This window comes from Flavobacteriales bacterium, assembly GCA_016716605.1.
In the GTDB taxonomy this organism is placed as follows: domain Bacteria; phylum Bacteroidota; class Bacteroidia; order Flavobacteriales_F; family PHOS-HE28; genus PHOS-HE28.
The window spans coordinates 223,240-280,910 of record JADJWA010000002.1 but is presented as its reverse complement, the minus strand read 5'-3'; the positions used below and the strand labels follow the sequence as shown (position 1 = coordinate 280,910).

General features: G+C 61.8%; 47 protein-coding genes and 2 pseudogenes (1 of these 49 running past the window's edge). 19 read left to right on the top strand and 30 right to left on the bottom strand.

The window, feature by feature from the left end:
- Nucleotides 1-94: 94 nt before the first annotated feature.
- Nucleotides 95-1,510, top strand: a complete 1,416-nt coding sequence (locus tag IPM12_16195; GenBank protein ID MBK9149346.1) for an FAD-binding protein — start codon at nt 95-97, stop codon at nt 1,508-1,510.
- Here IPM12_16195 and IPM12_16190 read toward each other — a convergent pair.
- From IPM12_16190 to IPM12_16115, 16 genes are all read right to left on the bottom strand, one after another.
- Nucleotides 1,507-2,412, bottom strand: a complete 906-nt coding sequence (locus tag IPM12_16190) for a MerR family transcriptional regulator (protein ID MBK9149345.1) — start codon at nt 2,410-2,412, stop codon at nt 1,507-1,509. The genes IPM12_16195 and IPM12_16190 overlap by 4 nt on opposite strands.
- An 834-nt stretch (nt 2,413-3,246) precedes the next feature.
- Nucleotides 3,247-4,839 carry a DUF4397 domain-containing protein gene (locus IPM12_16185; protein MBK9149344.1) on the bottom strand — a complete coding sequence of 531 codons (1,593 nt, stop codon included), beginning with the start codon at nt 4,837-4,839 and terminating at the stop codon, nt 3,247-3,249.
- Nucleotides 4,840-5,077: 238 nt separating this feature from the next.
- A complete protein-coding gene (locus IPM12_16180; GenBank protein MBK9149343.1) occupies nt 5,078-7,843 on the bottom strand; it encodes a CotH kinase family protein in 2,766 nt (921 codons plus the stop codon).
- Nucleotides 7,844-8,003: 160 nt separating this feature from the next.
- A complete protein-coding gene (locus tag IPM12_16175) occupies nt 8,004-9,401 on the bottom strand; it encodes a glycosyltransferase family 39 protein (protein MBK9149342.1) in 1,398 nt (465 codons plus the stop codon).
- A gap of 155 nt (nt 9,402-9,556) precedes the next feature.
- Complete coding sequence (locus tag IPM12_16170) at nt 9,557-10,162, bottom strand: YdeI/OmpD-associated family protein (protein ID MBK9149341.1); 606 nt, start codon at nt 10,160-10,162, stop codon at nt 9,557-9,559.
- Between the two features lie 72 nt (nt 10,163-10,234).
- Nucleotides 10,235-11,440, bottom strand: a complete 1,206-nt coding sequence (pcaF, locus tag IPM12_16165) for a 3-oxoadipyl-CoA thiolase (GenBank protein ID MBK9149340.1) — start codon at nt 11,438-11,440, stop codon at nt 10,235-10,237.
- Complete coding sequence (locus IPM12_16160) at nt 11,441-11,881, bottom strand: hotdog fold thioesterase (GenBank protein MBK9149339.1); 441 nt, start codon at nt 11,879-11,881, stop codon at nt 11,441-11,443.
- Between the two features lie 66 nt (nt 11,882-11,947).
- Nucleotides 11,948-12,721 (bottom strand): 3'-5' exonuclease, encoded by a 774-nt coding sequence (locus tag IPM12_16155; protein MBK9149338.1) that lies wholly within the window; start codon nt 12,719-12,721, stop codon nt 11,948-11,950.
- Between the two features lie 68 nt (nt 12,722-12,789).
- A complete protein-coding gene (locus tag IPM12_16150) occupies nt 12,790-15,042 on the bottom strand; it encodes a PD40 domain-containing protein (protein ID MBK9149337.1) in 2,253 nt (750 codons plus the stop codon).
- A gap of 65 nt (nt 15,043-15,107) precedes the next feature.
- Nucleotides 15,108-16,463 (bottom strand): 2-oxo acid dehydrogenase subunit E2, encoded by a 1,356-nt coding sequence (locus tag IPM12_16145; protein MBK9149336.1) that lies wholly within the window; start codon nt 16,461-16,463, stop codon nt 15,108-15,110.
- A 58-nt stretch (nt 16,464-16,521) separates the two neighbouring features.
- Entirely contained in the window at nt 16,522-18,462 is a 1,941-nt protein-coding gene (locus tag IPM12_16140) for a glycosyltransferase (GenBank protein ID MBK9149335.1), read from the bottom strand.
- Entirely contained in the window at nt 18,459-19,094 is a 636-nt protein-coding gene (gene recR / locus IPM12_16135; GenBank protein MBK9149334.1) for a recombination protein RecR, read from the bottom strand. Before recR ends, IPM12_16140 begins: the two co-directional genes overlap by 4 nt.
- 82 nt (nt 19,095-19,176) lie before the next feature.
- Nucleotides 19,177-20,247, bottom strand: coding sequence for a T9SS type A sorting domain-containing protein (locus IPM12_16130; GenBank protein MBK9149333.1), 1,071 nt, complete (start codon nt 20,245-20,247; stop codon nt 19,177-19,179).
- A gap of 504 nt (nt 20,248-20,751) precedes the next feature.
- On the bottom strand, nt 20,752-21,159 hold the full coding sequence (locus tag IPM12_16125) for a T9SS type A sorting domain-containing protein (protein MBK9149332.1): 408 nt from the start codon (nt 21,157-21,159) through the stop codon (nt 20,752-20,754).
- Between the two features lie 359 nt (nt 21,160-21,518).
- Nucleotides 21,519-21,971, bottom strand: coding sequence for a GNAT family N-acetyltransferase (locus tag IPM12_16120; protein ID MBK9149331.1), 453 nt, complete (start codon nt 21,969-21,971; stop codon nt 21,519-21,521).
- A complete protein-coding gene (locus tag IPM12_16115; GenBank protein MBK9149330.1) occupies nt 21,968-25,084 on the bottom strand; it encodes a UvrD-helicase domain-containing protein in 3,117 nt (1,038 codons plus the stop codon). Before IPM12_16115 ends, IPM12_16120 begins: the two co-directional genes overlap by 4 nt.
- A 44-nt stretch (nt 25,085-25,128) precedes the next feature.
- Here IPM12_16115 and IPM12_16110 point away from each other — a divergent pair, with 44 nt between their 5' ends.
- A complete protein-coding gene (locus IPM12_16110) occupies nt 25,129-25,497 on the top strand; it encodes a DUF4260 domain-containing protein (GenBank protein MBK9149329.1) in 369 nt (122 codons plus the stop codon).
- Here the strand turns inward: IPM12_16110 and IPM12_16105 are convergent.
- Nucleotides 25,489-26,025 (bottom strand): hypothetical protein, encoded by a 537-nt coding sequence (locus IPM12_16105; GenBank protein ID MBK9149328.1) that lies wholly within the window; start codon nt 26,023-26,025, stop codon nt 25,489-25,491. The genes IPM12_16110 and IPM12_16105 overlap by 9 nt on opposite strands.
- A gap of 98 nt (nt 26,026-26,123) precedes the next feature.
- On the opposite strand from IPM12_16105, the gene IPM12_16100 reads away from it, so the two are divergent.
- Nucleotides 26,124-26,324, top strand: coding sequence for a cbb3-type cytochrome oxidase assembly protein (locus IPM12_16100; GenBank protein ID MBK9149327.1), 201 nt, complete (start codon nt 26,124-26,126; stop codon nt 26,322-26,324).
- A 25-nt stretch (nt 26,325-26,349) separates the two neighbouring features.
- On the opposite strand, the gene IPM12_16095 is transcribed toward IPM12_16100, so the two are convergent.
- The 10 genes from IPM12_16095 to IPM12_16050 form a co-directional block, all read right to left on the bottom strand.
- Complete coding sequence (locus IPM12_16095; protein ID MBK9149326.1) at nt 26,350-27,369, bottom strand: FAD:protein FMN transferase; 1,020 nt, start codon at nt 27,367-27,369, stop codon at nt 26,350-26,352.
- 39 nt (nt 27,370-27,408) lie between these two features.
- A complete protein-coding gene (locus tag IPM12_16090; GenBank protein ID MBK9149325.1) occupies nt 27,409-28,398 on the bottom strand; it encodes a hypothetical protein in 990 nt (329 codons plus the stop codon).
- A gap of 16 nt (nt 28,399-28,414) precedes the next feature.
- Nucleotides 28,415-29,722 carry an NADH:ubiquinone reductase (Na(+)-transporting) subunit F gene (locus tag IPM12_16085; GenBank protein ID MBK9149324.1) on the bottom strand — a complete coding sequence of 436 codons (1,308 nt, stop codon included), beginning with the start codon at nt 29,720-29,722 and terminating at the stop codon, nt 28,415-28,417.
- A gap of 6 nt (nt 29,723-29,728) precedes the next feature.
- Complete coding sequence (gene nqrE, locus IPM12_16080) at nt 29,729-30,343, bottom strand: NADH:ubiquinone reductase (Na(+)-transporting) subunit E (protein ID MBK9149323.1); 615 nt, start codon at nt 30,341-30,343, stop codon at nt 29,729-29,731.
- 12 nt (nt 30,344-30,355) lie between these two features.
- A complete protein-coding gene (locus tag IPM12_16075; protein MBK9149322.1) occupies nt 30,356-31,033 on the bottom strand; it encodes an NADH:ubiquinone reductase (Na(+)-transporting) subunit D in 678 nt (225 codons plus the stop codon).
- Nucleotides 31,030-31,833, bottom strand: a complete 804-nt coding sequence (nqrC, locus tag IPM12_16070; GenBank protein ID MBK9149321.1) for an NADH:ubiquinone reductase (Na(+)-transporting) subunit C — start codon at nt 31,831-31,833, stop codon at nt 31,030-31,032. Before nqrC ends, IPM12_16075 begins: the two co-directional genes overlap by 4 nt.
- Before the next feature lie 9 nt (nt 31,834-31,842).
- Nucleotides 31,843-33,030, bottom strand: a complete 1,188-nt coding sequence (locus IPM12_16065; GenBank protein MBK9149320.1) for an NADH:ubiquinone reductase (Na(+)-transporting) subunit B — start codon at nt 33,028-33,030, stop codon at nt 31,843-31,845.
- 9 nt (nt 33,031-33,039) lie between these two features.
- Nucleotides 33,040-34,392 carry a Na(+)-translocating NADH-quinone reductase subunit A gene (locus tag IPM12_16060; GenBank protein MBK9149319.1) on the bottom strand — a complete coding sequence of 451 codons (1,353 nt, stop codon included), beginning with the start codon at nt 34,390-34,392 and terminating at the stop codon, nt 33,040-33,042.
- Between the two features lie 122 nt (nt 34,393-34,514).
- Nucleotides 34,515-35,993, bottom strand: a complete 1,479-nt coding sequence (locus IPM12_16055; GenBank protein MBK9149318.1) for a hypothetical protein — start codon at nt 35,991-35,993, stop codon at nt 34,515-34,517.
- Between the two features lie 2 nt (nt 35,994-35,995).
- The gene (locus IPM12_16050; protein MBK9149317.1) at nt 35,996-36,334 is read right to left on the bottom strand and encodes a hypothetical protein; all 339 of its coding nucleotides are present in this window, start codon (nt 36,332-36,334) and stop codon (nt 35,996-35,998) included.
- Nucleotides 36,335-36,557: 223 nt separating this feature from the next.
- Between IPM12_16050 and IPM12_16045 the strand changes: the two genes are divergently transcribed.
- From IPM12_16045 to IPM12_16010, 8 genes are all read left to right on the top strand, one after another.
- A complete protein-coding gene (locus tag IPM12_16045) occupies nt 36,558-37,865 on the top strand; it encodes a DUF5103 domain-containing protein (protein MBK9149316.1) in 1,308 nt (435 codons plus the stop codon).
- 376 nt (nt 37,866-38,241) lie between these two features.
- Nucleotides 38,242-38,556 carry a hypothetical protein gene (locus IPM12_16040; protein MBK9149315.1) on the top strand — a complete coding sequence of 105 codons (315 nt, stop codon included), beginning with the start codon at nt 38,242-38,244 and terminating at the stop codon, nt 38,554-38,556.
- Nucleotides 38,557-38,583: 27 nt separating this feature from the next.
- Nucleotides 38,584-39,225: a T9SS type A sorting domain-containing protein gene (locus IPM12_16035; GenBank protein ID MBK9149314.1), complete on the top strand. Its 642-nt coding sequence runs from the start codon at nt 38,584-38,586 to the stop codon at nt 39,223-39,225.
- A gap of 376 nt (nt 39,226-39,601) precedes the next feature.
- Nucleotides 39,602-41,293 (top strand): hypothetical protein, encoded by a 1,692-nt coding sequence (locus tag IPM12_16030; protein MBK9149313.1) that lies wholly within the window; start codon nt 39,602-39,604, stop codon nt 41,291-41,293.
- Nucleotides 41,294-41,574: 281 nt separating this feature from the next.
- The gene (locus tag IPM12_16025) at nt 41,575-42,255 is read left to right on the top strand and encodes a class I SAM-dependent methyltransferase (protein MBK9149312.1); all 681 of its coding nucleotides are present in this window, start codon (nt 41,575-41,577) and stop codon (nt 42,253-42,255) included.
- A gap of 89 nt (nt 42,256-42,344) precedes the next feature.
- Nucleotides 42,345-43,094 carry a hypothetical protein gene (locus tag IPM12_16020; protein MBK9149311.1) on the top strand — a complete coding sequence of 250 codons (750 nt, stop codon included), beginning with the start codon at nt 42,345-42,347 and terminating at the stop codon, nt 43,092-43,094.
- 158 nt (nt 43,095-43,252) lie between these two features.
- On the top strand, nt 43,253-44,650 hold the full coding sequence (locus tag IPM12_16015; GenBank protein ID MBK9149310.1) for a gliding motility-associated C-terminal domain-containing protein: 1,398 nt from the start codon (nt 43,253-43,255) through the stop codon (nt 44,648-44,650).
- An 89-nt stretch (nt 44,651-44,739) separates the two neighbouring features.
- On the top strand, nt 44,740-45,363 hold the full coding sequence (locus IPM12_16010) for a hypothetical protein (GenBank protein ID MBK9149309.1): 624 nt from the start codon (nt 44,740-44,742) through the stop codon (nt 45,361-45,363).
- Here IPM12_16010 and IPM12_16005 read toward each other — a convergent pair.
- Complete coding sequence (locus IPM12_16005; GenBank protein ID MBK9149308.1) at nt 45,360-46,001, bottom strand: hypothetical protein; 642 nt, start codon at nt 45,999-46,001, stop codon at nt 45,360-45,362. The genes IPM12_16010 and IPM12_16005 overlap by 4 nt on opposite strands.
- Before the next feature lie 192 nt (nt 46,002-46,193).
- Here IPM12_16005 and IPM12_16000 point away from each other — a divergent pair, with 192 nt between their 5' ends.
- The 4 genes from IPM12_16000 to IPM12_15985 all read left to right on the top strand — a co-directional run bounded on the left by IPM12_16000 (nt 46,194) and on the right by IPM12_15985 (nt 47,647).
- Complete coding sequence (locus IPM12_16000; protein ID MBK9149307.1) at nt 46,194-46,409, top strand: hypothetical protein; 216 nt, start codon at nt 46,194-46,196, stop codon at nt 46,407-46,409.
- A gap of 25 nt (nt 46,410-46,434) precedes the next feature.
- On the top strand, nt 46,435-46,872 hold the full coding sequence (locus IPM12_15995) for a type II toxin-antitoxin system PemK/MazF family toxin (protein ID MBK9149306.1): 438 nt from the start codon (nt 46,435-46,437) through the stop codon (nt 46,870-46,872).
- A 227-nt stretch (nt 46,873-47,099) separates the two neighbouring features.
- The gene (locus tag IPM12_15990) at nt 47,100-47,312 is read left to right on the top strand and encodes a hypothetical protein (GenBank protein MBK9149305.1); all 213 of its coding nucleotides are present in this window, start codon (nt 47,100-47,102) and stop codon (nt 47,310-47,312) included.
- Nucleotides 47,309-47,647: a hypothetical protein gene (locus tag IPM12_15985; protein ID MBK9149304.1), complete on the top strand. Its 339-nt coding sequence runs from the start codon at nt 47,309-47,311 to the stop codon at nt 47,645-47,647. The genes IPM12_15990 and IPM12_15985 overlap by 4 nt, the downstream gene beginning before the upstream one ends.
- Before the next feature lie 133 nt (nt 47,648-47,780).
- Here the strand turns inward: IPM12_15985 and IPM12_15980 are convergent, their stop codons facing one another.
- Nucleotides 47,781-48,482 (bottom strand): hypothetical protein, encoded by a 702-nt coding sequence (locus IPM12_15980; GenBank protein MBK9149303.1) that lies wholly within the window; start codon nt 48,480-48,482, stop codon nt 47,781-47,783.
- 268 nt (nt 48,483-48,750) lie between these two features.
- Between IPM12_15980 and IPM12_15975 the strand changes: the two are divergent.
- Nucleotides 48,751-51,274, top strand: a pseudogene (locus IPM12_15975) (DEAD/DEAH box helicase family protein).
- 152 nt (nt 51,275-51,426) lie between these two features.
- On the opposite strand, the pseudogene IPM12_15970 reads toward IPM12_15975, so the two are convergent.
- Nucleotides 51,427-52,458 (bottom strand): annotated as a pseudogene (locus tag IPM12_15970) (methylmalonyl-CoA mutase).
- Between the two features lie 288 nt (nt 52,459-52,746).
- Here IPM12_15970 and IPM12_15965 point away from each other — a divergent pair.
- The 3 genes from IPM12_15965 to IPM12_15955 all read left to right on the top strand — a co-directional run.
- Complete coding sequence (locus IPM12_15965; GenBank protein ID MBK9149302.1) at nt 52,747-53,112, top strand: hypothetical protein; 366 nt, start codon at nt 52,747-52,749, stop codon at nt 53,110-53,112.
- Nucleotides 53,113-53,225: 113 nt separating this feature from the next.
- A complete protein-coding gene (locus IPM12_15960; GenBank protein MBK9149301.1) occupies nt 53,226-57,548 on the top strand; it encodes a CusA/CzcA family heavy metal efflux RND transporter in 4,323 nt (1,440 codons plus the stop codon).
- Nucleotides 57,549-57,560: 12 nt separating this feature from the next.
- Nucleotides 57,561-57,671, top strand: partial view of an efflux RND transporter periplasmic adaptor subunit gene (locus IPM12_15955; protein ID MBK9149300.1) — the 5' portion only. It continues 1,269 nt past the right edge of the window; only the first 111 of its 1,380 coding nucleotides appear in the window; the start codon lies at nt 57,561-57,563; its stop codon lies beyond the right edge, outside the window.

Below are 57,671 nucleotides of genomic sequence, written 5' to 3'. Positions count from 1 at the left end.
GCCGCCAGCCCCAAGGAGGGGCCGGAGCTTCTCATGCACCGCCACGCGCCCGGCGTTCGTCGTTACGGTCCGATCCGATGCGCAACTTCGCCGCATGGCAAGCACCAGTCCCCGTATCGAAGTGAGCGACCCCATTTACCGGGACCTCTTGAACGCACTCGGTGCTGATGGCATTTCGCGCTCCGAGGAGATGCGCTCTGCTTATGGCCACGACGAGACCGAAGACCTCAGCTTTCCGCCCGCTGTGGTAGCGCGGCCCACGAGCACCGAGCAGGTGAGCGCGGTGGTTCGGATCTGCGCGGAGAATCACATTCCGATCACCCCCATCGGCGGCAGGACCGGACTCAGCGGGGGCGCCCTCAGCGTTCGCGGCGGTGTGGGCCTCGCCCTGGACAGGATGAATGCCATCGAGGAAATCGATGAGCGCAACCTGCAAGTGACGGTGCAGCCGGGCGTGATCACCCAGGTGCTGCAGGAGGCCGTGTCCGCCAAAGGCCTTTACTACCCGCCCGACCCCAGCAGCCGCGGCAGCTGCACCATCGGCGGCAACATCGCGGAGAACGCCGGCGGACCGCGGGCCGTGAAGTACGGCGTCACGCGCGACTTCGTGCTCAATCTCGAGGTGGTGCTGCCCAATGGCGAAGTGATCCGGACTGGTTCCAACACTTTGAAGAACGCCACCGGCTACGACCTCACCCGCCTGTTGGTGGGCAGCGAAGGCACGCTCGGTGTGATCACCAAGGCCGTGCTGCGGCTGGTGCCCATGCCGAAGGAGACGCGCCTCATGCTGGTTCCCTTCGCCAGCGCGGAGAAGGCGTGTGAAGCCGTGAGCGCCACCTTCCGAGCCGGGGTGACGCCCAGCGCCATGGAGTTCATCGAGCGCGACGCGGTCGCATGGACGATGAAACACACCGATGGCCTGCCTTCACAGCTCTCAACGGCTCCGGGCGCTTATCTGCTCATCGAGGTGGATGGCGACCATGCCGATGCGATCATGCGCGACTGCGAGACCATCGTAGGGGTGATGGAGATGCACGAGGCGGGCGAGGTGCTCTTCGCCGAGACCACAGCTGAGAAGGATGCCCTGTGGCGCATGCGGCGCAGTGTGCCCGTGAGCGTGAAGGCGCACAGTGTCTATAAGGAAGAGGATACCGTGGTGCCACGCTATGAGCTGCCTCGCTTGCTCAAGGGCGTGAAGGAGGTCGGTGCGCGTTATGGCTTCAGCAGCGTGTGCTATGGCCATGCCGGTGATGGGAACCTGCACGTGAACATCATCAAAGGCGAGCTTACCGATGCTTTCTGGGAGAACGAACTTCCTAAAGCCATCCGTGAGATCTTCGAGCTCACCGTATCGCTCGGCGGCACGCTCAGCGGAGAGCACGGCATCGGCCTGGTGCAGCGGCCCTACATGTGCATTGCCTTCAACACGGCCCAGCTGGAGCTCATGCGCGCGATCAAGCGAGCCTTTGATCCGCACGGGATCATGAATCCCGGCAAGGTGCTCCCTTAGCGCGGACCGGCGATAGCCGTGATCGTGCTGGCCAAGTCGCGGTGCAATGTGAATCCGGGCGGTGCGTCTTCGGGCATGATCCCGTGCAGGGGCATGCCTGCTGCAACGAAGCTCATGCGCTCATCGGGCATCGATGCCCGCAATGCGCGGAGGTAATCGAGCGCCTCATCCGGTCCAGGTCGCACCACCAGCAGCGTGATGAAACGGATGGGCCCGGCGTACAAGCCGGCCACCTGCACCAGGTCGCCGCGCGGCACGCTCTGGCCGAGATAGACCGTGCGCTCACCCTTCGCGCGCAGCAGGTAATGCAAGTAGAGCAGGCCCAGTTCATGGATCTCCTCTTCCGGCAGGTAGAGCACATTGAGCGGCCCCCCACCAGCAACCCTTGGCAGACGGGCGGCTCCAACGATCAGCCGTTGACGCACCAGGTTGCTCACGAAGTGCTCCTGCGCTGGGCAGATCGCGCTGCTCTGCCACAGCACGCCGATGCGCTCCAGTAGCTTCACCAGGACGTTCTCCATGAGCGAGCGGAAGCCGTTCTCGTGTTCATGCGCATCACAGCTCCGCTCGAAGAGCTCCTCATCGAAGGTGAGCATCGCCATCACCAAGGTGTTCAGCAGGCCATCGGTCGAAGACTCGGCCAATGCGGCTTCACGCACCGCGCGATCGCGGTCAGCTTGGGGCATGGCCGCGATCCGGGAGATCTTGTGACCACGCTGGTTCAGGTAGGCTACATTGAGGATCGTCTTCAGCTCATCGATGTCGTATGTGCGGATATTGGTGTCGGTCCGGTCAGGCTTCAGCAGGCCATAGCGCCGCTCCCACACACGGATGGTGTGGGCCTTCACCCCGGTGAATTGCTCCAGGTCGCGGATGTGGAAGCGCATCATGTACGGACTCATGGCACGAAGGTGATCGTTACGCTTGGATTACCGTCAATGGTCAACGGATTCAATTCCAAAGTGTTCGCGAAAAAATGGAAAGGGCCCCCACCAAACCTCTGGGGGCCCTTCCTCATGGCGGACGGATCGCTTAGCGCGCGATCACGACCGGTATGTTCACCGCGCCTTCGTTGCTGCGGAGAGTGAGCGTGTAGCTGCCATTGGAGACTGCGCTGAGAGCCAGGTTCAGCTGCGAACGGCCGCTGCTCAGTGCGATGCTGCTCAACAGCTGGGCCGCACGTCCGGTGGCGTCGATCAGTTCCACTTCAAGGTTGGTATCGCGCAGGGCGTCCACATCGATCGTGATGAGGTCGGTTGCTGGATTCGGCCAGGCGATCGCGGAGGCGATCGGGCCTTGCTCCCTCACGCTCGTGGCGATGGGCAGCTCGACCAGTGCGCCGCCATTCGCGAGCGCCACCCAAAGACCGAATGCGGGGCCGTTGCTGTTGTTCGCGGGATTCAGGAAGCCGCTGGCGAGCACGGTGAGGGCCGCACCCTGCAGACCGAGCGTTTCCAAAGGCGCGGAGTAGGATGCAACGGTCGTGCTGCCGTCAGCGGTCTGCACCTGCAGCGTGAAGTCCAGGGTTGGCAGCTCGAGGTAGCCATCGAATTCGCCGTAGCTGATGTCATTCACCACCGTGGTGCTCACCACCGCGCTCTCGAACACGTCAACCGTGGGGGCATCGGTGCAACCATGGAATACGAGCACATCGGTGCCTGGACCTTGGGCGGTCTCGCGCGCACCGGCGAAGACGAGGATGTCGAATGGCGTGGCGGGGTTGTAGCCGCTCGCGCTCACGATGCCGTTGGCCACCAGGATGAAGGTCTCGCCGGCGGGCAGGTTGTAGTTGAAATCAGCGATGGCATCGGCCACGCTGGTGCTGTTGCTCGGCGCGATGCTGAGGGTGAGGTCCACTCCGGCCTGCACATCCACGAAGGGGTTGCGGTGCGGAAGGCGAAGTCGTCAACGAGAAGGGCTCCGTTCAGGTAAACGTCCACTTCGCTGGCTGCGGCATCGGCGCTGTTGTGGATGGCTTGGATGCGCGCCGTGGGGATGGTGGCCGCGGGCAATTCAACCAAGGCACCGCCGCTGGGCAGGGCCACCCAAAGGCCGAATGCGGGGCCGTTGCTGTTGTTCGCGGGATTCAGGAAGCCGCTGGCCAGCACGGTGAGGGCAGCGCCTTGCAGGCCGAGGGTCTGCAGCGGGGCGGCATAGGCGGCTACTATGGTGCTGTTGTCAGCGGTGCGCACTTGCAGGGTGAAGTCCAGCGTGGGCAATTCGAGGTAGCCGGCGAAATCGCCATAGCTGAAGTCATCGATGATGGTGGTGCTCACCACGGCGCTCTCGAACACATCAACCGTGGGGGCATCAGTGGCGCCGTGCAGGGCCAGCACATCGGTGCCAGGTCCTTGGGCGGTCTCGCGCGCACCGGCGAAGACGAGGATGTCGAATGGCGTGGCCGGGTTGTAGCCGCTCGCGCTCACGATGCCGTTGGCCACCAGGATGAAGGTCTCGCCGGCGGGCAGGTTGTAGTTGAAATCAGCGATGGCATCGGCCACGCTGGTGCTGTTGCTCGGTGCGATGCTGAGGGTGAGGTCCACTCCGGCCTGCACATCCACGAAGGGGGTTGCGGTGCGGAAGGCGAAGTCGTCAACGAGAAGGGCTCCGTTCAGGTAAACGTCCACTTCGCTGGCTGCGGCATCGGCGCTGTTGTGGATGGCTTGGATGCGCGCCGTGGGGATGGTGGCCGCGGGCAATTCAACCAAGGCGCCGCCGCTGGGCAGGGCCACCCAAAGACCGAATGCGGGGCCGTTGCTGTTGCTCGCGGGATTCAGGAAGCCGCTGGCCAGCACGGTGAGGGCAGCGCCTTGCAGGCCGAGGGTCTGCAGCGGGGCGGCATAGGCGGCTACTATGGTGCTGTTGTCAGCGGTGCGCACTTGCAGGGTGAAGTCCAGCGTGGGCAATTCGAGGTAGCCGGCGAAATCGCCATAGCTGAAGTCATCGATGATGGTGGTGCTCACCACGGCGCTCTCGAACACATCAACCGTGGGGGCATCAGTGGCGCCATGCAGGGCCAGCACATCGGTGCCGGGACCTTGGGCGGTCTCGCGCGCACCGGCGAATACTTCGATCGTGAAGGGCGTTGCTGGATTGTAGCCGCCAAGGCCCAGTGTGCCGCTGGCGACGGCGATGTAAGTCTCGCCATCAGCCAGATTGAAGGTCTGCGTGAACAACGCATCACCGACGCTTGTGCTATTGCCCGGTGCTATGGCAACGTCCAAATCCACGTCGGCGGGCAGGTCGATGAATGGTGTGGCGGTGCGGAAGCCGAAATCGGGCACGGCAAGCGTGCCGTTCACATACACATCCACGACCGCAGCATTCATGTCTGCGCAATTGTGGATCACTTGAAAGCGCGCGGTTTGCGCGTCCGCGCAAAGGCCAATGCCTAAGCCTGCAGCGGCCAAGGCGTTTCGAAGAGTTGGTGTGAGGAGCATGGGGTGTTGCGGGTTTAGTTTGACAACACCCAAGCAACACGGCACCTATCGGATTGTTCATCCGAGGGGCAAAAAAGATGAACAATTTAACATTCAAGGCCATCATGTGGCCTACGCCCACGTTCCGCTAACGCACGATGGTCACGTGTCCGAACAGCTCGTAGCGGTCCTTCTTGATGGCGTCCACGGCGTAGGCCTGCCAGGCATAGACGCCTCCTGGTACCTCCTTGCCACCGGCTTGGCCGTCCCATTCGGCCCATGGATCATTGCTGCTCCAAATGATGCCGCCCCAGCGATCGAAGATGTTCAACTCGTAGGTCTCCAGGTCCACCACATTGATGATAGGCTTGAAAGTGTCGTTGTAGCCATCGCCATTCGGGGTGAAGGCGTTGGCGACATAGAACACATAATCCTGCGGTTTGAGGTAGGCGATCACCGTATCGGTGGAGAGGTAGCGCGCCACTTGCGCCTTGGTGAGCGAGTCTCCGGGCACGTAGGTGTTCAAGGTGTCGTTCTTGAAGTCCCAGTATAGGAAGTCGTAATACAGCGCCGGATTGATGTTGAACGGCACATCGACATCCTCGCCGACCGAAGCGACGGCCGGGAAGCTGGTGTACGTGGTTCCATCGAATGTGATGCTGCCTGAATTGGCGGGCACCACATCGAGCATCACGTCGTAGCGGATTGGGGGGATGAAGTGCGCGACGATGCTGTCGGCATCCGTGAAATTCACGCGCACCAAGGAATCCGTGTTGCTGGGCGTGAGGGCATCGGCCCCGAAGATCTCCCAGTGGCTGAAGACCCAATCGGTTGCTGGAATGGGTGCAAGCGTGGTATTGATTCCACCGTAGTAGGTTCCGGTGAAGGGGTAGTTGGCCAGCACGATGCTGTTCACCTGGATTTCGCCGCTAAGGGGCGGATCCACGTTGAAGGTGACCTGGAATGGGCCTGCCAGCGTATAGCAGTCGATCAGCCCCTGCTGGATGGTCACGCAGCGGGTCTCAATGAAAGTGCGCAGATTCTGCACATTGGCTTGCCAACCGGCCAGCGTTCCGTTCCAACGCGCGACCTGGCCGGGCATCTCGGGTGCGATGTTGGCGATCAGGCTGTCGAGGAAGGGCAGCATGAAGTTGCAGTTGAACAAGGTGTTGCCCAAGTCGATGTAGCGGTTGATGTAATAGTCGTGCACCTCCTCGTTCTCAGCAAGGAGCTTTTCGAGGATGTCCGTATGGCCCTGGCCGCCGGGGTTGGGCAGGTTCTCCACATTGCAAGGGTCGGCGTTGGCCGTTTGGTCCGGGATTCCGGTGAAGTTGGTGTAGTGCCCGAAGGTGGCGTCCATGTCCCAGAGTATATAGCCCCATTTCTTATGCTCACCGGCAGGGTTGAAGCCTCGCCACCAGCCGGTGTTCCAATTGAGCCAATCGGCGCATACCGTATAGCTGTTCAGGCAGAAGTAATCGATCAGGCTCTTCCAATTGAGCTGGCTGTCCACGAAATCGAAGTTGGCTTGCACGCCCATGTCATTGCCCATGATGTAGGCCACGAGCGCATCCCAATCAGTCTGGGCTTGGGGCCCGCCGTACTCGCTCCAAGTACCGCCCCAGGTCTTGATGAATTGGATGTCGTATTCGCCCTGGTCGTAGTAGTAATTGGTGTAGTCGTGGTCATCCACCTTCTCGCGCACATCGTACACGCCCCAGTACTGGCCGTTGATGTAAACGATCGCGGGCTCATAGCTGCGCTCATCGACCTTCAGTTCGCCCACCTGGCTCAACGCCTGCACGTACTGGTCGCGAATGTGCGCGGGCTGCCCGGGGCCGTAATCGTAATTGTCGCCGGCCGAGGCCTTCACGATCAGTCGCTGGAAATGGTCGCGGTCCTTGGTGCGGAACACGGGGTAGTGTATGCCATCGTTCTGGCCGAACTGGTCGCGCGCCACGAAGTCGAAGCCGCGGTGCTGGTAGGCCCAGCTATCCTGGCCATGCTCGTCGAAGGTGCAGGCGGTCTTATCGCGCAGAACGCCGTTCGCCCCGAAGTACTCGAGTACTCCAATGGGCTCGATGCCGCCGTTGCCATTGAGCAAGGTGGTCACTTGATCGCCGCTGCAGCTCAGGACGGGCAGGGTATGCGTCTGGTTGATGAAGTAGGTGTTGGTCTCCACGAAGCTCGGCGGAACGCCCGGTGTGGCGCTGAATGCGCGGGCGCGGAGCACTGTCGTGGCGTTGATGGCAATCGGGCCCGCATACGCCGTGCTCGCGGCCGTAGGAGTGCTCCCATCGGTGGTGTACCTGATGGTGATGCCCGCACCCGCCGCGCTCAAGGTCACATTGATCGGAGTCGCATGGTAGCCTGAGGGCTGGCTCATGGTGGGAGTTGCCGCGTAGTACGATGGGCTCGCTCCGGCATTCGCCGCGTTCGGGGTGGGGGTCAGGAAGAGGCTCCAGGTCGCTGCGCCATCGGTGGTGCGCCCCCAGCTGTGATCGGCCTGTGTGGTATTGGCGATCTGGTAATTATCAACGATCGTCCCGGATGCGTTGCTCAGCACAGCGCGCTCACCTGCTGCCTGCGTGATCTTGAAGTTGGTGTGCAGAGGCGCTGCGGTTGTTCCCCGGCCGCTGCACCAGACCACCAGCCTGCCGCCGGCGGCGATGGAGGTGCCCGGTGGGATCTGATACTTGGTGTTGTTGTTCTGGCTGTCGCTCAGGTACCATCCGCTCAGATCAGCTGCCGCACCACCGCCATTGAAAAGCTCGATCCAATCCTCGCGCTCGCCGAAATTGTCCGTTGGCCCGCTCCAATTGGCGGCGCTCACTTCATTGATCACCACCTGTGCCGATGCGGTGGATAGTGAGAGCGCAGAGGGCAGGAGCAGGGCCAGGGTTCTGGTTCGCATCAGAGCTTGTGCTTGGGTGCGGAAAGGTAGAGGGTACGGTAACATGCACCTTACCCATAGGCAAGGGTAGGATTACATGGCTAGTTGACGAATGCTCAGGCGGTTCCGTTGCCTGGCCCCGATTGAGCAGCCTCACCCGGGTGCAGGGGATTTCTGAGGGTCACTCCACAACCGAACCACCGCCGTTATGGAATCGGAATACGCGAACCCGATGATCGGCCTCAATCTCATCCATGAGCGGGTAACGCTGCAGAAGCTGATCACGTAGCGCATCGCCTTGACCGGTGCCGCTGGCATCCACCAGAAGGTATGACCCGAGGGCGGCGGCTTGCCCGGAATCAGGCAATAGGACATCAGCATCGAGCAGGTGCGATAGATTTCCTTTCAGGTTGCTGATGCCCTCGGCTGCCTTCAGGTTCAGCCAATACCAAGCGGGCAGCACCTCTACATGGCATTCATCACCGCACCATGCATCAACTTGGACGGCTACGCGCGATGGCTGGTACACGCCCGCTCTCCAAGGCGCAAAAGTCACGGCCATGCCGAGCGTTGCAGCGGCGCCGCAAAGGGTGGTCCACCTGCCGGGCAAGCGCAGCGCTTCGATGCTCATGGCCACCAGCATCGCGAAGCCCGGTGCCGCGAAAGCCAGGTAGCGATCAAGGAACATGGGCTTCCATTGGCTCAAGAGGTACAGGCCGAAGAGCGGGACCATCCCCCAGATGAACGCCGCACGCAGAGCTGGCTGCGGGCCTCGGCTGCGAATAATGCCGATGGCGATCACCACCAGGAAAGCCACGGCCAGAACCGGGGCATTGCTCCACTTCCAGATCAGGTTGTACAGCTCCTCTGGAACCGGTTGCGTGAGCCAGGTGCCCGCTGCCAAGCTCGTAGCCGCGCGTTTCAAGAACACCATCGCCATCGGGCCGAAAAGAACGGCGGCGATCAGCACGCTCACCGCGAAGGATCCGCGCCAAGCGCGCAGCCCGGGAACCATCAGCACCAACAGCGCCTGCACGCCCACCATCAGCCAGCCGAAGTAGTGGGTGTAAACCATCGCGGCATTCACCAGCGCCAATTGAAGGAGCGGGACCCAGCCCACGCGCGCATCACCCGATCGCCGGATCATCAGCCATGCGCTCCAGCATGCCAGCAGCGTGAAGAGCGCGTAGCCGCGCAATTCGTGCGCGTACCCATAATGGTAGTTGCTCAGGCTGAAGAGCAGCGCTGAGACCAATGCAATTCGATCACCGCCGAGCTTCCGTGACGAGAGCCAGAGTGGCCAGACCGCCAGCGCGCTGAAGACGGCGGACGGCATCCGCAGCCACGCCGCCTCGAAGGGCACCAGCCAGCTCCACCAGCGCGTGATCAGGAAATGCAGCGGCGGGTTGTTCTCGGTGAGCAGCATGTCTTTGAATTCCGCGTCGGGCCGCTGTGACCAGTAGAGAGTGAAGGGCTCGTCGTGCGCAAGCTCCTGCGCGCCTAACCAGAGCAGCTTCACCGCCAGATTGAAGGCGATGAGCGCGAACAGGACCCATCGGTGATTCACGATCGCTGCCACCGCGCAAGGTTAACCCGTGTCAGGACCCGCCAGACGCTCGGCCTCGCCATAGGCGCTGCAATGCGGGCATCCGCGCCTGTATTCCTCGAGCCAGGAACTCGCAATAGAGACCGGAACCGGACCTCAGCTGCGCGGTTCCTAGGCGCGGCAAGGGCCTAAACCCGGTATTTGTCCTCCTTTCCGACACCTTCTCGGATCATCTCCAGCGCATGGGCGATCCGACGCTTGCGCGTCTCATCCTGCTTGGCATCAGTGATCCACTCCACGTATTCCTTCCTGTGCGTGTAGTTGAATTTCTCCCAATGCGCCCATGCCTGATCATCCTTCTTCAGGCACGATTCAAGGTCGGCCGGGATCTCAAGCGCTTTGCGGGCGGGCTTGGCATCCGTGATCTTGGCGCCGCTCTGGTTCACCTTCACGGCTTGCTTCACCAGGTCCATGAAAGCCGTCTCGTTGATGCTGTCGCCTTCGCGCAGCTTATAGGAGCGCATGCCTTTCTCCTCTTCTTTGCCCAGTTTATCGAAGAGCTTCTTCGGATCCTTGATCAGGGCGCCTTTGTGGAACCACACCGCTACATGTTCCTTGAAGGCCTGCAGCCCGATCATGATCCCGCCGTGGTCGAAGTGGGGGCTGTTCCATTTCCAGCTTTCCTCCACTTCCTCATCAACGGAATGGATCAACTGCCTTAACCGCACCAACAGCTTGCGCTGCCACTCTGGGCGCTCGGCGATGTACAGGTTGATCTGTTCCTGGGGGAGCATGGAGCAGTTGTTTGGGGCGGCCAAGCTAGCATGGGTCCTGAACCGGACACCCGCCAGAGTCCCAGATCGATTTCAGCAACGTTCAAGTACCACGGCGTACCCCTGGCCAACGCCGATGCACATGGTGCATAGTGCGTACTGCTTGCCAAGTGCCTGAAGCTCAAGGGATGCCGTCTGAATTAAGCGGGCACCGCTCATGCCAAGGGGATGGCCCAAAGCGATGGCACCTCCATTCGGGTTGATGCGCGGGTCATCGTCGGCCAGCCCCAAGCTGCGGGTGCAACTGAGAACTTGGGCCGCGAAGGCCTCGTTGAGTTCAATCACATCGATTCGGTCGAGGGTGAGGTTCGCGCGTTGCAGCGCCTGCTGGGAGGCTTGCACAGGGCCGATGCCCATGATGCGCGGTTCAACGCCTACCACAGCGCTGCTCACGATGCGCGCCATCGGCATGAGGGAATGCCGCTTCAACCCTTCCTCACTGGCTACGAGAACGGCAGCGGCACCGTCGTTCAACCCGCTGGCGTTGCCTGCTGTCACGGAGCCATTCCTGCGGAAGGCAGGCTTCAGTGCAGCGAGGCCATCGAGGGTGGTCTTGGGTTTCACGAATTCATCCAGGTTGAAGAGCACCGGCTCTCCCTTGCGCTGCGGAATGGGAACCGGGGCGATCTCGGCCGCAAGGCGCCCGCTCAACAGCGCGGCATGGGCTTTCTGCTGGCTCCGTAGGGCGAAAAGGTCCTGATCCTCGCGCGATACCGCATTCCGGTCGAGCAGGTTCTCGGCGGTCTCGCCCATGGCATCGGTGCCGTATTGCTCCTTCATGCGCGGATTCACGAAGCGCCAGCCGAAGCTGGTGTCGAAGAGCTGCGCGTCCCTGCCGTACGGGGTGCTCGCCTTGCTCATCACCCAGGGCGCGCGCGTCATGTGCTCCACGCCACCAGCGATGAAAAGATGCCCGTTCTCAGCGGCGATGGCGCGCGCAGCCCCCACTACGGCGCTCATGCCCGATGCGCAGAGGCGGTTCACCGTTTCGCCGGGCACGGTAACGGGCAAGCCAGCGAGCAGCGCCGACATGCGCGCCACGTTACGATTGTCCTCTCCGGCTTGATTGGCGCAGCCCAGGATCACGTCGTCGATGGCGGCGGGGTCGAGCGCGGGGTGCCGCTTGAGCAGTTCGCGCAGGACGTGCGCGGCAAGGTCGTCGGCCCGCACGGCGGATAGCGTTCCGGCGAATGAGCCGATGGGCGTGCGGATGGCGTCAACGATGTAGGCGTGCTTCATTCAACTGGTCGATTGCGCTTCTGGGAACCATGCCTTGCCGGTACGGTACACGGTGCCCTTGAACAGCGCGACCTGGTCGCCGCGCTGGTTGGATACCGTGATGTAATAGATGCCGATGCCGCGCGTGAGGCTTTTCTCCTCACTGCTGGCCGTGAGCAGATCGCCCTCCTTCACTGGTTTGGTATGGCTGATGCCGGTCTCCACGCTCACGCTCTGGATTCCGTGGCTATTGCTCGCGAAAGCGAGGCAGCTATCGGCGAGCGCGTAGGTGATGCCCCCGTGCGCGATCTCGAAGCCGTTGAGCATCTCGGGCCTGACCGTCATGCGGAGCACGCAGCGCCCTGGTTCAACCACCAAGCGCTCCATGCCCAGCCAGATGCTGAAGGGGTCATTCAGGTACATGCGGTCGACCACCCTCTGGGCCAATTCCTGCGGCGACATGGGGCGAAGTAAAGGCCTGTGGATGACGGTTGAGGCGCTCCTTGGGCACCCGGCACCGATTATCGTTCAGCCTTGAGCATCGGCCAGGGCGTGGCGCATCACGGCCAAGGTGCTGCCCGGCAGCTCGGCCTTGGTCATCAGCCATTGCAAGTATCCGGGATCGTTCCGCCCGATGTTCTCCAGCGACCAGCCGTTGTACTTTCCGAATGTGAGGCAGATGGCCCCGCGCTCATCGAACTTGAGCTTGCCCGCCGCATCGGGGCTTCGCTTGCGGTCGCCGCTGAGCTCGCCGAGGAAATCGACAGTGCCCTGCAGCCGATCGGGATAGCGATCGAGTTGGGCGAGCAGCACATCGGCGGTGGCCTGCACGTCGGCCAGTGCGTCGTGCGCACCTTCGTGCTCGCGCCCGCAGTAGAAGCGGAGCGCGGCGCTCAGGTCGCGCGGCTCCATCTGGTGGTAGATGCGCTGCACATCCACGATGCGCAGGCTGGCGTGGTCCCATTCGATGCCCACGCGGAAGAGCTCTTCGGCCAGGAAGGGCACATCGAACCGGAGCAGGTTGAAACCGCCGAGGTCGCAGCCGTCGAGTTCCGCAAGGAACTCGCGCGCAACGGCATCGAGCTTGGGGGCCATGGCCACATCAAGGTCCGTGATCCCATGCACGGCCGTAGCCTCGGCGGGAATGGGAATCCCCGGATTCACGAGCGCTTGGTAGCTGGTGCGCGAGCCATCGGGCATCAGGCGCACGATCCCGATCTGCACGATGCGATCCTTTCCGATCCTCACGCCGGTGGTTTCCAGATCGAAGAAGGCGAGTGGGCGTTCGAGTTGCAGGGGCATGCCACGAAGGTGCGTGAAAGAAGAGGCCCCGGGGTCACCGGGGCCTCGCGAGTTCTTCACAGCTCGGGCTATCGAGCCTTCAGCTTCACGAACTGGAACTTGCCGTATTTCTCGGTGTTCTGATAGTCCCCTTGGTAACGGGGGCCTTGCACCAAATGGTTCACCGCCTCGAGCATCAGCTTGTTGGGGTCGGCGCCGCGGGCCTGAACGGCCTCAACCAGGCGCTTGCGTGCATCCTCCATGCGCTGCTTGCTCAGGTTCTCGTTGGTGCCGAAGGTCTTGGTGGGAACCTTTGAGGCGCTGCCATCGATCACGATCCGGGCTTCGCCCTTCTCGGCGATCAGCTTCACCACCACGTCGATGAACTGCTTCCATCGCGCATCGCCCTGATCGATGTCCTTCACGTTGTACGCGTAATACTTCGCGAATTCATCCGCGTAGCTGGCATCCGGAGCCACATGCTTGCCGGTCTGTTCCTTCTCTTTCTCCGCATCGGTCTTCGGGCGCTCCTTGCCCGTGACCGGGTCCTTGACCATCTCCACGGCATCCGCGATGCCCTCTTTCGGCGCTTTGGGGTCACTCGGGTCCTTCGGCTTCACTGGTACCCCGGGCTCCTTTTTGCCGGGCGGCGATCCCTTGGGCAGGTCCACGATGCTGGCCGGGCCACCCAGGGATACCGGAGCGAGGTAGATTTCCTTGTTGATCTCCTGATAGGAGCTCTCGCACTCCACGAAGATGTCCTCCGTGTGCACGGTCTTGTCGTTCACCCGGTAGTCGAGGTTGTACTCGCGGCAGGGCGGCAGGATGGCCACATAAACGCCATCGCGTTGGCGAGGCTTGTAGGTCTTCACCTCCCCGGTGGTCTTGTCGGTCACATAAAGGATGGTGCTCGGTGGCAGGTCCTCGCCCGGTGCCGGGATGATATAGCCCTTGAGCACGGCTAGTCCTTCGCTTTCCGCGTCGCTGGGGAAATCAACGAAGTAGATGTCCTTCTCCCCGAAGCCCCCGATCTGATCGCTGCTGAAGTAGCCGCGGCGTCCATCGGCGGTGGTGATGAAGAAGACGTCATCGTCAACCGTGTTCAGCGGGTAGCCCAGGTTCACCGGCGGGGTCCAGGTGCCATCGTCCTGCAGCTCTGTTTGGAAGATGTCGAAGCCGCCCATGCTATTGTGGCCGATGCTGCTGAAGTACATGGTTCGGCCGTTTGGATGGATGAATACGCCATCCTCGTCGAAGGGGCTGTTCACCACGTTGCCCAGGTTCTGGGCCTTGCTCCATTGGCCATTGGGCAGGCGCACCACGCGATAGATGTCACGCCCGCCGCGGCCGCCCGGCCGGTTGCTGATGAAGTAGAAAGTGTTCCCATCGGCGGAGAGGGCGCCGTGCGTCTCCCAGGAACGGGTGTTGATATCGCTGCCCATGAGCACCGGGTCGGTCCAGACCTCGCCCACCAGCTTGCTCTCATAGATGTTGCCATCGCCGCCGTCGTCACGGTAGATGTACAGCGTCTGGCCATCAGCGGCCACGTTCACGGAAGCCAGGTGGCCCGCGCCGCTGGGGTTGATGTTGAGCAATTCGGGCTTCTGCCAATTGCCCTCGCGGTCCTTGTAGCTCACGTAGATGTTCTCGTACGGCATGCCCGCGATGGGGTCGAGCACGCTCTTGTTCGAGCTGTCCGGGCGAACACGGCGGCTGGTATAGAACAGGGCATTGCCATCGACGGAGAGCACCGGGCTGAAATCCGGGTGATCGTTATTGACCACAGGCCCCACATTGCTCACCTGGTAACCGAGCGGGCTCTTGCGCAGCTCACGGGCGTTGGCCGTTTGCTCCTTGCCGCGGGCCGCCAAGGGCCGCACCTCATGCCGCGCATCAACCTCGTCAAGGAATTTCTGGTAGAGCACGTCGGCCTGGTCGAATTGCTCATTGAGGTGGTAGGCGCGCCCGAGGTAATAGTCCACCTCAACGGGAGCATTGGTCTCGCGCGGATCGAAGGGGTCGTAGCCAGCGGTGTTGAACCCTCCGTAGCTGCCGCTCTTGCGTAGCTTGGAGGCCTTCTCCAGATAGGGCAGCGCCTTTGCCTTCTGGTTATAGGAGCTGAAATAGCTCAGACCCAGCCGGTAGTTCAGGTTCGCGTTCTCTGGCTGCTCGTTCACCAGTTCTTTCCATACCTCAGCGGCCTGGTTGAAGAGCTTCTCCTCCATCAGCTTCGAGGCTTCCTCGAACTTCCAATTGAACGAGGTGTTCTCGCCCTGTGCCATGACCAAGGCGCATAGGGCCATGGAGGCGGCGTAGAAGATGCTGCGGTAGCGAAAATTCATTGGCGGTGAGCGTTCGGTTCGGTAGAGCTGGGGCTAAAGTAGAATTTTCCTATTGGCCGCAATGTTCACCAAGGCTGGTCCATGGACCAGCCTTCGAGGATGTCGGCCACGCGGCGCACGAAACGGCCGCCGAGTGCGCCATCCACCACCCGATGGTCGTAGCTATGGCTGAGGAACATCTGATGGCGGATGCCGATCATGTCGCCGGCGGGGGTCTCGATCACGGCGGGTTTCTTCCGGATGGCGCCCGTGGCCATGATCGCCACTTGGGGCTGGTTGATCACCGGGGTGCCGAGCACATTGCCGAAGGTGCCCACATTCGTCACCGTGTACGTGCCGCCGGTCACTTCATCGGGCAGCAATTTCCCTGCGCGGGCCCTGTTGGCCAGGTCGTTCACCTTCTTGGCCAGGCCCACCAGGTTCAATTGGTCGGCGTTGCGGATCACAGGCACGATCAGGTTGCCCGTGGGCAGCGCAGCAGCCATGCCGATGTTGATGTCGCGCTTGCGGATGATGTTGTAGCCATCGACCTGCACGTTCACCATGGGCATCTCCTTGATCGCTTGCACGATGGCCATGATGAAGACCGGCGTGAAGGTGAGCTTCTCGCCTTCGCGCTGCTCGAAGGCCTTCTTCACCTTGTCGCGCCAGAGCACCAGGTTGGTCACATCGGCCTCCACGAAGCTGGTCACATGCGGGCTGGTGCGCTTGCTCATCACCATGTGATCGGCGATCAAGCGGCGCATGCGGTCCATTTCGATGATCTCATCGCCAGCGGCAGGCACCAGGGCCGGAGCCGAGGCAGGCGCAGGTGATCCGGTTTGCGCTGGGGCGGCTGCGGGCGTCGGCGCGGAAGGGGCCGAGACCGGAACAGGCGCCGAGCCGCGGTTCGGCAGGTAGCCCAGGATGTCCTTCTTGGTCACGCGACCGCCTTCACCGGTGCCGGCAATGGCCTCCAGTTCAGCCATGCTGATGCCTTCGCTCTGCGCGATGGTGCGCACCAAAGGGCTGTAGAACTTGCCGCTGGGGCCTGTGCGCGCCACCGGACCAGCAACCACGGCGGGTGCCGATGCTGCGTGACCGTTGCTTGCGGAAACGGAAGCCGGGGTGGCCGCAGCTTTTGTTGGCGCAGGCGCTGCTGCGGAGGCTGCTGCGGGTGCAGGGGACGTTCCGCCTCCGGCTGCCGATCCGATGCGCGCGATCGGCTGGCCCACCTTCACCACATCGCCTTCCTTCACCAATTGCTCACTGAGCACGCCCGCTTCCGGTGCCGGCACTTCGCTGTCCACCTTATCGGTAGCGATCTCCACGATGGGCTCATCAGCGGCAACGGCATCGCCGGGTTTCTTCAGCCATTTGGTGATGGTGGCCTCGGCCACGCTCTCGCCCATCTTGGGCAGCAGGATCTCGATTGCTGACATGGCACTGATGCCCGATCGGGCGCGGCCAAATGTAACCACCTGCTTTTCGCGCGACGGACTAGGCGGCGCCCAGTTTCCGGAAGCCGCGCAGCAGCAAGCCAAGGTCGTTCAGCGCGCTGTAATCCTTGGCGTACGCGATGTTGGCGCGCTTGGCCATGGTGGCGGTGGCATGGTCCGCAGCGCCCAAGGGATCGAGCACGCCAGCGCGCAGCGCCGGCAGCCGCGGGGTGCGCTCCGTGCCGGGGTAATAGCCCACCCAGCTCTTGCGCCCCAGCAGCACGTGCCAGGCGTTGCGCAAGAGCCCGGCCTTGTTCCTCACGAACCAGCAGGCGAACGGAATGCCGGCCAGGAGCACCACGGTTGCGCACACGTCGAAGAGCCGCTTGGCGCGCCGTGCGCCGTCGCCGCTCACGGCGTGCGGCTCCATGATGTCCAGGTCCTGCAGGCTCTCCACGCTGTTGGGCCCGATGATGTGCTCGCTGCCGGGCTGGGCGATCTTGAACATCGCGCGCGTGGATCGCAGGTCCTCAATGAGCCCGATGATCCGACCCCACGGGAGGTTCTTCGCGCAGAACACCACCTCGTCGATCCCGTGCTTCCGGATCTTCCGGCGAATGAGGGCGTCGGCATCGGCCTGGGCGGAGACCTCCGGGTCGAGCTGCTTCTGTCGCCCAAGCCCGAAGTGCGTCTGCCAGAGCAAGGCCAGCGCTCTCTTCCGCTCATCCGGCGCACCGATGGCGAGCACGCGCTTGCGGTCGAGCGTGCGGAGGCTGAAGGGCTTGGTGCCGATCGCGTGCAGCAGCAGGCGCGATGCGAGGCAGGCCACCAGCACCGTGATCGTCCAGAGCCCGATGATCGACCATTCGATCTCCTGCATGAACTCCTCCAGGAAGTTGCTCGCGCCGAAGGGCCGGAACCAGAGAAGCAGTGCGATGAAGACCGCGGCCGTGGCCTTCAGCACGTTCACCAAGCGCACCGGCAGGTCGTAGCCGCCCACCAGGCCGATCATGGCCAGGGAAGCCGCGAATGGGACCCACAACTCCTGGACCTTGGCCATGAAGGCGGGCGCTTTCCCCATCGCCATCGCGAAGGCGAAGAGCAGCATGAAGCCGATCGCCGCATCGGCCATGGGCAGCAGCGCGCGCCGCAGGAAGCGCATGACGATGGCGCCGGCCGCACTGAGGTAGATGCTGCCGGTGATCAGCAGGCCAAGCACATCGGTGCGGCGGCGGGTGAAGTGCTTCTGGGCGAAGATGGCCATGGCATTGTAGAACACGAACACGTAGTTCACGCTGCTCTTCTTGGTGCTCTCTCCCTTGTAATGGATGATGCGCGCCTCCGGGTAGTACCAGTTCTCGTAGCCGCCCAGGGTGATGCGGTAGCTCAGGTCGATGTCCTCACCGTACATGAAGAAGCTCTCATCGAGCAGGCCCACTTCGTCGAGGGTCTTCTTCCGCAGGAACATGCACGCTCCGGAGAGGATTTCGATGGGGGCGGCCTCGTGCTCCGGCAGATGGCCCAGGTGGTAGCGCCCGAACACGCGACTGCGCGGGAAAAGGCGCGTGAGGCCGATGATCTTGTAGAAGGCCACCGCCGGCGTGGGCAGCCCGCGCTTGCTCTCGGGCAGGAACTGCCCGGTGCCATCGATCATGCGCACGCCCAGCCCGCCGGCCTTCGGGTGCGCATCGAGGAAGCCTAGCACCTTGCGGAAGACATCCTCGCCCACCACGGTGTCGGGGTTGAGCAGCAGCACGTGCTCACCGATGCTGGCGCGTATGGCCTGGTTGTTCGCTCGGCTGAAGCCCACGTTCTCCGTGTTCGCGATCAGCTTCACCTGCGGGAATTTCCCGCGCACCATCTCCACGCTGCCGTCCGTGCTCTGGTTGTCCACCACGAACACTTCGCCCTCGATGCCCTCAAGCGCCTTGAACACCGTGCGCAGGCATTGCTCCAGGTACGCCCGCACATTGTAGTTGACGATGATGACGCTGAGCTTCATCGCTTCATCAATTGCTCGTACGGCTTCCGGTCCACGATGCTCCGGCCGAGGGTGGCCTCATCGGCCTGATCCAGGTTCGACCCCACGCTGATGCCGCGCGCGATGGTGGTGACCAGCACGCCGAAGGCGGAGAGCCGCTTGTGCAGGTAGAAGGCGGTGGTATCGCCCTCCAAGGTGCCGCCGAGCGCGAGCACCACCTCGCGCACCGGCGATCCGGACGCTTCTGCGCCGGCGCCCGCTCGCTCGATCAGTTCCTTGGTGTTCAGGTCGTCGGGGCCGATGCCCTCCATGGGGCTGATCACGCCGCCGAGAACGTGGTACAGGCCATTGAATTGCCGCGTGGCCTCGATCGCGATCACATCGCGGATGTCCTCCACCACGCAGATCAGTCCGCTGTCGCGGCGCGGGTCGCGGCAGATGGCGCATTGCTCCTCATCGCTGATGTTGCAGCACACGGTGCAGCGGCGCAGCTCCTCGCGCATGCGGCGGATGGCCTCGGTGAAGCGCGCCACCTCCTGCGGCTCGCGGCGCAGCAGCTCCAAGGCCAGCCGCATGGCCGTGCGCCGGCCGATGCCGGGCAAGGTGGCCAATTGATCCACAGCGTGGTCGAGCAGGGCGGAGGAGAGGGGCATGGCGCGAGGCGGTCGCGGGCAAAGGAAGCGCAAGCGGATGAAGCGTTCGCCAAAGCGCCGGCGTAAAGCCCTCAGTCGGCAACTACTCCACCACCACTCTTTCGTAGCAGCTTCCCTCTTTGTCGGTGAAACGCACCACGTAGGTGCCCGCCCCGAAGTGCGAGAGGTCGATCTCCTCCGTGCTTTGGCCTTGGGGCATGGGGCGCTGGAAGAGCAATTTGCCTTGAGCGTTGTACACGCTGTAGTAGCGCTCGGCCGTGAGTGCGCTTACGCTCATTGGCGCCGGAACGGTCATGGTGAAGCGGCCATCGTTCGGGTTGGGGCGCACACGCAGGCGCTCGCGCTTGTAGTCTGGGTAGGGGCGGAAGGCATTGGCCACCTCGCAGGCGTCATAAACAGTGAGCGGCGCGACAGTGGTATCGCTAACAAAAGCCTGGTGCATGGTGGCGCCATCGGTAGAGGTGAGCGTGAAGCTGCTATCGGTAGGGAAGAGATCGTAGAGCTGGACCGTGTGTGAGCGGCTCAAACAGGAGAATTGGCCGAGTGAATCAGTCTTGAAGATGTACGGCAGCCCGGTGTTCATGTCGGGCAGATCACCCCAGACAATGCCACTGAAGACGTATCCACCATCGGAGGCCACGAGTAAATCACGGGTGTGGTAGATGTATCCGTCGGCGCCCATGGAGCGCGACCAGAGCGTATCGCCGTTCAAATCGGTCTTCATGAGGAAAGGTCGGAAGAAGAAGCCGCCTTGGCCTAAGGTGGCCAGCACCGCGTAGTTGCCGTCGAGGGTGCGCTCCAACTGCGACCATTGTGGCGTGTACCATTCATAAGCGCCGCTGCCGTAGCCGCGGCACCATTGCACTTCGCCCTCGCCATCCAGTTCCATCATGAAGAGGTTCGCGCTTGGAGCGGTGCTGGTGAAGCCCGTGATGACGAAGGAGCTGTCCGATTCCACGATAGCATCATGCATCCTTCCTAATGGCCGCATATAACTCTTGCACCAGATGAAGTTGCCGCTGGCATCCAAGCGTGCCACCGAGGCGCCTGCTGTGGGCATGTCGAAGCCCGCGAGCAGGTCGCCGCTTGGAAGTTCCTTGATGAAACGGAAGCTGCCAGGGTCGCTGAACCGCTTTGCCCAGAGCGGGGCCATGGCTGAATCGACTCTCAAAGCGAAGAATTGTTGCTCTCTTCCCCATACGACTTCGCTCCTGTTACTAATGACTTCCAGATTTCCCGCGTAGTTGTTACAAGCGCTGTTAAGCGAATAGTGATGGAGCATCAATACGTTTCCCAAAGAGTCCATCTTGCCTATAGCCGGATTGATAACCGGCGCGGCCATAGCTGCACCGGCATAGCACGAATCTTGCCAATACCCCGTTGAGAAAATGAACTCATTTGACGAGCAATTCCGGACAGTGCCAATGTTTAGTATCGAGTCACTCCAGAATGTGTTGGAATAGAATACGTCGCCCGAAGGGTTGAGCAGGGAGAGGCCACGGCCGTATGCCAAAGCGACAGCAACATTTCCGCTGTTCAACTCATTGAGGCTTGCATTGTAAGAGCTGCCTGATAAGAGGATGTTCTCAAAAGTTGGCTGTCCGCGCAGCCATGCGCTTATGAGAAACAGGATGCAGACGGATTGCGCTTTCATGGCTCAATGAATGATGAGTTTCTTCGTCTTCGATTGGTCCCCGCATGTGACCCGGATGAAGTATGGGCCCTTGGCCAGTTCAGATATGGTTAATCGGAGCATGCTGCTGGTGATGCTCGTGTGAGTCGCGATGCGCCTGCCAGCCATATCAAGAAGGATGATGTCCTTTGGTTCTTCACGATGAAAGCGAAGGAAGACATCCTGCCGTGATGGATTCGGGAATACGGTGAAGTCCCAGTCTGGTTCTGGGCGAAGTACTATCAGGTCATCGACGGTCCGGCTCTTCACGAAGTCGTCCAAGGTGATGATGAACGCATAATCCGCATGAATTGTGTCCGTGAACCACTGGATGGTGTCCCCGAATGGCGACGTGCTCAGGTCCAGCAGCAAGTGGCCCATAAAGTCTGTCATGCGTACGGTATCCATCGGCTGCACCATGCTGTTCTTCCATCTCTGCAGGGTCTTAGCCGAAAGGTATCCACTCCCTATTAAGCCTGCGCAGGGTCTCCCGCTTCGGGGACCCTGCGTTCGTTGGTGAGCAAGAATCAATTGCCGAATCAACTCCGCCGTCACCCGCACGTAGCCACTGCCCCTTTTCCACCACCGAACAACAACATTAACCTTTTCCGAATCCTGACAAGACCAAGCTAATCACCTTAGCTAGGTATTAGAGGAACGAAGGTGTGCGCCGGAAACCGGTACTCCAAATTTTCGGGGGGGTCATATTCGACCTCCTTCACGGAGGTATTGTGGCATGGCGCGTGTGGCGCTCACCCCTCCCGCCGCTCCATGTCCACGTGCGGTATCCCATCCTCCAGGTACTCATCGCTCACGGCGCTGTAGCCATGCTTCGCATAGAAGGCCTGCAGGTGCGATTGCGCGGAGAGCTTCGAGCGCTTCGATCCGTAGCGCTGCTCGATCTCCTCCAAGGCGAATCGCATCAGTGCATGCGCGATGCCTTTGGCCCGATGCGCTTCATGCACCGCCACGCGTCCGATCCGCGGCATTCCATCGTCACTTGGAGGGAGTATGCGCGCGCAGGCGATCAACCCGCCATCGGCGGCATGGCCGAGCAGGTGCAGTGCCTCCAGGTCGCGGCCGTCGAGCTCGGGGTATGGGCAATGCTGCTCCACCACGAACACGTCGATGCGCAGCTTCAGCAGGTCATGCAGCTCGCGGGCGTTGAGCTGATCGAAGGGCTTCGTGCGGAAAGCGATGCTCATCGCGGATGAACGATTTCAACGCGGCCATCGCGCGTGTAGAGCAAGGCGCCTTCAACCGGCGCATGGCCCAGTTCGGTGAGCAGTTCCATGTAGCCGCGCACTTGGTCGTGGTGGCTGGGCGAAGCGGCGCCGGTCTTGATGTCGAGCACGCGCGCGGCCTTGCCATCGAGCACGATCCGATCCGGGCGAAGCGCATGGCCGTTGGCGGTGATGATGCTGGCCTCGTTGCGGACGCGGAGCCCGGGCGCGAACCAGGGCGCCAGTGCATCGGATAGCAGCAGGGGCTCGAGGCGCGCATGGAGCGACTCCCGTTCGGCCTGATCGATGGTGCCTTCGCGCAGCATGGCGCCGAGCGCCGTGGGAAGATCATCGGCGATGGCCACGCGGCTCAGCGCGTCATGCACCAGGATCCCGTAGCGGCGCAGGGGGTCGGGATCGGACAGGTCCCAGGATTCGGGGGCCTCGAATCGCAAGGGAAGATCGCGCGGCGTTGTGTACGTGCTCGCGCGCAGCACCTCAACGCTGGGCGCCAGTTGCGCCTGCCACGGCGGCGATGCGCTGCCACTCGTGAACCATTCGCCTTGCAACTGGGGCTCGAGCCATGAGATGAGCTGTTTCGTGACAGGGTCGGCCTTGTCGGTGCGGGCGCAGGCCAATAGGCGCTGCTTGGGCCGGGTGAAGGCCACGTAAAGCAGGTTGATGTCATCGAGCAGGCGCAGGTGTTCCTCTTCCACAAGTTCAGGTACACCCGCCTCGTGCATCGGGGAACCATCACTTATCAAGGCAAGGGGCAGTTCGGGCAACAGCTCGCGGGCATCGATCCAGAGCCGTTCGCCCTTCAGCTTCCCGCTTCGCATCTGCGTGGCGGGCACGATCACCACCGGGAATTCGAGGCCTTTGGCCTTGTGTATCGTGAGCACTTGCACGGCATCGGGCGATGCGCCCGCGTCCGCCGAGCGCTCACCGCCTTTGCGGTCCCAATGCTCGACGAAGGCCGCGATGTCCTGCCCGTGCTCCAGGCCGAAGCCGTGCGCCTCATCGAGCAGGGCCAGCAGCTGCCCATCGAGCGCGGGATCGAGGCCGAGGGCGAAGGCCAATCGCTCCAGGAGCGCCGTGATGGTGGTGCGCAGGGTGGGGCGCCCGTGTTCGCGCAGCCAGGCGTCGATCCGCTCCATGACGATGCCCTTCCGCGAAACGGGGAACGGGTTCACCTGCTGGGCGCCGGCGGGTGCCTGCAATCGATGCATGCGCTGCAATGCGCGTGCGGCGGCGCATTCATCGCGGGCATGGATCACGCGCAGCAGGTCGATGATCGCTTGGGCGCCGTCGCTGCTGATGAGCTTGCCGCCATCGGGTGAGCTCACCGCGTGCCCGGCGTGCTTCAGCCATTCCACGCAGCGCTTGCCCATGGTTCCGCCGCGCACCAGCACCGCGATGTCACCTGGCTTGAACCCGTCGGAGAGCGCGGCCTGCGCCGATTCCAGCAGGAATCGCTCCTGGGCCTCCAGGGCATCGGCTCCTTTCAGGTCGGCCGGCAGCACCCGGATGCGCACCAGCCCTTGTGCATCGCCCTGCGCTTGTTGTCGCTGCTGGTCGTACGCCTTGCGCAGGTGCTCCGGCAGCATGGCTGGGAGCGCATCGAAGAGCGAATTGTTGAACTCGATGATCGCGCGCGCCGAGCGCCGGTTGGTCACCAGGCGCTCGCCTTCCACGTAATGGCGGCGGAGGGATGCTTCGTATCCGCGGTCATGTTCGCTGTGGCTGCTGGCATGAAGCTGCGGGAAATCGGTGAGCAGCTGTGCCTCGCCATTGCGCCAGCGGTAGATGGCCTGCTTCGCATCGCCCACGATGAAGGCGCTTCCGCCTTTGGCGAGGGCGTTGTCGATGAGCGGCAGCAGGCATTGCCACTGCAGCAGGCTCGTGTCCTGGAACTCATCGAGCAGGAAGTGGAGGTAGCGTTCGCCCACGCGCTCCAGGATCCAGGGCGCAGGCTCGTTGCGGACCACCTCAGCCACGCGCCGGGTGAGGTCGCTGAAGAAGGCCACGCCATCGTCGTGCTTGATCTGCTCCAAATGGCGGTTCAGCTCGTGCAGGGCGAAGGCGGTGGGCAGCTCACGTCGCATGGCACGCAGCAGGAAGTAGCGCCGCTGGGCCGTGACCAGGGCCTCATGCGCCGAAGCGAACCGCTCGCGCAGGTCGTGCGCGGACGCCGCGATCCGCGCCTTCGCCTCGGCATCGGCCTTGTTGCTGTGCAATTGATCCTTCTCAATGGCCTTCAGCGCGAGCTTGCCCTCCTTGACCCACGTGCCGTCGAAGGCGGCGATCCTCCTCAGGTAGGTGGGGATGCCCTTGACGCCTTGGGCCCACGCATCGTCCGGCACACCCACGCCATCGAGCACGGCAACCGCACTACTGCCCGCTGCGCGGATGCTCTCCTGTGACGCCTTCATCCCATCGCGCAGCTTCGCGCGCAGCAATGCGGCCGTTTGCGCATCGAGCTGGCTCAAGGCCTTGAGCGGCTCGATGGAGCGCTCCTTGTCGAGTTCGCCGATCAGCAGCCTAAGGCGCACGGCGGGATCCCATTTCTGTTCGTCATCGAGCAATTGGTCGCAAGCCTCCACCAGCAATCGGGTCACCTCGCGGTCGATGCCGGCTTCGGCGATCAGGGCGTCAACGGCGCGGTCGCGGTACCAGTCGGCATCGGTGGTCATGCGCAGCGCCTGATCCAATCGGAGGTCGCGCGCGAAGGGCCTGGCGACGCGCCGGGTGAACGCATCGATGGTGCTGATGGCCACATCGCCGAAATGGTGCAGCATGTGGCGCAGGGTGGCATCGGCCCGTTGCCCGATCTCGGCCTCGTCGGCCCCGGCTTGCTGCACCAGCGCATCCATTACATCGCGCATGCGGCCCTCGCCTGTGTCTCGTGCGGCGAGCTTGCGCAGGTACTCCACCGCCCGGTCGCGCATTTCGGAAGCGGCCTTATTGGTGAAGGTGAGCGCGAGCACCTGGCGGTAGGCCGACGCATTGCCGCTGCGCAGGCAAAGCACCAGATAGTGCTTCACCAGGGCGTGCGTTTTGCCTGCGCCGGCGCTGCTGCGGATCACCTTGAACATGGCCGGGAAGATAGCCGCAGGGCATTCTGCGCTATCCTTGAGGAATGAAGAACCTGCTTAGACTGGAGGAACTGGCGCAGTTCCTCGCGTGCGCGTACTATCTGGCAGCCACGGACGCAACCTGGTGGGCGTACGCGTTGTTGCTGATTGGGCCTGATATCGGAATGCTGGGATATCTGTTCAGCTCCAGTATCGGAGCGTTCACTTACAACCTGCTGCATCATAAGGGCGTCGGCATCGTGGTCCTGGCCACTGGCCTTTTGCTCATGTCGGGCTGGGTCACCGCAGGTGGTGTCATCCTCTTTGGCCATGCCAGCATGGACCGCATCTTCGGTTACGGCCTCAAGTTCAACGACGATTTCCACCACACGCATTTGGGGTGGATCGGGAAGGGACGCGGACCTTCAGCGTGAGCGCTCTTCTTCTGCTGCGGCCAAGCAATCGCAACCGAGTGAGGCATCCATGAAGCGCAGCAAGGCGCGCATCTGCTCCCGTGCTTGGTGCTTGCCCACTTGGGCCAACAGCCACAGGACCATTCCAGCGGTCACCAGGATGGCCGCGCCGTACAGCCCCCACGGCGATTCGTTCAGCCGCAATTGCGGATAGCCGATTGCCAGCCCGAAGGTGGCCAGCAGGCCCAGGGCGATGTAGCCGCCCATGAACATCATCCACACCGTGGGCGCCGGACCGATCATGCACCGCACCACCGTGAAGGTCTCCTGTCCGGGTTCCTGCTCCATCTCCAGGTCGATGTCCATTTGCGGAGTCCACAGCCGCTGCTGGTCAGGCGGATATTGCAGGATCATGTGGGGGAGGTTGCCTTTGAGCCGGTAACCAGCCGGATTGGCATCGCGCACCTGCGCGCGCAGGCGGTCACGGATGGCATCGGGATGCAGGGGCGTGCGGAACCGGAAGCGCGGTCGGAATCGGAGCTCGCTCATGGCCGGAAGATGCCTTCGCGGCAAATGCCCGGAGCTGATCGGCATCAGTCGGACTCTACCTTCGCGCCGGTTGCAAATCCTTGAGCATGAGCACGGCCCTGATCACCATACTACTCGGCGTCAGTCTTCTCGCTCTTGCCTTCGCGGGCATCGCCGTGAAGATCTGGGCGAAGAAGGGGGGCGAGTTCGCCGGTACGTGCGCCAGCAACAATCCTCTGGTTCAGGCCGAAGGTGGCAGTTGCGGCTTCTGCGGCGCACGGCCGGAAGAGAAGTGCAAGCGGGAGGAGGTCGGGGGGTGAAGGTTGAAGCCTTAACCTTCCATATTCATTCAGGCCAACCCGCAGTGCTCCACACCGCATATCCGCCTTCCCCATCATCGCTGATCAGGTAGGCGTCCACCTCGCGGTGCTGCACGAGCCAGTCCTTTGCGGCGTCCGTTCCCATCACCATCAGCGCGGTGCCCAGCGCATCGGCGGTGGCGCAATCCTCGGCGATCACGCTGGCGCTGAGCAGATTGGTCATCGCGGGCCTTCCGGTGCGCGGGTCGATGGTGTGGCCGAAGCGCCTGCCATTCACCTCGATGAACTTGCGGTAGTTGCCGCTGGTGGCCAGGCTGCGGTCGTTCAAGCGCACCACGGTCTGTTGCACGTGCGCATCGCCATCGATGGGCTTGTCGATCTGGATCGTCCACGGCTCGCCACGCTCATTCAGCCCGGATGCGCGCACCTCGCCGCCCACTTCAACCATGAATCGCTCGATGCCTCGTTGGCGCAGCAGCCCGGCGAGCATGTCAACGGTGTAGCCTTGTGCGATTCCGTTGGGATCGAACTGCACGCACGGAGCGCTCTTGCGGAAGGTGAGCGCTGTTGATCCCGGTGTCCGCTCCCAGCTATCGGGGATGTAGATGCGCGGCATGCCCACGCATGGCATGAGGCCATCTATCGTAGCGGTGTCGAGCGCAGCACGGCCTTCCTTGCCAAGGCCCCATGCGCGCAACAGCGGCAGCACGGTAGGGTCGAAGGCGCCTTGCGTTACGCTCCACTGTTGCCTGGAAAGCGCGAGCACTACTTGGAAGTGGCGATCACTGGTGGCGAATGAATCGGCAGCGCTGTTGAAGCGCGTCACCGTGCTGGTGCTGTCCCACAGGCTCAGGCTGCGATCGATCACGCGGAAGAGGCTGTCCACCGGCATGGTGAGGTCGCGGCCCAGCGAGTCGAGGTAGTTGATGGTGAAGGTGGTGCCTTGCGCCTTGCCTTCGAGCCGGATCCACTCGGGCTTCTTGGGGCCGCATGAAGCTAGCGCGATTGCGAGGGCGATGCCGGTGAGGGGGAAGGAGCGGATCATGCGCGAATCGTCATTTCGCAAATCAAAGGGTCGGAAGCATCACCGTTTCACGCTGAACGATGCGAAGGGGATGCCTATGGGTATGACGCTGGCGATGTTCTCGTTGTTGAGCAACCCGAAGTCGGCGCAGATGCGCGTTCCCATGACGCGCAAGCCATAGGAGAGGAGATAGGGCGATCGTGAACCTGGAATGGGAAGCACCCAATTCTCGGAGATCAGGCCCAAGCGTTTGCCGAAGCGCCATTGGCCGCCCACGGTGACCAACGGATAGCGGGTGATCCACTGGAAGTCGAGCACGGACCAGCTGAGGCCTAGCGTGAGGTTGCGGTCGGCATCGCCGAGCGTGGCCAAGCCGCCCAGGAAGCCCAGGTTCAGGCGCCGATCATCGGTGAATACCCAACCGCCGTATGGCACGCTCAGGATATTGGCGCTGGCGGCCACATGGATGCCCTCGGCGATCGCTCCGCCGTACTTCACCGAGCCGAAGTAGATGCCGCCAACCGAAGACTGGCTGAGCAAGGAGGTCTTCTCGAGGCCGGCGCTCACGGAGAGCCGCTTGGTGAGCCCAGCGCTGAGCGCATCGAAGAGCAGGTAGGTGCTGGTGAATCGGATCTCGCGCGCACGCATCGGGATCGCCGTTGGGCCGATGAGGTTGCGCGATGGGGCCGGCGCCGCGAACCAGTTCTTGCCGAAGCGGTTGCTGCCTTCGTTGTAGCGACTGGCCCGAGTGATGTCGCTCCGGGCGATGTCGTGCCGGCTGAAGGAGCCACTGGCCACATGGATGGAGTCGGCATCTGCGGCCACGATGCGGCCGATGACTAGGGCTCCCTCCTTCAGCTCGAAGCGGTACACGATGCTGCTGTCCGCCGCAAGCTGATCCACCGGCTCGCTCTGGCATGCAGCGCTGAGCGCGACGCACACGGCGATCAGGGGGAGTGCGCAGCGCAGCATCCGGCGGATGTGATCACGGAGGCGTGAAAGTAGGGGCGGGAAGCGGAGCAGCCGGACCATCTGGCCCTGCTGCTCCATGCATTACGAACAAGCGTTATCCGCCGAAGTCGTCGAAGCTCACATTCTCCTTGGGCACACCCCAGTCATCCACCATCTTCAGCACGGCGGCGTTCATCATGGGCGGTCCGCAGAAGTAGAACTCGATGTCCTCGGGGCTCTCGTGCCTCTTCAGGTACTGGTCGATCACCGCTTGGTGCACGAAGCCGGTGAAGCCATCGCCCTCGGGATCGTTCACGTCCTTCTTCACTTTCCAGTTGTCGTCGGGATGCGGCTCACTGAGCACCACGAAGAACTTGAAGTTGGGGAACTCGCGGGCGATGCTGTTGAAGTGCTCGAGATAGAAGAGCTCGCGCTTGCTTCGGCCACCGTACCAGTAGGTCACCTTGCGGCCGCTCTTGAGCGTGTGGAAGAGGTGGAAGAGGTGCGAGCGCATGGGGGCCATGCCGGCGCCGCCGCCGATGTAGAGCATTTCGGCGCCCGTCTCCTTGATGAAGAACTCGCCGTAAGGCCCGCTGATGGTGACCTTGTCGCCGGGCTTGCAGTTGAAGACGAAGCTGCTGCAGATTCCGGGGTTCACGTCCATCCAGCCGTTCTTGGCGCGGTCCCAAGGCGGAGTGGCGATGCGGATGTTGAGCATCACGATATTGCCCTCGGCCGGATGGTTGGCCATGGAGTAGGCTCGGAAGATGGGCTCGGGGTTCTTCATCTTCAGGTCCCAGAGCTTGTACTTGTCCCACTCGGGCTTGAAGTCCTGCGGATCGCGGCCAAGCGCCACCAGTTCGGGGTGGGCGGTGATGTCGATGTCCTTGAAATCCACCTCGCAGGGCGGCACATCGATCTGGATGTAGCCGCCGGCCTCGAAGTGCAGCGTCTCGCCCGGAGGCAGCTTCACCACGAATTCCTTGATGAAGCTGGCCACGTTGTAGTTGCTCACCACCTCGCACTCCCACTTCTTGATTCCGAAGATCTCCTCGGGCACCTTGATGTCCATGTCCTGCTTCACCTTCACCTGGCAGCCCAGGCGCCAGTTATCCTGGATGGCCTTCCGGCTGAAGTAGGGCGCCTCGGTCGGCAGGATCTCGCCGCCGCCTTCGAGCACCTGGCACTTGCACATGGCGCAGGTGCCGCCGCCGCCGCAGGCGCTGGGCAGGAAGATCTTGGCTTCGCTGAGGGTGCTCAGCAGGGTGCTTCCCGCTTCCACCTCAATGGTCTTCTCGCCGTTGATGCGGATCTTCACCAGGCCGCTGGGGCTCAGCTTCGCCTTAGCGTAGAGCAGAAGGCCCACCAGCAGGAGCGTGACGGTGAGGAAGACCGCGAGGGTGATGATGATCGTAGGGCCCATCGGTGATCAGATCTTGATGCCCATGAAGGCCATGAATGCCATGCCCATGAGGCCGGTGATGATGAAGGTGATTCCCAGTCCGCGCAAGGGAGCGGGCACATCGCTGTAGCGGATCTTCTCGCGGATGGCGGCGATGGCCACGATGGCCAGGAACCAGCCCACGCCGCTGCCCAAGGCGAAGCTGCTGGCCTCGGCGATGTTGCTGTACTGCCGCTCCTGCATGAAGAGCGCGCCGCCGAGGATGGAGCAGTTCACGGCGATCAGCGGCAGGAAGATGCCCAGCGCGCCATAGAGGGCGGGCGCGAACTTCTCCACCACCATCTCCACGAGCTGCACGATGGCGGCCACCACGGCGATGAACATGATGAACGACAGGAAGCTCAGGTCGATGGTGGCGAAGTCCGCCCCGAGCCACGAGAGCGCGCCCTGCTTGAGCACATGGTTCTCCAGCAGGTAGTTCACCGGCACGGTGACGCCGAGCACGAAGATCACCGCGGCTCCCAGGCCCACGGCCGTCTTCACCGTCTTGCTCACCGCCAGGTACGAGCACATGCCCAGGAAGTAGGCGAAGATCATGTTCTCGATGAAGATCGCCTTGACGAAGATGTTTACGAGGTTCATGGCGCTTCGTGATTAGGCCTGCTCAATGAGTTTCGTATTCCGTGCGCGCTGGATCCAGATGATGATGCCCACAAGGACCAGGGCCATCGGCGGCAGGATCATCATGTTGTTGTTGAAGTATCCGATGCCGCCATCGCCGTAGAGGCTCTCGGGGATGATGCGCAGGCCCATGATGCTGCCGTTGCCGAAGAACTCGCGGAAAAGGGCCACCACCACCAGGATCCAAGCGTAGCCGAGGCTGTTGCCGATGGCATCCATGGCGCTGGGCAGCGGCTTATTGCCCATGGCGTAGGCCTCGAAGCGGCCCATGATGATGCAGTTGGTGATGATCAGGCCCACGTACACGCCCACCTGCTTGCTCACGTCGTACACGTAGGCCTTCAGGATGATGTCCACCAAGGTCACCAGCCCGGCGGCGATCACCAGCTGGGCGATGATGCGGATGCGGCCGGGGATCATGTTGCGCAGCGCGCTGATCACCATGTTGCCGGCGATCAGCACGGCCATCACGCTGATGCTCATCACCAGCGCGTTCTCCACTTTCACGGTGATGGCCAGCGCGGAGCAGATTCCGAGCACCTGCACCGTGATGGGGTTGTTGTCGTTGAGCGGATCGACGATGAGCTTGCGGTTCTTCTTGCTGAAGAGCCCTTCGGCGGGTTTGGCCGGTGCAGCAGTGGCGGTGCTCATGGGTTCACAAGGCTGGTAGAGGTGGAGTCGGCCGTGAGGCTGTCGGTGGGCAGCGCTTCCATGGCCGGTGGCGGCGGAGGCGCAACCACTGATTTCAGATACGTATCATACACGGCCAAGGTGCGCTTCAGCATCTCATGCACGCCATCGCTGGTGATGGTGCCGCCGCTGATGCCGTCAACGCCGTGCGGGTCGGTGGTCCCTGTGCCGCCCTTGTACACCTTGATGCTGGTGTAGGTGCCATCATCCTCGGTTATCGTCTTGCCGGGGAACTGATCATAGAAGACCGGTGTCGCGATCTCCGCGCCCAGGCCCGGTGTCTCGCCCTTGTGGTCGAAGACGCTGCCATACACGGTCCGGCCATCGCTCTCCACGCTCACGTAGCCCCAGATCGGCCCCCAGAGGCCGGTGCCCACCATGGGCAGCACAAAGAGGTCCTTCCCATCGGTGCTGGCCTTGTACACCGGGTACTTCATGTCCTCGGCCTTCACCACGTTGGCCTTCCAGTCCTTGTATTGCTTCAGCACATCCAGGCCGAAGGCATCGCCATCGGTGGGTTTGCCATGGGCATCCACCAGCAAGGTCTCCTTCACGAGTTCCTTGTACTTCTCCGGCGCTGCATCGCGCTCCACCTTCACCTTCATGCTGGCCAGGATGTTCTGCATCTTCTCGCGCCGCACGTTCTCGTCGTAGGCGGGCTTCAGCGCGAGAAAGGTCACCGCCAGCACGGTGCCCACCACCGCCACCAGCACGCTGGCGAAGATGAAGGTGAACGAATTGCTGTTCTTGTCGAAGGCCATGGCGTTCGGTTAGGCGGTTTGCAGCGCAGCGCGCTTCAGGCGGCGCTTGATGTTGGCCTGCACCACATAGTGGTCGATCAGCGGGGCCATCACGTTCATGAAGAGGATGGCGAGCATCATGCCTTCAGGGTAGGCCGGGTTCACCACGCGGATGAGGATGGCGAGCAGGCCGATGAGGAAACCGTAGATCCACTTGCCGGCATTGGTCTGCGTGGCGGTCACGGGATCGGTGGCCATGAACACCAGGCCGAACATGAAGCTGCCGAGCATGAGCTGGTGCAGCACCGGGATCTGCATGTAGGCGTTGTCCACCTGCGGGCCCACCCAATTGAAGATGCCGGCCATGGCCGCGCCGCCCAGGAAGGTGGCCGCCATGATGCGCCAGCTGCCGATGCCGGTGATGATGAGGATGGCCGCGCCGATCAAACAGGCGAATGCGCTGGTCTCGCCGATGCTGCCAGCCTCGAAGCCCCAGAACGATTGCATCATGGGCGTCACCTTGTCGATGGCGCCGCTGGCGGCATGGCCCAAGGAGGTGGCGCCGCTGAAGCCATCCACCAGCTTCTGTCCTTCTTCGAGGCCCGTGTTCACCCACACCTTATCGCCGCTCATCTTGGTGGGGTAGGCGAAGAAGAGGAAGGCGCGCGCGGTGAGCGCCACGTTGAGGATGTTCATGCCGGTGCCGCCGAAGACCTCCTTGCCGATCACCACGGCGAAGGCGGCGCCCACGGCCACCATCCAGAGCGGGGTGTCCACGGGCATCACCAAAGGGATGAGCATGCCGCTCACGAGATAGCCTTCTTGGATTGGATGGCCCTTGATGCTGGTGAAGAGGAACTCGATGCCGAGGCCCACGCCGTAGCTCACCACCACGATGGGCAGCACCTTGATCGCACCGAAGAGGAACTTGTCCCAGAAGCCGTCGCCCAGCTCCATGAACTGCCCGAGCGCCAGGAAATGCTGATGGCCCACGTTCCACATGCCGAAGAGCAGGCAGGGGATCATGGCCGTGATCACGATGCTCATGGTCCGCTTCAGGTCGATGCCATCGCGGATGTGCGCGCCCTTTTCGGTGGCGTGCCCGGGGGTGAAGAGGAAGGTCTCCAGGCCGTCGAAGACCCAATGGAGCTTCTCGAGCTTGCCGCCCTTGGCGAAGGTGGGCTTTACCTTATCGACGAGGTTCCGCAGCGCTTTCATGCCGATCGCTCAGGTGGTTTCCTTCTTCAGGGCATCCAATCCGGCGCGGACGATGCTCTGCGAATTGATCTTGCTGGTGCAAACGAACTCGCATAGGGCGAAGTCCTCCGGCGCCACTTCATAAAGCCCCAGCTTCTCCATTTGTTCGATGTCGTTGGCCAGGATGGCCTTCAGCAGGTGAACGGGGTAGATGTCGAAGGGGAAGACCTTCTCATACTGGCCGCTCATCACGAAGGCGCGCTCCTCACCATTCTGGTTGGTATCGGGCGCGTATTTCTTGCCCGGCATGAGCCAGGTGGGGAAGCTGCGGTTGGCGCTGAAGGTGTTGAAGCCCGGCGTGGCCCAGCCATCGGTGGCGAAGAACTTGGGGGTATCGCCTTCCGGGAGCAGGGTCACCTGTCCGTGGTAGAAGCCGAGGAAGCCATCGGCGCCCACGGTCGTTCCCGTGAGGCAGTTGCCGCTCACCACGCGCACCTTGCCTTCAACGCTGCCGATCAGGTCCTTCACGGGCGCGCCGATCACGGTGCGCACGTACTTCGGATTGCGCGCCTCACTGCCGGTGATGGCAACGGTGCGCGAGGCTTCGAATCGGCCCTGGCGGAAGAGGCGGCCGATGAGGATCACATCCTGCACGGACACGGTCCACATTAGATCGCCCTTGTTGATGGGGCTGATGGCATGGATCTGCACGCCCACGTTGCCCGCCGGGTGCGGACCGCTGAAGCTCTGGCGCACCACGCCTTTGGCATCGAGGAATTCGCGCGCGGCGGTCTTGTCGCTCACGCCCAGATGCAGCTTGCCCTTGGTGAGCTTGGCCAGCGCATCGAGGCCGGTCTGGAAGTCGGCGCCGTGGTTGCGCACCACCAGATCAAGGTCCGGGGCCAGCGGCGCGCTGTCGAAGGCGCTCACGAAGATGGCCTTGGGCTCCTGGGCCGGATTGGCCACGATGTCGTAAGGGCGCTGCGTGATCACCGGCCAGGCACCGCTCTTGAGCAGCTTCTGGATGATGGTCTCGCGGTTCATGGTGCTGGGCTCGCCGGTGCCGAAGTCCTCGTACTGCGTTTGGGCATCGGCCAGGATACGCACCTCGAGCACCTTGCGCTTCTCGCCGCGAAGCACATCGGCCACCTCGCCGCTCACGGGGCTGGTGCAGAGCACGCGCTCGTTGTACTTGTCGGAGAAGAGGGGCGTGCCCGCCTTCACCTTGTCGCCGGGCTTCACCAGCACCTTGGGCACAAGGCCGTGGAAATCGGTCGGTTTGATCGCGATGACCTTCGCGGGATCAGCCTGCACCAGGACTTTCTCTGCTTCGCCCTTCAGGCGGATGTCGAGTCCTTTGCGGATCCGGATCGTGTTGGACATGCTGCGTGTACCCCTTCCGGAAGGGCGCGGCAAATGTAGTCGCGCACCTTTCGCCTCCAAGTTCGCGGTGCGGTGCCGGAACTCGCGGGTTTTCAACAGCCTTGCGATGCTCGTTTATTCCTTCAGCGCGCCACCAGCACCTTCACGCTCATCGGTGCCCGCAGGCCGGCACCGCTCACCTGAAGCATGTAACTGCCTGATGCAAGGCCCGCCGAGTTCAACGGTGCGCGGCCACCTTCGGCTAGCACGGCCTCGGAGCGCACCATGCGGCCCGCGGCATCGAGCCATGCGAGCTTCAAAGGGCCGTTCAGGTCCGCGTGCGAGAGCCAGCCCGAAAGGTCCAATGGCAGCGGTGCGATCCGCATGGGAGCGCTCGCGGCGGAAGGTGCTGATGTGATGATGTTGGGCGAATCGTGATAGCGCTTGAGCGGATTGGGCAGTGAGCCGACCACGTCGGCACAGATGAAGCTATCGTGCACGTAATTGCAGAGGGGGGCTGCCAGGTCAGGCGCCATGATCACCCCGAGCGTGTCGGAGCGGTTATTCCTGATGCGGTAAACGCGGCCATCGATGGCTGCGGCAAGCTGCTGACGCCGGGTCAAGTCGAAGGTGGGGCCTTGGATGTAATCATGCACCACGCTGCGGGAGCCAGCTACATCACCGGCTTGCAGGTCGTACTGCACCAATGTCTCATGCACACCGATGCCTTGCAGGAAGGTGTGCTCGAGCACATAGAGGAAGCGACCCGATGGACTGAACTCGAGGCCTTCAACACGCGGGCTTGGCAGATTCAACCAGTAGCTCAGCACGCCTTGGGCGGAATCAAAGGTGTATAGATCCAAATTCAGGGTATCGATCGCGTAGTCATTGCTGTTGCTCGGCCGCATGCTGATAGCGATGACCGAACCATCTTCAGAGGGAACGGCCAAGCCATGATTCCTGGTTGAAGGCCTGATTGGCCCCGCATTGCTAACGGAAGGGACCGCCTCAGCGCCGCCGCCAGAGATTCGGAATGCGTGAAAGGCATTCCCTCCGAGCGGTTGGGTCACCATCCAATAGTCTTCGCCATTCGCATGCGGTGTACAGAATATCCAACGGGCCACATCTTCGGTGACCCATTGGGTCTCCGGCTCCATGGATGAAGGCAATTGGCCAGGAGGACCCAAGTCCATGCGCACGAGGCCTGCTCTGTAAATCGTCGGAGAAGTGCCCAGCACCCGATCGAGATAGGCGAGGAATGCCCCATCCGGCAGGCCGGGCACCGGGATGAACAAGGCGTTCACTCGGCCAGCCCCCGTGCCGGAGATGAACAGGTCCATGGATTGGCCTGGGATCATATCGCCGTTTGCGTTGAACACGTTGTAACCCGCCGCAGCGGTGTACCCGACAAAGGCCTTTAATTGACCTGCGGTATCGCTGATGCACGCATAACGGTCAATCGAATTCGAAGCATTGGCCACCGCGTTGCCCGAAGCGAACTCAAGGTGATTGCGCCAAAAGAGCCAATGTGCGTTGCGCTGCTGCCCATGGCCATTCAAGCAAGCCAAGCCCGCCATTGCGCTCATGAGCGCCGGGCCGAGGAGATTAACCTGTGAGTTCATGCTCAGTAGTACTCGACCCTGAACTCACGATCGCCATTCCCGGCGGTGTACCAGACGCTGTTGCACTCGAAAACGGTATTCGCCGTATCCTCGCAATACGAGCTGCCTGAAGGATCGGTGCTACTGCATTCACATGCGATCTTGGTGAACTTCAAGAACTTCTCTGGTGGTGCTACGATAGGCACCATGGAATTCGCAGGAACGCATACCCACCAGTCTGAATGCGGGTCGACGCCCGGGCAGGGTGGATACAGCCAAATGTGAACCTGAACGTGGAAATCCTCATTGGTGAAATTGTACAACTCGATGTCCTGAGCGAAGCCGGTAGATGCCGTCGACATTAGAGTGAACAATGCAACAATGCGCAGTGTGTTCCCAGTCGCAGCTCTAGCGCGCTGCGCGATGAGTGAGGCTAAGTTGGCGAGAGGCGAGAGGCGAGAGGCGAGAGGCGAGCATGAGTTTCATGGCTTTGGGGTTTTGGAGGGATGAAGGTATAGCCGGCCAATCCCGATTCCAAGCGGGCTGAGGCGAGCCAATGGCTTCGAGCAAGGCTACTTTCGCCGCATGCGTGAATGGCCGATCGCCGTGTGTGTGCTGCTGGGCTGCGCGGGTGCGACGCCCACCGCTACAAGCGGCACAGCGGATCCAGATTATTACCGCCCTTCGGAGACGCTCACGCCCGACCGCGTGTACAGCCCCACCATCCGCACGGTGCAATGCTTCAAGGCGGGCTTCGAGCTGGCGGCGCCCATCATCGAGCTGGGCAGCAACGAGCAGGTGGTGCTGCGCTTCGACGACCTTGCGCCGGACATCGAGGACCTCTCATACACGCTGGTGCATTGCGATCACGCGTGGCAGCCATCGGACCTTCCGGTGGGCACTTATGTGGAAGGCGCCGGCAACGCCTACCTGCCGCCGGGCCGCCAGAGCTACAACACGCTGCAGAACTTCATCCACTATGAATTGGTGCTGCCCAATATGGACATGCGGCCCATGCGCAGCGGCAACTACCTCATCAAAGTGTACCGCGGCGGCGATGAGGAGGACCTGGTGCTCACGCGCCGCATGCTGGTAATGGAGCCGGTCACCAGCATCAACGCCCGCGTGGCGCCCACGCGGCAGGTGGATCTGCGCGATGCTGCGCAGCAGGTCGACCTCACCATCAACACCAACAACCTGCCGGTGCAGGATCCTTTCGGCGAGCTGCATGTCACCATCCTGCAGAACTTCCGGTGGGACGATGCCCGCACCGGCGCGCAGCCCCGCTTCGTGCGTGGCAGCGAGCTGGTGTATGATTTCCCCGATCAAGCGCTCTTCATGGGCGGCAACGAGTTCCGCAACTTCGACCTGAAGGACCAGCGCTTCATCACCAACCGCATCGAGCGCATCGTGCCCGGCTTGGGCCAGCGCGTGTACGATGCCTGGCTGCTGCCCGAGGCGCCGCGCACCATCCGCCGCTACAACAGCCAGCAGGACATCAACGGGAAATACCTCGTGCGCAACGACATGGTGGATGGCGACCCGCTCGGCGCCGATTACTTCAACGTGCATTTCGTGCTGCCCATGGAAGCGCCCCTGATGCAGGAGCCCTACGTGTACGGCCAGCTCAGCGATTGGCAGTGCCAGCCCGCCTTCCGCATGCAATGGGACGCGGAGCGCAAGGCCTACCATGCAGCGATCCTGCTCAAGCAGGGCTTCTACGACTTCAGCTATGTGACGCTGGCGCGCGAGACCGGCGCGGCCGATATCACCACCGTCGAAGGCAGTCACTTTGAGACGGAGAACGACTACACGGTGCTGCTCTATTTCACCGACCGCATGCAGCGCCTCGATCGGCTGGTAGGGGTGAGGTGGGTGAACAGCCGGCGGTAGCGCCTAGCCAACTTATCGCAAGGATCCATCCCTGCCGCTTGCTTTTCCACCAGATGGCACACCGAGCGGTGAAAGTGCGGGCCGGTTAATCAACCGCCAGCACACATGCCAGCGTGCCCCCATTCAGCTTGCGCGTCCCGTAACCGCGCTCCATGCGGTTGGTCGGGTTCACCGCATCGCCACAAATGGTGCAGGCGAATTACCTCACGCCCACGATGCTGGCGACAACCAGGCGAGAGCCGGTAGGTCGCCATGGTCCAGCACATGCACAGGACAGCGGTCCCGCGGATGCCTGCCTGCTGATCAACGGCCGTGGCAAAGCCTGAATGAGCCGGTCCCATGCGAACGATACCTTTATCGCAAACGCTACCGACCCATGCGATACCCGTCCGCGCTCTTGCTGCTCCTGATCGTCCAGGGCGCATCCGGCCAGCTACCAAGCTATGTGCCCACCACCGGGCTGGAGGCGTGGTACCCGTTGAATGGCAATGCCGATGATCTGAGCGGCAACGGGAACCATGGCAGCGAATACAACACCACACTGACCACCGACCGTGATGGGGTGGCGAATGCGGCATACTCCTTCAACGGGGTGAACAGCTACATCGATTGCTACAATTTCCAAGCGGTCGTGAACATCCCGCAGCTCACGGTCTCGGCATGGTTCCTTTCGCTCGGGAACGTTTCGTAGTCCCGGATCATCTCCAAGGAGCATTACTTGGACAACGCGGACGGCTGGCACATCGGCTACTCGTCCGGCAGTGGCAGCGACCTGGAGGTGAACATGAGCAGGAGCATGTCAGCCGGCGGCGTGTACGATCAGGTGCCCATCACCAACGGGGTGTGGTACCATGTGGCCATGGTCTTTTTCGGTCCGGGGACCACGGAGATCGAGCGCTTGAAGATGTACCTCAATGGTGTGGAAGTCCCATTGGACTATTACTCACCGATGCCCGACTTCACCTCGACAGCGGTCTATCCGCTTCAGATCGGCAATAACTATGGATTCGCCTCCGTGGGCCAATGGAATGGAAAGATCGACGACGTGGGCATCTGGACCACTGCGTTGACCGAGCAGCAGATCGTCGACCTGTACACCGCACAGGACCTGAACGTCGGCATCGCCGAGCAGGATCGGCATGCATTCCGGATCGCTCCGAACCCGGCGGCCGATGTGGTCCACCTCACGGGCGATCCCTCCTATTCCGGTTCCGTTGACATCCTCAACACGCTGGGCGAATTGCTGTCGTCCGTCCCGTACAACCGGCATATCGACGTGGCCGGGCTACCGGAAGGCATCTACCTGCTGCGCGTCGAAGGGCCTGATGGACCGGAGGTGCTTCGTTTCGTGAAAGCGTGAACGCGCCGGAGTGCCTGGTGATGGTCGCCGTACCGGGTTAGCGAGCTTGATCACCCCTGCGGCTTGCCGTATGAGATCAGAGCTTCGGCTAGCCGGTCGACAACTTTTCCATGGATCGATGCTGGCGGAGCGCATGGCGGTCGCTGCGCAGCTCGGGGACCCAGACCGCAGCAGGGCAGGGGGCGCAGGTTTCTGCGAAGCCCCGTGAGACGAGGCGAAATGCACAGTGCATCTGAAGAACCGCGGAAGTGCGCCCCGCGGAGCGATCACGAACGTTGCACCCGGGACCACGCCCTGGATACCACTGGCGATCGTCAACGAAAGTTATGGCGGCTCTATTCGGAATATGGTCACCTTTGATGTCAAACCAGCTCCGATGAGAACGCTCACTACCCTTGCCCTGCTGTGCGGAACCGTGATCGGTTCATCGCAGACGCTCGAACTTGTTCCGGTCTTCGGCACAGGTGGTATTGTCACTGCGGATGTGGCGGCGGCGGAGGACAACCTGAAGGCCCATGCGCTGATGCCCGATGGGCGCTTGATCCTGGCAGGCGATGGCTACGATCTGGGCACCAACTCCATTCATATCACGATGGTCGCCATCGATCCGGTTTGCGGCGCGCTCGACCCGGGTTTCGGGAGCGCAGGCACGATGAGCCACATCTTTGAGCAACGCACGCGCTGCACCAGCATCGCTGCCCAGCCCGATGGCAAGATCGTGGGCTGCGGCATGATCGCACCGAACAACTTCGGCAGCGAGCAATGGCCCGGAGTGTACCGGTTCCATGGCGATGGTGCAGTGGATACCAGCTTCAATCACACCGGATACCATCGACTTCAATTCGGCGCTGGAGCAGCGGACTTCAATAAGGTGTTCGTGAATCCAAATGGAACCATCACCTGTGCGGTGGCTTCATTCCCCGGCCAGCTCGGGGCCATGCGATTCCTTGAGAATGGCGCGTTGGACACCACTTTCAACCAGACCGGCATCACAGCTGTGCAATTGCCCAATTTCGCGCTTTCCGGTTTGGGCTGCGGCGTGATGCTGCCCGATGGCTCCGTGATCTCCATCGTCACTGGCTTCAACGGTGTGGACTACATGCTGATGCTCGCGAAATTCGATGACGAAGGCACCCCGGACCCCGCCTTCGGCGTTAACGGCCTTGTGGTTGGGACCGTGCCGATGAGCGCAATCGGCAGGCTGGGTGCGGCTGTGGAGCCCAGCGGCGCGATCCTGGTGAGCGGCATGCGGACGAGTTCGGATATCGCCGTCGTTGCGCGCTTCTTATCCGATGGCAGCCCGGACCCCGGCTTCGGCACCGGTGGCTACAGTGAGATCACCAATACCGGAGGAGTTGGCAATGGCGTGGCGCTCCTGCCCGACGGCAGCACCTTGCAGTTCGGTCGCGTGAACAACCTTGGCGGTCTCGCCAAGCGCGATGCGAATGGACAGTTGGTGGCATCCTTTGGCGCAGGCGGGCTATTGGGCGTCAGCGCCGGTTTGCCCGGCATCCAAGTATTCACCGGCGGCGGTCCTCTGCCCGATGGACGGATCATCGCGTATGGCGATCAGGACATCAACACCGCCTATATCGCCAAGCTGACAGAAGACCCCGTAGCAGACGGCTTACCGGTCATCAGCCTGATCGGCTCAGACCTCGTCACCACCGGAGGTGGCGATATCCAATGGTACCTGGACGGCTCACCGATCGGCGGTGCGAACGGCATGACCCATACGCCGCTGGTCAACGGATCCTACACGGTCACGCTCACGCTCTCGCCGAATTGCGTCTTCACGTCCGATCCTTACATCATGCTCTCCGCTGGCGTGGAGGAGCAGCTATCGGACGGGATGCATGTGTTGAACAACCCGGCGAGCGAGGTTTTGTCCATCATGAATGGGGCACGATTGACACCGTACAGGCTGGTTGACCACCACGGCAGGATCGTCGCCAGCGGCATGTTACGCGCCGGACTGAATGAGGTCGGGCTTCGCGGAATGGCCTCCGGCGTTTACCATTTGCTCACTCCAGCGATGACCACGGGCACGCGCGTTGTTGTGCGCTGACCCTTCGATCGGTTCAGCAGCAGGCCAGTCCTTCTAGGAGCCTGTTTCGGATCACTTGAACGAAGGACTCCGATGCGATTGTTCGATCAGGTGCAGCCGGGAAATCATCGCGTAGCAGCCTGCCCCGGTCTCAGAACCGGGGGTGTCTCCGGGATCATTTTTCGGCGAAGCATGGGCGAAAAGAGACCGGAGGACGAGTTTGAAGAGATTCCCAATAGGCTCTAAGTCCATGAGCCGCAGCAGCCGGGGCTTCTTTGCGCTACTGAACGCACCTTTAGCGCATGAACCCGTTCCGATTCCTGCGCTTGCTGTTCAAGGGTCCCACCCCGCAGCTGATGGCCGCGCAATTGCGCAAGCCGCACGGCTTCATGGCGCGCAAAGTGGGCGAGCGCATGAACGCGGCGAACCGCTCGCTCTACGAGGCCGCTTGGAAGGCGCTCGACCTGCGCGACGGCATGAGCGTGCTCGAGATCGGTTTCGGCAATGGCCTGTTCTTCGGCGACCTCGCGCGCCAAGCAAAGGCCTTGCGCTTGCACGGCCTCGACTTCAGCAAAGAGATGGTGGAGCAAGCCACGGAGCGGAATGCGGAACTCATCGCATCCGGCGCCTTGTCGCTTGCTCATGGGCCCAGTGACCGCATGCCGTTCGCCGACGCATCATTCGATCGGGTCTTCTGCATCAACGTGGTCTACTTCTGGGACGATCCGGGCAGCCACCTGCGTGAAGTGCGCCGCGTGCTGAAACCGGGCGGAACATTCACCGCCGTGCTGCGCACGCGATCGTCCATGGAGAAGATGCCTTTCACGGCATTCGGCTTCACGAAATACGAAGAGGCCGATTGGGAGCGCGTGCTGCGCGCCCATGGTTTCACGCCTACCGGCACCACATTGCTGCGCGAGCGGGAGATCGAGTTCGCTGGAGCGCGGTTCACGCCGGAGAGCCTGGTGATGACGAGCGTTTGAGGAATCGGCCATCGCGGGCGCCGCCGCCTGTCGCTTGGGCTACATTCGCCGCCCGCATGAAAAACATGCATTCCCAACACCAACCGATCATGACCGTACGACACCTCCTTCTTGGATTCGCCCTCGCCAGCACCACCTTCCTCTCCGCGCAGAAGAAGAATGTGGCCGTTGTGACCTGCTATGTGGACAAGTACATCGACACGTCCGATCTGAACGGCGATGCTTCGCTGGCGGCAGGCGTGGCCACGTTGGCAAAGGACGACCGCTTCGACCTCACCTCCGTGCTGGCCAAGTTCCACGATGATTTCTTCGGCCTGTACGCCAAGGAATTCACCTTCGACTTCGTGCCGGAGGCGGACGTGATCGGCAATGAGCAGTACAAGGCCTTCGTAAGCAAGTTCGGCGAGAGCGATCAGGACGGCAGCCGCCTCATGGACGGTTCCCTGCCTTACCCGGGCTACAAAGTGCTGATCCCGAATGCGCTGAAGAAAGAGAACAGCAACAAGATGAAGATGCTCGAGATCTTCAAGGGCAAGGCCGATGGCGTCATGTTCATCAACCTCGGTTTCAAGTTCCAGCCCAAGGTGGCCGTGGGCGGCATGGGCACCGCCGGCGTAGCCGCCGTGATGAACATCATGCTCTTCAACAGCGAAGGGGAGAAGGTCTTCAACTTCGTGGAGTACGCCCCGGCGAAGAAGTCCGTGGCCATGGTGAAGGGGATCCCCGTGATGGACCTGGACAAGCTCAAGCCCCTCTGCGAGGAGGCCGCTGAGAACCTGATGAAGGACATGCAGGAGAAGATGCCCAAGCTGATCAAGAAGATCGACAAGAAGTTCTGATCGATCGGGACGTTCATGCGAAGGCTGCCCATGGGGCAGCCTTCCGCATTTCAGGGGGCCTGAGTCGCAGGCATCGGTTCGCGCACCATCCGCGATGCCGCCCAACCGTCCGTCTCCAGTGAAGCAACGCGGGGCCGCGTTCATCGCATCTTCAAGGCGTGAGGCATGCACAGCTCCTACCCGCAGCCCTGCTGCTGATGCAGGCGCAAGGGCAGAACCTCGTTCCGAACGGGGACTTCGAGACCTTTTCGCAATGCCCCGATTACGTGAGCCAGATCGACCGCGCCACGGGGTGGTCGCGCCCCACCAATGGCACCAGCGACTACTTCAACGCTTGCCTCGGTGTTCCCTTCAGCATGAATGTGCCGGACAACCAATCCGGTTATGAGCCGGCCCGCAGCGGCAATGGCTACGCGGGCTTCTATTGCTTCTATTCCACCACGCCGATCACCGCTGCACCGGACAACGACCACGAGTACGTGACGCGCGCACTCGATGAGCCGCTGATCCCCGGGGCCACCTATGCGGTGGAGTTCTTCGTGAGCCTCGCCGATGTCTCGAAGTACGCGGTGAATGACATCGGTGCGCTGCTGAGCACGCAGGCCCCTTACCGCGCCGACGAATTCGCGATCACGGCCACGCCGCAGGTCACGAACACCTCGCTCGTGATGCTCGATCAGAAGAACGGCTGGACGCGCATCCACGGCTGCTTCGTGGCCGATTCGGCATTCGCATACATCACCATCGGGAACTTCCGCGATGGCGCGGCAACGGTGTTCACGGAGGTGCCCACGAGTTTCCCGCTCACCTTCTACAGCTATTACTTCGTGGACGATGTGAGCGTGCAAGCGGTCGCAGCGCCGCAGCTCGGGCCGGACATCAACGCGTGCGATGCGGTGACGCTGGCCGTGCAGGATCCTGTCGATGGCGCCACCTACACCTGGTCCACGGGTGAAGAAGGAACCTCCATCGTGGCCGACAGCGCTGGCGTGTACAGCGTTCGCCAGGACCTCAACGGATGCATCGTGTCCGATACCATCCTTGTGCATCTCGCAGAGCCCTTGCAACTCCACCTGCCCAACGATACGGTGGCCGATTTCTGCGCGGACCCCTTGCTCGTGCTCGACCCGGGCCCCTTGCCGGTGAATTCTTCGGTGAGCTGGTCCACCGGCGCGAGCACGGCGGCGATCGCGGTGCAACAAGCGGGGATCTATACCGTGCAGGTATCGGCACCGGAGCATTGTCCGGCAACGGCCTCCATCTTGGTGGCAGATGCTTGCGCCTCGCCGGTGTTCGCTCCGAATGCCTTCACCCCGAACAACGACGGCATCAACGATCGCTGGCAACCGCTGTGGATGGCCAACCCGGGCGCCACCTTGGAACTCACCGTCTACGATCGATGGGGAGGGCGCTCTTCACGGCCACGGGGCGCGATGCGGCTTGGGATGGCACTGCGCAGGGATCACCGGTGCCCGACGGGGTGTACGCCTGGCGCGGACGAGCACGTGATCGCTCCACCTCCATGGATCTCCAGATCAGCGGGCACGTGTGCCTGATCCGTTGATATCGCCGATCATTTCGAGCATTCCGCGCGTGGATCATCGCCGTCATTGCCTTCTTCCTCGGCGATCACCAAATTCGTCCCATGCGCACTGCATTACTGGTCATTCAAGGCTTCCTTGCGCTGAACGCCATGGCTGGCGGCCTGCTGCTGATGCTGGCGCCTGATGGATCGCTGCTTCAGCTGCCGCGCGACTTCATGCACAGCACGCTCTTCGCCGACTTCTTTTGGCCTGGAGCTGTCCTCTTCGGAATGCTGGGTGTTGGCCACTTGGTCGGCTTTGTGCTGACCGTTCGTCGTTCCCCCATCACGGCGCACGCGGCGCTGATCCTGGGTGCCATCTCCTTGATCTGGATCGGTGTACAAGTGCTGATGACGGAGCTCTTCTGGTTGCAAGGGCTCATCGCGGGGGTTGGGGCTGGTGGAAGTGATTGCCAGCCGGCGGGTCACAGCAGCCTGAAGCCTTCTGATTGCAGCTCTTGCCTATTACCGCCCATCAGCACATTGCTGCAGGTGCAGGGCTTCAGTTCCTTGTTCACGCCCGCGACGCTCAACTGTATCGACCGTTGTTGCGCGGCTGCGTTCGCCGATGACCACCTTTCTTGGGATGACCGAGCCTTGATCGGCGCCACAGGAGGCGTCGGCGCTGGCGGACGAATGCCCGGTGGTGCAATGTTCACCGGTGGCTGCAACCGGATGCCTGCCTAAGCGGATGGCCGCGGAAGGTCCCAGGGCTTCACGTGGCTACCGGGAATGCGGGCAGGACGCAGGCTCTCGAACCGCTGCTGGTCCAAACGGTCCATCTGCTCCAGTTGGTCGGCGTGCAGCTTGCCGTGGTCAACGAAGGTGATGAGCTGCGCCACCTGATGCGGCACCACCCAGGTGCCGATGATGTAGCCTTGGGTAATGCCCACGCGCACGTCGTTGCCATCGAGGTTGTACTCGGTTCCGAAGGACATGTTCTCGCGGATGAACTCCTTCAGACGGACAAAGCCATCGCCCGTTGGGTTGAATCGTTTCGCGTACTGCTCCAGCACGTGGTGGCTGATATGGTAACTAACGCCATCCTGCATGATGCGCGCGGCCCGGTAGTAGCCATCCGTGCCACGGTACCACACGAAGGGAGCGATGCTGAGCGCCTTCTTGGCGGGCAGTATGGCGATGAGCCAGTTGTTCCCCGCATGCGAGCGGTACCCGAAGAGCTGGGGCTCCATGCGCAAGGACTTATCCACGCGCATGCGCCGTTGTAAGCGCGCAATGGGGTCCTTCATCTTGTTCCACATGGCGGGCAGGTCGCTATAGGCTTCGCGCACCACTTGCTCCGGGCTATGTGTTTGAACGATCATGGGATCGCGGCCTTGAACGGCCCATGGGGAACCGGGGTTCCAGCATTGAGCGCTGGCGCTGGGGGCTTGGTGGGCTGGGAGGGGCCAAATACCAGTCATGATGGACTGTACCCACAGGCTACGCCCAGATGCGGGGGCACAGAGTAGCCGTAGCTCGGTAACGAAGGTGATGAGGCCGTACTTTTGAGCATCATGGACATTCAGGCCCTGAAACTTGAACTGGTCGAAACGCTCGTGAACACGAACGATGCGAGCGTGCTCACCAAGGTGAAGCGCCTGCTGGAATTGCTCCGGGCGAGGTCAGCGCAGACCAAGGAGGAACATGACGAGGACCTGATCGCTGCGGCCAGCGTCTTGGTGCAGCAGCGTATGGCGAGGACGAGCCGGACATCAGTGGCTTGGTGCTGAAGGAGCCGAACCCGAACTACGGGAAATGAAACCCGGCGATGTGGTTCGCTGGACCTTCGTTCAGGGCGACGGCCAGCGCAAGATGCGGCCTGCCGTCATCCTCGGCGCCGTGCCTCCGTTCAACGACTGGCTGGTTTGCGCAGTGAGTTCCCAGGTGCAACGCGCGGTGAAGGACTTGGACGTGGTCATCGACGCCAGGCATCCGGACTTCCACCGGACCGGCCTGCGCATGGAAAGCGTGGTGCGTGTCGCGCAACTCACCACCCTGCCTGATCGGGTGGTGCAAGGTGCCATGGCGAAGTCTCGCCGGGCACGCTCCGCGAGATCAAGGAGCGCCTGCGGAAGTGGCTGGGCTGAGGATCCTGCTTCCCGAACATCTCCTCCCGATGCCACTCCAGGTATTCGGCCTTTGGGCCAGCGACCTCCGACGGAATGGTCAGTGGCTTGCATTCGCAGGTCTTGAAGTGCTGGTCCATGGTTGCCCCGGATGAACTCCGGGGCAGGCTAGCGGAGTGGTCGCCCCGGATGACCCCGGAGTTTAATCCGGGGCAGGGCAGGCTGGCGAAGAGGCGCACCCCGGATCGCAGGCCGGGGCAGGCTCTCTCTTCCACCAGGTCGGTGAGCTCTTCGATGAGGAAGGAGCCTTCGCGGGTTCTCGTTCTTGGCCAGGCCATCTATCTTTGAAGCACCATGTCACTCGACATCAAGCGCAACCAACAGGATGAGTTGGTGATCGCACTCAAAGGCGGGTGGGACACCGATAAGGTGCAACGCGTGCTCGACTACCTCAGGCATCTGGAACTCCTCAAAGGATCCAGGGCGACGCAGAAGAACATTGACGCGCTGGCCAAGGACGCCAAGAGCAACTGGTGGCGCAAGAACAAGAAGCGCTTCCTGCCGTGAAGCTGGTAGTGGACGCCAACATCCTTTTCAGCGCGGTGTTGAGCAAGGATGGTCTGGTCGCCGAGACGTTCCACGAAGCACCTGCGGCTTTCACGCTCATAGCACCATCGTACATCACAGAGGAGCTTGTGCGCTTGCGCCCGAAGATGGCCAAAAGCGCGCGTAAGTCGCTGGCCGAGATAGAAGCCTTGCAACGTTGGGCGTTGGCGCGGGTGAAGCTCGTGTCCGAAGACGTGATCGGGAGCTGCACCGCGTCGCCTCCTCATCCGCGACCTGCCTCCCGGCGTGCGGCTTCCGGGTGCGCGCCGTGGGTGCCGCCGGTCTCGGGGCCATGAGCATCGTGATGCGGTCGCGGGTGTACGGCTAGAACCTTCTATGATGCACCGGCGTTCAACCGGTCGCTTATTCATCATCTCCTGTTTTCAGCGTTGGGGCCTTCGGGCCTTTCGTTGTTATGGGGCATGGAGGTCAACAGGCGATGCGGCAGGCTGCAGAGCGGTCGGGTAGTGGATAGCCGGAGGCTAGCGGGCTTCGGCGCACGTGGGGCGCGGTCGCAGGCCACACCCGAATAAGGAAAGTCTTGTGACAGGCTAAGCGGTGGGCGGTGGCAGGTCCCACGGCTTCACCTTGCGACCGGGTGTGCGGGTAGGCCGCAGGCCCCTCCGCCCGTTGTTGGTCCAAACGGTCCATCTGCTCCAATTGCTCTTGGAAGAGCTTGCCGTGGTCCACGAAGGTGATGAGTTGTGCCAGCTTGTGGGGTATCACCCATCTGCCGATGATGTAGCCGTGCTTCACGCCTACGCGCACCTCGTCATTGTCCAAACAGTACTCCACGCCGAAGTCCATGTTCTCGCGGATGAACTCCTTCATACGGGTGAGGCCGTCGCTGGTACGGTTGAAGCGGGCCGCGTACTGCTCGAATACATGGTGGCTGATGTGGAAGCACACGCCATCACCTACGATGCGTGCCGCCCGGTAGTAGCCATCCTCGCCGCGGTACCACACGAAGGGGGCGATCTGCAATACCTTCTTCGAGGGCAGCATGGCCACCAGCCAGTTGTTCCCCTCGTGACTGCGGTACTCGAACAACTGCGGCTCCATGCGCAGGGACTTATCCACGCGCATCCGCCGCTGCAAGCGTTCAATGGGCCGCTTCAGCTTGTTCCACATGGCGGGTAGGTCGCGAAAGGCTTCGCGCACCACCTGCTCCGGGGTATGTGATTGAACGATCGTGGCTCGCGGCCTTGAACGAACAACGGGGAATGGGGTTGCTTGGTATGGGGTATCGGGCGGTTCAGCAGACGCAGGGTCGACGACGACGGGAGACACTTCGGCGGTCTGGATCGCGCCGACGAGGTACCAGGCGTGGGCGAGGTGAATTCTTGGTTAGCTGCGCTTGGGACCTGTGAAGTCAGAGAATCGTCCTTATCCTAGTGTCATGGTTGACTTCAAAAAGAAACTGGTCGAAAAGCAAGGTGAACGGAAGGTTCACCCCGTTGAGATATACCAGACACTTGATCGGAAGAGCGTTGCAGGTCCACTGCGACCTGCTCAAGTGGAAATTCTCAATAAGTGGTACGATGCAAGGAGGGAGGACAAGGACCTCATCGTGAAACTCCACACAGGCGAAGGAAAGACCCTTATTGGTCTGCTCATTCTGCAGTCCCGCATTAACTCCAGCAACGAGAAGTGCATGTTCGTATGCCCAAACAAGCAGCTCGTTGAGCAGGTGAAGACCGAAGCGGCCAAATTCGGGGATAGGCCTCTGTGAGATCGAAGCAGACAATGCATTCCCGAATGACTTTACCAACGGCAAGAAGATTCTTGTCACCCACGTTCAGAAGCTGTTCAATGGCAAGACCATCTTCGGACTTCTGAACAAATCGATGCCAGTGGACAATGTCATCTTGGATGATTCACGCATGCATTGATGCCATTCGAAGTTCATTTACCGTTCGCGTTCTAAAGACGGAGGCACTCTACCGCGAGCTGTTAGCCCTGTTCGCCGAGGATCTAGTGACTCAAGGCGCGGGCACTCTGTTGGAGATTCAACAAGGCTCGCCAGACGCACTCCTACCTGTGCCCTACTGGAATTGGATAGACCGCAGTTCTGAGGTACTCCAACTCCTTCTCCGACACGGTGAGCAACCCTATGTAAAGTTTGCCTGGCCGCTCATCAAGGATTCACTAGAGAACTGCCACTGTTTCTTCACCGGCTCCGAAGTTGAGATTAGCCCGCACTACATCCCAGTATCAATGTTCGGGTCGTTTGCGAGTGCCCGCCAGAGAGTCCTCATGTCCGCAACTACACAGGATGATTCGTTCTTCATTAAGGGTCTGGGCTTTGGTATTGATGCCGTACTCAAGCCGTTGTCAAGTGAAACTCCAAAATGGTCCGGAGAAAAGATGTTGCTCATTCCTTGGCTCATTGATGAGTCCATCGAACGCGACACTGTGATTGCTCAATTTGCCAAGCCATCTCACAAGCGGTATGGTGTGGTTGCCTTGGTTTCGAGCTATCGAAAATCTGAGGACTACGAAACCTATGACTCCAAGGTCGCAAGACCTGGGGAGATACTGGCGCTCATTGAATCGCTCAAGAAGGGGAACTTCGATAGCACCCTCGTCATTGTCAACCGATACGACGGGATTGATCTTCCTGATGAAGCATGCAGGATCCTCATCATTGATGGTCTTCCGTTCTCCATCTCCCTCATCGATAGATATGAAGAGAGCTGTAGGGCATCGAGTGACACAATGAACATTCGGCTAGCCCAACGAATTGAGCAGGGGCTTGGAAGAAGTGTACGAGGTGAGAAGGATTACTGCTGTATCATTCTCATCGGCGGTGACCTAGTCAAGTTCATCCGTAGCGGGCAAACGAACAAGTACTTCTCCCCACAGACCAGAAAGCAAATTGAGATAGGTCTGGAGATTGCCAAGATGGCCGAAAGTGACATCGACAAGGCAAGACAGCCATTTGATGTGATACGTTCATTGATTGGGCAATCCCTCGGTCGCGATGAAGGCTGGAAGGAATACTACGTGTCAAGCATGGACTCAATTACCGAACACCAAGCGCCTTCGACCATCTACAGCCTACTCGAAGCTGAGCGCAAGGCGGAGGAATACGCTCATGCCGGTAAACACGATCGTTCTTGCGAGATCTTGCAGACAATCGCCGATAGCTCAGACTTAAGCGATTCCGAGAAGGGCTGGTACTTGCAACTCCAGGCGAGACACAAGCATTGGTTGAGCAAGGCTGAGTCGAATCAACTTCAACTTGCCGCCTACTCAAGGAACTTGAGATTGCTCAAGCCAAGAGAGGGTGTGAGCTATAGAAAGGTTGAGGCGATCGCATCCACGCGCTTAGAGCGAATTCGAACCTATGCAAAGAGACACGGGAGCTATTCCGAGTTAATGCTGGCCGTGGATAGTATGGTTGCCAATCTCTCCTTCGGAACACCTGCGGATAAGTTCGAAGGTGCGATGAAGGAACTAGGCGCGCATTGGGGTTCATCAGTCAGCGGCCCGACAACGAATTCAAAGAGGGACCGGACAACTTGTGGTACTGCGAGCCTAGTGATTACCTGATATTCGAATGCAAGAGCGACGTAAAGGAAGACCGGGAGGAGATTGTCAAGGACGAGGGTGGTCAAATGAACACGCACTGCGCTTGGTTCGAGGAGAAGTATGGGGGAATACCAGTTTCAAGGTTCATGGTCATCGTGACCCGGAAGCTTGGACGTGCTACTCACTTCACGCATGATGTACGGATCGTGAAGAAAGGGAAGCTCAAGTCCTTGAAGACAAATGTTCAAGCGTTCTTCAAGGAGTTCAGGGAGTACGATTTTGACGCGTTGAGCGATGCGAAGCTTCAGGAGTGGATAGATGTTCACAAGCTCAAGCCTGCGCAGCTCAAGGAGGATTATTCGGAAGCACCCGTTAAATACCATGGTTAGAATGCTCCTAACAGCCCACACATGTATCTAGGCCAATGCTGTCGTTTCGCGTGAGCGATTGAAGAGGAAAGCCCGGAGGCTGGTAATCCAGGCGAGGACTTGCAGCGGAAAGCGCGACCCGGAGGCTTTGCGGAGGGGCACGTCCAAACTCATCACATATTCCTCCGGTACTGCCCCCCCACCTCGAACATCGCCGCCGTCAACTGCCCAAGGCTGCAATACTTCGTCGCCTCCATCAACACCTCGAACATATTCTCATTCTTGATCGCGGCTTGCTGCAGATCCTTGATCGCCTTCGCCGCTTCTTCGCTGTAAGCCGCGCGCAGGTTCTCCACCGTGGCGATCTGCGCCTCCTTCTCTTCCTCCGTCGCCCGGATCACTTCCTTCGGCAGGATGGTGGGTGAGCCCTTGCTGCTGAGGAACGTGTTCACCCCGATGATCGGGTATTCGCCCGTGTGCTTCAGCGTTTCGTAATAGAGGCTTTCCTCCTGGATGCGGCTGCGCTGGTACATGGTCTCCATGGCGCCCAGCACGCCGCCGCGCTCGGTGATGCGGTCGAACTCGGTGAGCACGGCTTCTTCCACCAGGTCGGTGAGCTCTTCGATGATGAAGGAGCCCTGCAGCGGGTTCTCGTTCTTGGCCAGGCCGAGCTCCTTGTTGATGATGAGCTGGATGGCCATGGCGCGGCGCACGCTCTCCTCGGTGGGCGTGGTGATGGCCTCGTCGTAGGCGTTGGTGTGCAGCGAATTGCAGTTGTCGTAGATCGCATAGAGCGCCTGCAACGTGGTGCGGATGTCGTTGAAGTCGATCTCCTGCGCGTGGAGGCTGCGGCCGCTGGTCTGGATGTGGTACTTCAGCATCTGGCTGCGCTCGTCGGCGCCGTAGCGGTGCTTGAGCGCCTTGGCCCAGAGGCGGCGCGCCACGCGGCCCATCACGGCGTACTCGGGGTCCATGCCGTTGCTGAAGAAGAAGCTCAGGTTGGGCGCGAAGGCGTTGATGTCCATGCCCCGGCTGAGGTAGTACTCCACGTAGGTGAAGCCGTTGGCGAGCGTGAAGGCGAGCTGGCTGATGGGGTTGGCGCCAGCCTCCGCGATGTGGTAGCCGCTGATGCTGACGCTGTAGAAGTTGCGGACCTTCTGGTCGATGAAGTACTGCTGAACGTCGCCCATCAAACGCAGCGCGAACCTGCCTGTCCGGTAGGCAGGCTCGGTGCTGAAGATCGTTGTTCTGCGCCTGGTGGTTATGCCCGCCCTGAGCTTGTCGAAGGGTTGGGCGTGCCCCCTCGCAAAAGCCTCGGGGTCGCGTGCTTCGCTTTAGCCGGACTTGTCAGGGCCAGCATCCACGGCGCTGCGGGGTCCTCCTTCGTCGGCCTCCTCGCTGCTCGTGGTTGCAAGGCCCTTCCAGCGCCGGGCTGCCGCTTCGCCCGCTCACGCAGATCCATTGTACCACGTTGAACGTGTACTTTTGTCCCAATGCGCCGCCTGCTCTTCCTCCTCACCCTTGCCCTCTACGGCTTCAGTGCCACGGATATGCATGAGTGGCTGCATGTGCCGCAGGTGGTGATGCACTTTCTGGAGCAGCATACCAGTGAGGACTTCCACGACCTCTTCCACAACGAGCACACCGGCGATCAGCAACACGATGAGCACGACCACGATCCGTTCAGCGAGGATTGCCACGGCGAGTTCTGCGCGTGCAGTGGCCTGGTCGCGCTTTCACCGGTGAACAGGTCTCTCCTGATCTCCCTGCAACCGCTCACCACCCCGGTGGGTGCACAGGTCCTGAACGTTGCGCCCAGTGGTTTCACGGGCAACGTGTGGATCCCTCCCAAGGCTTGAGTTGATCCGCCCTTCGGCGGAACGGGAACGCACCGTGCTTCGGCACGGACCGGGGCCATTGCGCACCCGCGTTCCGCATTCGTCCTTCCTTCCATTCCCAAGCTTTTCCATCCATGATCGACAGGATCATCCGGTTCTCCATACACAACAAGGCCATCATAGGGCTCTTCACGCTCGTGCTGGTGCTTTACGGGGCGTACTCGCTCACGCAATTGCCGATCGATGCGGTTCCCGACATCACCAACAACCAAGTGCAGGTGATCACCACCACCCCTACGCTGGCCGCGCAGGAGGTGGAACAGTTCGTTACCGCGCCCATCGAGCGGGCCATGGCCAGCCTGCCCGACCTGGTGGAGATCCGCTCCATCAGCCGCTTCGGGCTCAGCCTGGTCACCATCGTGTTCGATGAGGACGTGGACGTGTACTTCGCCCGCACCTTGGTGGACCAGCGTCTGGGCGAGGCCGCCGCACTGATACCCCCCGGGGTGGGCACACCGGCCATGGCACCGGTAAGCACCGGGCTGGGCGAGGTGTACCAGTATGTGCTGCACCCCAAGGAAGGGTACGAGGGCACCTTCAGCCCCAGCGAGCTGCGCACCATCCAGGAATGGATCGTTGTGCGGCAACTGCTGGGCACACCCGGCGTGGCCGAGGTGAACAGCTACGGCGGCGAGGTGAAGCAGTACGAGGTGAGCGTGGACCCCAAGCGCTTGCAAAGCATGGGCGTCACCATCGGTGAGCTACTGCTCGCGCTGGAGAGCAACAACGAGAACACCGGCGGCGCCTACATCGAAAAACGCCCCAACAGCTACAGCATCCGGGGCGAAGGCCTGCTGCGCACGCTGGACGACATCCGCAAGGTGGTGGTGAAGATCCCGCCCGGCGGTGTGCCGCTCCTGGTGGGCGATGTGGCCGAGGTGGGCTTCGGTGCGGCCCCGCGTTACGGTGCGCTCACCCGCAATGGCGAAGGCGAAGCGGTGGGCGGCACGGTGATGATGCTGAAGGGTGGCAACAGTGCCGAGGTGGTGAAGGCCATTGAAGCGCGCATACCGAACGTGCAGAAGGCCCTGCCGGAAGGACTGTTGATCGAACCCTATCTGGTGCGCAGCGAACTGGTAGGGCGGGCCATCGGCACGGTGAAGACGAACCTGATCGAGGGCGCGTTGATCGTGATCTTCGTGCTGGTGCTCTTTCTGGGCAACTGGCGCGCGGGCCTCATCGTGGCCTCGGTGATCCCACTGTGCATGCTCTTCGCCATCATCCTCATGAACGCCTTCGGCGTCAGCGGCAATTTGATGTCGCTTGGTGCCATCGATTTCGGATTGATCGTGGACGGCGCCGTGATCATCGTGGAGGCCACCCTGCACCACCTGCATGCGCGCTTCAAGGGAAAGATCCTTACCCGTGAGGAGATGGACCGCGAGGTTTTCGTGAGCGCCAGCAAGATCCGGACGAGCGCGGCCTTCGGCGAGATCATCATCCTGATCGTGTACATCCCCATCCTCACACTGGTGGGCATCGAGGGCAAGATGTTCCGCCCCATGGCCATCACCGTCAGCTTCGCCATCCTGGGTGCGCTACTGCTCTCGCTCACCTACGTGCCCATGATGAGCGCGCTGGTGCTGCCTCGCAACACGGCGCACAAACCCAACTTCAGCGACCGCATGATGGATCGTTTCCAGAAGTGGTACGATCCCATCATCGGCTTCGCCTTGCGCAACCGGATCAAGACCGTGGGTGTGGCCGTGGCGCTGTTCATCGGCTCGGTCTTCCTGTTCGCACGCATGGGCGGCGAGTTCATTCCCACATTGGAAGAGGGCGACTTCGCCTTCCACAGCATCCTGCCGCAGGGCGCATCGCTCAGCCAGAGCATCGCCAACAACGCCAAGGTGGAGAAGATCCTGCTGCAATTCCCGGAGGTGAAGCAGGTGGTGGGCCGCACCGGCAGCGCCGAGATCCCCACGGACCCCATGCCCCCCGAAGCCACGGACCTCATGATCATCTTGAAGGACAAGGACGAATGGACCACCGCGCACGACCGCGAGGCTTTGCAGGACACCATGCTGCAAGCCTTGAGGCAGGTACCCGGCGTGTTCTACGAAGCCACCCAACCCATCCAGATGCGCTTCAACGAACTGATGACCGGCATACGGCAGGACGTGGCCGTGAAGATCTACGGTGAGAACATGGACACCCTCGCAGTGATCGCGAACAAGGTTGCGGCGATCATCGGCGAAGTGCAGGGTGCGGGTGAACCGCAAGTGGAAAAGGTGGTGGGCCTGCCCCAGATCACCATCACCTATGATCGTGCACGGGTAGCGCAGTACGGCCTCAACATCCGCGAACTGAACCGTACGGTGCGCACGGCCTTCGCCGGCGAGGCCACCGGCGTCATTTACGAGAACGAGCGCCGCTTCGATCTGGTGGTGCGCCTCGGTGACCAGCAGCGACAGAGCATCGACGATGTGCGCACCCTCTTCGTGGCGCTGCCCGGTGGCGGACAGATCCAGTTGCAGCAGGTGGCCGATGTGTCCTTGACACCCGGCCCGGCCCAGATCAGCCGCGAGGATGCCAAGCGCCGCATCGCCGTGGGCGTGAACATCCGTGGCCGTGACGTGGAAAGCTTCGTGGAAGAGCTCCAAGGCCGCATTGATGCCGAGGTGCGCATGCCCGCGGCCTACTACTACACCTTCGGCGGCACCTTCGAGAACCTGCGGGCAGCGAGCAAACGCCTGATGCTGGCGGTGCCCATCGCGCTGGCCCTCATCTTCCTGCTGCTCTTCTTCACCTTCAACAGCGTGAAGCGCGCCCTGCTGATCTACACCGCCATCCCCATGAGCGCCATCGGCGGTGTGCTCGCGCTCATGGCGCGCGGCATGCCGTTCAGCATCAGTGCGGGCGTGGGCTTCATCGCGCTCTTCGGCGTGGCGGTGCTCAACGGCATCGTCCTCATCGCCACCTTCGACCAACTGGAGAAGGAAGGCATCAGCGACCTGAAGGAGCGCGTGTTGAAAGGCACCCGCACACGGCTGCGTCCCGTGCTGATGACAGCGGCGGTGGCCTCCCTCGGTTTCCTGCCCATGGCCTTGAGCGGCAACGCGGGCGCGGAAGTGCAACGCCCCCTGGCCACAGTGGTGATCGGAGGCCTCATCACCGCCACGGCACTCACCCTCATGGTGCTGCCGGTGCTCTATCTGCTCTTCATGGGCGGAGGCAGGAAGCGCAACGATGCCAATGGCGGCAAGGCGAACGCACCGCTGATCGTCGCGACCGTGCTGTTGATCATGATCGGTGGCACCAGCAGCGCGCAGGAACCAATGCCGATGGACACGGCGATCGCACGCGCTTTGCGCACCCATCCGAGCATGACCGCTGCGGAACTGCGTGTGCAGGAACAGGATGCCCTGCGTGGCACGGCCTTCGGGCTGCAGCCGCTCAACGCGCAATTCTCTCGTGGCCAGACCCAGGGGCCGTATCCGAAGGACATTATCCTGGAAGCCAATACCGGGTTCGCATTTCCCACCACCATTGCCCGCCGCGCGGCCTACCTGAAGGAAAGCCTGCACCTTGCGGAGAATGAAAAGCTGAATACGGCGGCCTACGTGAAGGAGAGCGTGGGCGGGGCCTACCTGCAATGGGCCATGGGCCTTGAACAGGTGCGTATCCTGCAACAGCTGGACAGCGCGTACGCATCCATGGCGGCCTTCGCACGGCAGCGCTTCGAGCTCGGTGAGACCGGCCGCTTGGAAAGCACCAGCGCGCAAAGCCGCGCCGAGCAGGTGAAGGTGCGCTTGCGCCAGGCACAGGCCGATCTGGTGGCCTACCAGGTGGAAGTGGAACGCTGGACGGGCCCGCTCAGTGGTGCCGTGCCGGTGCCCGAGGAATTGCTCAACACTGCACGAGCGCCGGATCCCGGCGGCGGCAACGACCCGCTCCTGCTCTCCTTGCAGCAGCGCACGCAGGTGGCCGAGGCCGAATGGAAACTGCAACGCAGCCAATGGGCACCCAGCCTGCAGGGCGGCGGCTTCTACCAGACCTTCGATGGCACGTCGCCCTTTTCGGGCTTCCTCATCGGTGCTTCGATCCCCCTGCCCGGCAGCGGCCAGGGCGGGCGCACCTCGGCGGCACGTTTGCGCAGCGAGATCGCCGCGCAGGAACTGGAAGCCGCTCGCCGACAGCGCAGCAGCGAGCGGGCCACCACGCAAGCGCAGCTCACCCAATTGCGCGAGAGCCTCGCCTACTATGAAAGCACCGGTGCCGCGCTGGGCGCTACCCTGCGCGACGATGCCCTGCGTGCCTATCGCGCGGGCGAAGCCGACTACTTCCAATTCACCCAAGGCATCGAGCAGGCCTTTCAACTCAACGCCGAGCACCTGCGCGTGCGTTACGAGCTCGCACTTACCGTCCTCCACCTCCGTGCCCTCAATGGGCTCTAAGACCGCATAGACATGAAAACGCAACCGATCAGCAGCGCTCTTCAGCGCATTCCGAATACGCTCTTTTTGCTCCTGCTCACCGTCGCACTGGCCGCCTGTGGCGGTGGAGCGGCCTCTGGCGAA

Coding starts and splice junctions, on each gene's coding strand:
- IPM12_16195 (MBK9149346.1), top strand. CDS start 95: ATGGCAAGCACCAGTCCCCGTATCGAAGTGAGCGACCCCATTTACCGG.
- IPM12_16190 (MBK9149345.1), bottom strand. CDS start 2,412: ATGAGTCCGTACATGATGCGCTTCCACATCCGCGACCTGGAGCAATTC.
- IPM12_16185 (MBK9149344.1), bottom strand. CDS start 4,839: ATGAATGCTGCGGTCGTGGATGTGTATGTGAACGGCACGCTTGCCGTG.
- IPM12_16180 (MBK9149343.1), bottom strand. CDS start 7,843: ATGCGAACCAGAACCCTGGCCCTGCTCCTGCCCTCTGCGCTCTCACTA.
- IPM12_16170 (MBK9149341.1), bottom strand. CDS start 10,162: ATGCTCCCCCAGGAACAGATCAACCTGTACATCGCCGAGCGCCCAGAG.
- pcaF (MBK9149340.1), bottom strand. CDS start 11,440: ATGAAGCACGCCTACATCGTTGACGCCATCCGCACGCCCATCGGCTCA.
- IPM12_16160 (MBK9149339.1), bottom strand. CDS start 11,881: ATGTCGCCGCAGGAATTGGCCCAGAGGGTGGTCGACCGCATGTACCTG.
- IPM12_16155 (MBK9149338.1), bottom strand. CDS start 12,721: ATGCCCCTGCAACTCGAACGCCCACTCGCCTTCTTCGATCTGGAAACC.
- IPM12_16150 (MBK9149337.1), bottom strand. CDS start 15,042: ATGAATTTTCGCTACCGCAGCATCTTCTACGCCGCCTCCATGGCCCTA.
- IPM12_16145 (MBK9149336.1), bottom strand. CDS start 16,463: ATGTCAGCAATCGAGATCCTGCTGCCCAAGATGGGCGAGAGCGTGGCC.
- IPM12_16140 (MBK9149335.1), bottom strand. CDS start 18,462: ATGAAGCTCAGCGTCATCATCGTCAACTACAATGTGCGGGCGTACCTG.
- recR (MBK9149334.1), bottom strand. CDS start 19,094: ATGCCCCTCTCCTCCGCCCTGCTCGACCACGCTGTGGATCAATTGGCC.
- IPM12_16130 (MBK9149333.1), bottom strand. CDS start 20,247: ATGGCCCCGCTCTGGGCAAAGCGGTTCAGCGACCCTGGCAGCTTCCGT.
- IPM12_16125 (MBK9149332.1), bottom strand. CDS start 21,159: ATGACAGACTTTATGGGCCACTTGCTGCTGGACCTGAGCACGTCGCCA.
- IPM12_16120 (MBK9149331.1), bottom strand. CDS start 21,971: ATGAGCATCGCTTTCCGCACGAAGCCCTTCGATCAGCTCAACGCCCGC.
- IPM12_16115 (MBK9149330.1), bottom strand. CDS start 25,084: ATGTTCAAGGTGATCCGCAGCAGCGCCGGCGCAGGCAAAACGCACGCC.
- IPM12_16110 (MBK9149329.1), top strand. CDS start 25,129: ATGAAGAACCTGCTTAGACTGGAGGAACTGGCGCAGTTCCTCGCGTGC.
- IPM12_16105 (MBK9149328.1), bottom strand. CDS start 26,025: ATGAGCGAGCTCCGATTCCGACCGCGCTTCCGGTTCCGCACGCCCCTG.
- IPM12_16095 (MBK9149326.1), bottom strand. CDS start 27,369: ATGATCCGCTCCTTCCCCCTCACCGGCATCGCCCTCGCAATCGCGCTA.
- IPM12_16090 (MBK9149325.1), bottom strand. CDS start 28,398: ATGGAGCAGCAGGGCCAGATGGTCCGGCTGCTCCGCTTCCCGCCCCTA.
- IPM12_16085 (MBK9149324.1), bottom strand. CDS start 29,722: ATGGGCCCTACGATCATCATCACCCTCGCGGTCTTCCTCACCGTCACG.
- nqrE (MBK9149323.1), bottom strand. CDS start 30,343: ATGAACCTCGTAAACATCTTCGTCAAGGCGATCTTCATCGAGAACATG.
- IPM12_16075 (MBK9149322.1), bottom strand. CDS start 31,033: ATGAGCACCGCCACTGCTGCACCGGCCAAACCCGCCGAAGGGCTCTTC.
- nqrC (MBK9149321.1), bottom strand. CDS start 31,833: ATGGCCTTCGACAAGAACAGCAATTCGTTCACCTTCATCTTCGCCAGC.
- IPM12_16065 (MBK9149320.1), bottom strand. CDS start 33,030: ATGAAAGCGCTGCGGAACCTCGTCGATAAGGTAAAGCCCACCTTCGCC.
- IPM12_16060 (MBK9149319.1), bottom strand. CDS start 34,392: ATGTCCAACACGATCCGGATCCGCAAAGGACTCGACATCCGCCTGAAG.
- IPM12_16055 (MBK9149318.1), bottom strand. CDS start 35,993: ATGAACTCACAGGTTAATCTCCTCGGCCCGGCGCTCATGAGCGCAATG.
- IPM12_16050 (MBK9149317.1), bottom strand. CDS start 36,334: ATGTCGACGGCATCTACCGGCTTCGCTCAGGACATCGAGTTGTACAAT.
- IPM12_16045 (MBK9149316.1), top strand. CDS start 36,558: ATGCGTGAATGGCCGATCGCCGTGTGTGTGCTGCTGGGCTGCGCGGGT.
- IPM12_16040 (MBK9149315.1), top strand. CDS start 38,242: ATGCGATACCCGTCCGCGCTCTTGCTGCTCCTGATCGTCCAGGGCGCA.
- IPM12_16030 (MBK9149313.1), top strand. CDS start 39,602: ATGAGAACGCTCACTACCCTTGCCCTGCTGTGCGGAACCGTGATCGGT.
- IPM12_16025 (MBK9149312.1), top strand. CDS start 41,575: ATGAACCCGTTCCGATTCCTGCGCTTGCTGTTCAAGGGTCCCACCCCG.
- IPM12_16020 (MBK9149311.1), top strand. CDS start 42,345: ATGACCGTACGACACCTCCTTCTTGGATTCGCCCTCGCCAGCACCACC.
- IPM12_16010 (MBK9149309.1), top strand. CDS start 44,740: ATGCGCACTGCATTACTGGTCATTCAAGGCTTCCTTGCGCTGAACGCC.
- IPM12_16005 (MBK9149308.1), bottom strand. CDS start 46,001: ATGATCGTTCAAACACATAGCCCGGAGCAAGTGGTGCGCGAAGCCTAT.
- IPM12_16000 (MBK9149307.1), top strand. CDS start 46,194: ATGGACATTCAGGCCCTGAAACTTGAACTGGTCGAAACGCTCGTGAAC.
- IPM12_15995 (MBK9149306.1), top strand. CDS start 46,435: ATGAAACCCGGCGATGTGGTTCGCTGGACCTTCGTTCAGGGCGACGGC.
- IPM12_15990 (MBK9149305.1), top strand. CDS start 47,100: ATGTCACTCGACATCAAGCGCAACCAACAGGATGAGTTGGTGATCGCA.
- IPM12_15980 (MBK9149303.1), bottom strand. CDS start 48,482: ATGTGGAACAAGCTGAAGCGGCCCATTGAACGCTTGCAGCGGCGGATG.
- IPM12_15965 (MBK9149302.1), top strand. CDS start 52,747: ATGCGCCGCCTGCTCTTCCTCCTCACCCTTGCCCTCTACGGCTTCAGT.
- IPM12_15960 (MBK9149301.1), top strand. CDS start 53,226: ATGATCGACAGGATCATCCGGTTCTCCATACACAACAAGGCCATCATA.